The organism is Ewingella sp. S1.OA.A_B6, from assembly GCF_049889095.1.
Taxonomy (GTDB): domain Bacteria; phylum Pseudomonadota; class Gammaproteobacteria; order Enterobacterales; family Enterobacteriaceae; genus Ewingella.
The window spans coordinates 1-57671 of record NZ_JBLJFK010000005.1; the positions used below are offsets into that span (position 1 = coordinate 1).

Annotated in this window: 49 protein-coding genes, 1 rRNA gene, 1 pseudogene and 1 riboswitch; of the genes and pseudogenes, 34 read left to right on the forward strand and 17 right to left on the reverse strand. The window is 51.6% G+C overall.

Annotated features, from left to right (window positions below; translation table 11 throughout):
* From rrf to aceK, 5 genes are all read left to right on the forward strand, one after another.
* Window positions 1-111 (forward strand): 5S ribosomal RNA (rrf, locus tag ACMV8I_RS12400); the annotation flags it as partial.
* A gap of 285 nt (window positions 112-396) precedes the next feature.
* Window positions 397-1326: a homoserine O-succinyltransferase MetA gene (gene metA, locus ACMV8I_RS12405; RefSeq protein ID WP_498865525.1), complete on the forward strand. Its 930-nt coding sequence runs from the start codon at window positions 397-399 to the stop codon at window positions 1324-1326.
* A 372-nt stretch (window positions 1327-1698) separates the two neighbouring features.
* Entirely contained in the window at window positions 1699-3297 is a 1599-nt protein-coding gene (gene aceB, locus ACMV8I_RS12410; RefSeq protein WP_498865526.1) for a malate synthase A, read from the forward strand.
* 56 nt (window positions 3298-3353) lie between these two features.
* Window positions 3354-4667, forward strand: a complete 1314-nt coding sequence (gene aceA, locus ACMV8I_RS12415; RefSeq protein ID WP_498865527.1) for an isocitrate lyase — start codon at window positions 3354-3356, stop codon at window positions 4665-4667.
* Between the two features lie 52 nt (window positions 4668-4719).
* Window positions 4720-6474, forward strand: coding sequence for a bifunctional isocitrate dehydrogenase kinase/phosphatase (gene aceK, locus ACMV8I_RS12420; protein WP_498865528.1), 1755 nt, complete (start codon window positions 4720-4722; stop codon window positions 6472-6474).
* 13 nt (window positions 6475-6487) lie between these two features.
* On the opposite strand, the gene iclR is transcribed toward aceK, so the two are convergent.
* A complete protein-coding gene (iclR, locus tag ACMV8I_RS12425; RefSeq protein ID WP_498865529.1) occupies window positions 6488-7330 on the reverse strand; it encodes a glyoxylate bypass operon transcriptional repressor IclR in 843 nt (280 codons plus the stop codon).
* A gap of 261 nt (window positions 7331-7591) precedes the next feature.
* Between iclR and metH the strand changes: the two genes are divergently transcribed.
* Window positions 7592-11275, forward strand: a complete 3684-nt coding sequence (gene metH, locus ACMV8I_RS12430) for a methionine synthase (RefSeq protein WP_498865530.1) — start codon at window positions 7592-7594, stop codon at window positions 11273-11275.
* A gap of 230 nt (window positions 11276-11505) precedes the next feature.
* Here metH and ACMV8I_RS12435 read toward each other — a convergent pair whose 3' ends face one another.
* Window positions 11506-12216: a UTRA domain-containing protein gene (locus ACMV8I_RS12435; protein WP_498865531.1), complete on the reverse strand. Its 711-nt coding sequence runs from the start codon at window positions 12214-12216 to the stop codon at window positions 11506-11508.
* A gap of 201 nt (window positions 12217-12417) precedes the next feature.
* Between ACMV8I_RS12435 and ACMV8I_RS12440 the strand changes: the two genes are divergently transcribed.
* Genes ACMV8I_RS12440 through ACMV8I_RS12470 form a run of 7 tightly spaced genes read left to right on the forward strand, consistent with a single transcriptional unit; the run spans window position 12418 to window position 19303 of the window.
* Window positions 12418-13476 (forward strand): ABC transporter substrate-binding protein, encoded by a 1059-nt coding sequence (locus ACMV8I_RS12440; RefSeq protein WP_498865532.1) that lies wholly within the window; start codon window positions 12418-12420, stop codon window positions 13474-13476.
* 33 nt (window positions 13477-13509) lie between these two features.
* The gene (locus tag ACMV8I_RS12445; protein ID WP_498865533.1) at window positions 13510-14307 is read left to right on the forward strand and encodes an alkaline phosphatase family protein; all 798 of its coding nucleotides are present in this window, start codon (window positions 13510-13512) and stop codon (window positions 14305-14307) included.
* A 26-nt stretch (window positions 14308-14333) separates the two neighbouring features.
* Window positions 14334-15173, forward strand: a complete 840-nt coding sequence (locus tag ACMV8I_RS12450; RefSeq protein ID WP_498865534.1) for an ABC transporter permease — start codon at window positions 14334-14336, stop codon at window positions 15171-15173.
* A gap of 29 nt (window positions 15174-15202) precedes the next feature.
* Window positions 15203-15988: an ABC transporter permease gene (locus ACMV8I_RS12455; RefSeq protein WP_498865535.1), complete on the forward strand. Its 786-nt coding sequence runs from the start codon at window positions 15203-15205 to the stop codon at window positions 15986-15988.
* Between the two features lies 1 nt (window position 15989).
* Window positions 15990-16982, forward strand: a complete 993-nt coding sequence (locus tag ACMV8I_RS12460) for an ABC transporter ATP-binding protein (protein WP_498865536.1) — start codon at window positions 15990-15992, stop codon at window positions 16980-16982.
* Complete coding sequence (locus ACMV8I_RS12465) at window positions 16979-17635, forward strand: HAD family hydrolase (protein ID WP_498865537.1); 657 nt, start codon at window positions 16979-16981, stop codon at window positions 17633-17635. Before ACMV8I_RS12460 ends, ACMV8I_RS12465 begins: the two co-directional genes overlap by 4 nt.
* Window positions 17636-17650: 15 nt before the next feature.
* Window positions 17651-19303: a Na/Pi cotransporter family protein gene (locus tag ACMV8I_RS12470; protein ID WP_498865538.1), complete on the forward strand. Its 1653-nt coding sequence runs from the start codon at window positions 17651-17653 to the stop codon at window positions 19301-19303.
* A gap of 52 nt (window positions 19304-19355) precedes the next feature.
* Here the strand turns inward: ACMV8I_RS12470 and panS are convergent, their stop codons facing one another.
* Together panS and lysC are read right to left on the reverse strand one after the other, a co-directional pair.
* Window positions 19356-20279: a ketopantoate/pantoate/pantothenate transporter PanS gene (panS, locus tag ACMV8I_RS12475; protein ID WP_498865539.1), complete on the reverse strand. Its 924-nt coding sequence runs from the start codon at window positions 20277-20279 to the stop codon at window positions 19356-19358.
* Window positions 20280-20426: 147 nt separating this feature from the next.
* Window positions 20427-21815, reverse strand: a complete 1389-nt coding sequence (gene lysC / locus ACMV8I_RS12480; protein ID WP_498865540.1) for a lysine-sensitive aspartokinase 3 — start codon at window positions 21813-21815, stop codon at window positions 20427-20429.
* A 105-nt stretch (window positions 21816-21920) separates the two neighbouring features.
* Window positions 21921-22110, reverse strand: a riboswitch (Lysine riboswitch).
* A 356-nt stretch (window positions 22111-22466) separates the two neighbouring features.
* Between lysC and pgi the strand changes: the two genes are divergently transcribed.
* The 4 genes from pgi (at window position 22467) to ubiA (ending at window position 26253) form a co-directional block, all read left to right on the forward strand.
* Complete coding sequence (gene pgi, locus ACMV8I_RS12485; RefSeq protein ID WP_498865541.1) at window positions 22467-24113, forward strand: glucose-6-phosphate isomerase; 1647 nt, start codon at window positions 22467-22469, stop codon at window positions 24111-24113.
* Window positions 24114-24296: 183 nt separating this feature from the next.
* On the forward strand, window positions 24297-24704 hold the full coding sequence (gene psiE / locus ACMV8I_RS12490) for a phosphate-starvation-inducible protein PsiE (protein ID WP_498865542.1): 408 nt from the start codon (window positions 24297-24299) through the stop codon (window positions 24702-24704).
* A gap of 101 nt (window positions 24705-24805) precedes the next feature.
* Window positions 24806-25345, forward strand: coding sequence for a chorismate lyase (ubiC, locus tag ACMV8I_RS12495; RefSeq protein WP_498865543.1), 540 nt, complete (start codon window positions 24806-24808; stop codon window positions 25343-25345).
* On the forward strand, window positions 25342-26253 hold the full coding sequence (gene ubiA / locus ACMV8I_RS12500) for a 4-hydroxybenzoate octaprenyltransferase (protein ID WP_498865544.1): 912 nt from the start codon (window positions 25342-25344) through the stop codon (window positions 26251-26253). Before ubiC ends, ubiA begins: the two co-directional genes overlap by 4 nt.
* Before the next feature lie 101 nt (window positions 26254-26354).
* On the opposite strand, the gene plsB is transcribed toward ubiA, so the two are convergent.
* Window positions 26355-28835 (reverse strand): glycerol-3-phosphate 1-O-acyltransferase PlsB, encoded by a 2481-nt coding sequence (gene plsB, locus ACMV8I_RS12505; RefSeq protein ID WP_498865545.1) that lies wholly within the window; start codon window positions 28833-28835, stop codon window positions 26355-26357.
* Between the two features lie 224 nt (window positions 28836-29059).
* Here plsB and ACMV8I_RS12510 point away from each other — a divergent pair, with 224 nt between their 5' ends.
* From ACMV8I_RS12510 to ACMV8I_RS12520, 3 genes are all read left to right on the forward strand, one after another.
* A complete protein-coding gene (locus ACMV8I_RS12510; RefSeq protein WP_498865546.1) occupies window positions 29060-29428 on the forward strand; it encodes a diacylglycerol kinase in 369 nt (122 codons plus the stop codon).
* Window positions 29429-29546: 118 nt separating this feature from the next.
* Window positions 29547-30155 (forward strand): transcriptional repressor LexA, encoded by a 609-nt coding sequence (gene lexA, locus ACMV8I_RS12515; protein WP_460526662.1) that lies wholly within the window; start codon window positions 29547-29549, stop codon window positions 30153-30155.
* Window positions 30156-30395: 240 nt separating this feature from the next.
* Window positions 30396-30605 carry a CsbD family protein gene (locus ACMV8I_RS12520; protein WP_498865547.1) on the forward strand — a complete coding sequence of 70 codons (210 nt, stop codon included), beginning with the start codon at window positions 30396-30398 and terminating at the stop codon, window positions 30603-30605.
* Between the two features lie 164 nt (window positions 30606-30769).
* Here the strand turns inward: ACMV8I_RS12520 and zur are convergent, their stop codons facing one another.
* Window positions 30770-31279: a zinc uptake transcriptional repressor Zur gene (zur, locus tag ACMV8I_RS12525; protein WP_498865548.1), complete on the reverse strand. Its 510-nt coding sequence runs from the start codon at window positions 31277-31279 to the stop codon at window positions 30770-30772.
* 295 nt (window positions 31280-31574) lie between these two features.
* Between zur and dusA the strand changes: the two genes are divergently transcribed.
* A complete protein-coding gene (gene dusA / locus ACMV8I_RS12530) occupies window positions 31575-32570 on the forward strand; it encodes a tRNA dihydrouridine(20/20a) synthase DusA (RefSeq protein ID WP_498865549.1) in 996 nt (331 codons plus the stop codon).
* A gap of 200 nt (window positions 32571-32770) precedes the next feature.
* On the forward strand, window positions 32771-33007 hold the full coding sequence (gene pspG / locus ACMV8I_RS12535) for an envelope stress response protein PspG (protein ID WP_498865550.1): 237 nt from the start codon (window positions 32771-32773) through the stop codon (window positions 33005-33007).
* 518 nt (window positions 33008-33525) lie between these two features.
* Here the strand turns inward: pspG and ACMV8I_RS12540 are convergent.
* Window positions 33526-34515 (reverse strand): quinone oxidoreductase, encoded by a 990-nt coding sequence (locus ACMV8I_RS12540; RefSeq protein WP_498865551.1) that lies wholly within the window; start codon window positions 34513-34515, stop codon window positions 33526-33528.
* Between the two features lie 202 nt (window positions 34516-34717).
* On the opposite strand from ACMV8I_RS12540, the gene dnaB reads away from it, so the two are divergent.
* Complete coding sequence (gene dnaB / locus ACMV8I_RS12545) at window positions 34718-36124, forward strand: replicative DNA helicase (RefSeq protein WP_188474984.1); 1407 nt, start codon at window positions 34718-34720, stop codon at window positions 36122-36124.
* Between the two features lie 9 nt (window positions 36125-36133).
* Window positions 36134-37213: an alanine racemase gene (gene alr, locus ACMV8I_RS12550; RefSeq protein ID WP_498865552.1), complete on the forward strand. Its 1080-nt coding sequence runs from the start codon at window positions 36134-36136 to the stop codon at window positions 37211-37213.
* A 75-nt stretch (window positions 37214-37288) separates the two neighbouring features.
* Here alr and ACMV8I_RS12555 read toward each other — a convergent pair whose 3' ends face one another.
* Window positions 37289-38068: a transporter substrate-binding domain-containing protein gene (locus ACMV8I_RS12555; RefSeq protein ID WP_498865553.1), complete on the reverse strand. Its 780-nt coding sequence runs from the start codon at window positions 38066-38068 to the stop codon at window positions 37289-37291.
* A gap of 281 nt (window positions 38069-38349) precedes the next feature.
* Here ACMV8I_RS12555 and ACMV8I_RS12560 point away from each other — a divergent pair.
* From ACMV8I_RS12560 to ACMV8I_RS12575, 4 genes and pseudogenes are all read left to right on the forward strand, one after another.
* Window positions 38350-38645 (forward strand): annotated as a pseudogene (locus ACMV8I_RS12560) (Lrp/AsnC family transcriptional regulator).
* Between the two features lie 246 nt (window positions 38646-38891).
* Entirely contained in the window at window positions 38892-39524 is a 633-nt protein-coding gene (locus ACMV8I_RS12565; RefSeq protein WP_498865554.1) for a YitT family protein, read from the forward strand.
* A gap of 156 nt (window positions 39525-39680) precedes the next feature.
* Window positions 39681-40874 carry an amino acid aminotransferase gene (locus ACMV8I_RS12570; protein WP_498865555.1) on the forward strand — a complete coding sequence of 398 codons (1194 nt, stop codon included), beginning with the start codon at window positions 39681-39683 and terminating at the stop codon, window positions 40872-40874.
* Window positions 40875-40996: 122 nt separating this feature from the next.
* Entirely contained in the window at window positions 40997-41350 is a 354-nt protein-coding gene (locus ACMV8I_RS12575; protein ID WP_498865556.1) for an MmcQ/YjbR family DNA-binding protein, read from the forward strand.
* A 4-nt stretch (window positions 41351-41354) separates the two neighbouring features.
* On the opposite strand, the gene ACMV8I_RS12580 is transcribed toward ACMV8I_RS12575, so the two are convergent.
* Both ACMV8I_RS12580 and ACMV8I_RS12585 read right to left on the reverse strand, forming a co-directional pair.
* Window positions 41355-42269 (reverse strand): pyridoxamine 5'-phosphate oxidase family protein, encoded by a 915-nt coding sequence (locus tag ACMV8I_RS12580; RefSeq protein WP_498865557.1) that lies wholly within the window; start codon window positions 42267-42269, stop codon window positions 41355-41357.
* A gap of 23 nt (window positions 42270-42292) precedes the next feature.
* Complete coding sequence (locus ACMV8I_RS12585) at window positions 42293-42913, reverse strand: glutathione S-transferase (RefSeq protein WP_498865558.1); 621 nt, start codon at window positions 42911-42913, stop codon at window positions 42293-42295.
* Between the two features lie 100 nt (window positions 42914-43013).
* Here ACMV8I_RS12585 and ACMV8I_RS12590 point away from each other — a divergent pair, with 100 nt between their 5' ends.
* Window positions 43014-43913 (forward strand): LysR family transcriptional regulator, encoded by a 900-nt coding sequence (locus tag ACMV8I_RS12590; protein WP_498865559.1) that lies wholly within the window; start codon window positions 43014-43016, stop codon window positions 43911-43913.
* A gap of 61 nt (window positions 43914-43974) precedes the next feature.
* On the forward strand, window positions 43975-45162 hold the full coding sequence (locus tag ACMV8I_RS12595) for an alpha/beta hydrolase-fold protein (RefSeq protein ID WP_498865560.1): 1188 nt from the start codon (window positions 43975-43977) through the stop codon (window positions 45160-45162).
* Window positions 45163-45210: 48 nt separating this feature from the next.
* Here the strand turns inward: ACMV8I_RS12595 and uvrA are convergent, their stop codons facing one another.
* Window positions 45211-48066 (reverse strand): excinuclease ABC subunit UvrA, encoded by a 2856-nt coding sequence (gene uvrA, locus ACMV8I_RS12600; RefSeq protein ID WP_498865561.1) that lies wholly within the window; start codon window positions 48064-48066, stop codon window positions 45211-45213.
* 325 nt (window positions 48067-48391) lie between these two features.
* Here uvrA and ACMV8I_RS12605 point away from each other — a divergent pair, with 325 nt between their 5' ends.
* A complete protein-coding gene (locus tag ACMV8I_RS12605) occupies window positions 48392-48946 on the forward strand; it encodes a single-stranded DNA-binding protein (protein ID WP_498865562.1) in 555 nt (184 codons plus the stop codon).
* 90 nt (window positions 48947-49036) lie between these two features.
* Here the strand turns inward: ACMV8I_RS12605 and ACMV8I_RS12610 are convergent, their stop codons facing one another.
* Window positions 49037-49954, reverse strand: coding sequence for a LysR substrate-binding domain-containing protein (locus ACMV8I_RS12610; RefSeq protein ID WP_498865563.1), 918 nt, complete (start codon window positions 49952-49954; stop codon window positions 49037-49039).
* 146 nt (window positions 49955-50100) lie between these two features.
* Here ACMV8I_RS12610 and ACMV8I_RS12615 point away from each other — a divergent pair, with 146 nt between their 5' ends.
* Complete coding sequence (locus ACMV8I_RS12615) at window positions 50101-50949, forward strand: SDR family NAD(P)-dependent oxidoreductase (protein WP_498865564.1); 849 nt, start codon at window positions 50101-50103, stop codon at window positions 50947-50949.
* A 1-nt stretch (window position 50950) separates the two neighbouring features.
* The gene (locus ACMV8I_RS12620; RefSeq protein WP_498865565.1) at window positions 50951-51883 is read left to right on the forward strand and encodes an SMP-30/gluconolactonase/LRE family protein; all 933 of its coding nucleotides are present in this window, start codon (window positions 50951-50953) and stop codon (window positions 51881-51883) included.
* Here the strand turns inward: ACMV8I_RS12620 and ACMV8I_RS12625 are convergent.
* The 4 genes from ACMV8I_RS12625 to ACMV8I_RS12640 form a co-directional block, all read right to left on the reverse strand.
* The gene (locus ACMV8I_RS12625) at window positions 51844-53262 is read right to left on the reverse strand and encodes an amidohydrolase family protein (protein WP_498865566.1); all 1419 of its coding nucleotides are present in this window, start codon (window positions 53260-53262) and stop codon (window positions 51844-51846) included. The two genes, ACMV8I_RS12620 and ACMV8I_RS12625, sit on opposite strands and share 40 nt — an antisense overlap.
* A 95-nt stretch (window positions 53263-53357) precedes the next feature.
* A complete protein-coding gene (locus ACMV8I_RS12630; protein ID WP_498865567.1) occupies window positions 53358-54212 on the reverse strand; it encodes a LysR family transcriptional regulator in 855 nt (284 codons plus the stop codon).
* Between the two features lie 195 nt (window positions 54213-54407).
* Window positions 54408-54893, reverse strand: a complete 486-nt coding sequence (locus tag ACMV8I_RS12635) for a hypothetical protein (protein WP_498865700.1) — start codon at window positions 54891-54893, stop codon at window positions 54408-54410.
* A 97-nt stretch (window positions 54894-54990) separates the two neighbouring features.
* A complete protein-coding gene (locus ACMV8I_RS12640; protein ID WP_498865568.1) occupies window positions 54991-55371 on the reverse strand; it encodes a tautomerase family protein in 381 nt (126 codons plus the stop codon).
* A gap of 315 nt (window positions 55372-55686) precedes the next feature.
* Here ACMV8I_RS12640 and ACMV8I_RS12645 point away from each other — a divergent pair, with 315 nt between their 5' ends.
* Window positions 55687-56310, forward strand: coding sequence for a glutathione S-transferase family protein (locus ACMV8I_RS12645; RefSeq protein WP_498865569.1), 624 nt, complete (start codon window positions 55687-55689; stop codon window positions 56308-56310).
* A gap of 73 nt (window positions 56311-56383) precedes the next feature.
* On the opposite strand, the gene ACMV8I_RS12650 is transcribed toward ACMV8I_RS12645, so the two are convergent.
* Window positions 56384-57499 carry an SDR family oxidoreductase gene (locus tag ACMV8I_RS12650; RefSeq protein ID WP_498865570.1) on the reverse strand — a complete coding sequence of 372 codons (1116 nt, stop codon included), beginning with the start codon at window positions 57497-57499 and terminating at the stop codon, window positions 56384-56386.
* Window positions 57500-57671 lie beyond the last annotated feature (172 nt).

Genomic DNA, 57671 nt, shown 5'->3' on the forward strand with positions numbered 1-57671 from the left:
CGGCACTAGCGCGGTGGTCCCACCTGACCCCATGCCGAACTCAGAAGTGAAACGCCGTAGCGCCGATGGTAGTGTGGGGTCTCCCCATGCGAGAGTAGGGAACTGCCAGGCATCAAACAAAAGCAAAGGCCCCGTACGAAAGTACGGGGCCTTTGCTTTTGTTGTTATCATGCTCTCTGCTCGAGAAGAGAGCAGGACAAAAGGCGTGGCTTACGCCTGACAGATCGATGGTCTATTCCTTACCCTATGGCCGTATAGCAAAAACATCTAACGATATTCCTTAAAGTTGAAGATTTTTCACCTTGATGATACTGCTATCGACTTTCTGACATAAAAACGTTATCTTCAGGCATCTAGAAGTCTAAACGTATAAATGGATGTAGTGAGGAAGTTGTTATGCCTATTCGGGTTCCTGATGAGTTACCGGCCGTGAATTTTCTGCGGAACGAAAATGTCTTTGTTATGACTTCTTCACGCGCAAAAATACAGGAAATTCGTCCTCTAAAGGTACTGATCCTGAATCTGATGCCAAAGAAGATCGAGACTGAAAATCAGTTTTTGCGTCTGCTTTCCAACTCTCCTCTGCAAATCGATGTGCAGTTACTGCGTATTGACAGCCGTGAGTCAAAAAATACGCCTGCTGAACATTTGAATAACTTCTACTGTGACTTTGAAGATATCCAGAATGACAATTTTGATGGTCTGATTGTTACCGGGGCCCCCCTCGGTCTGGTTGATTTCTGTGATGTCGCTTACTGGCCACAAATTGAACGCGTGGTCAATTGGGCGAGAGAACACGTCACATCAACCCTATTTGTTTGCTGGGCTGTGCAGGCTGCACTAAAAGTACTTTACGGAACATCCAAAATGACGCGCGATATTAAACTATCCGGCGTCTATCATCATAATGTATTACAGCCTCTGGCATTGTTGACCCGCGGATTTGATGAGAGCTTTTTAGCCCCACATTCGCGCTATGCAGATTTTCCTGTAGAAGAACTGCGTAAGTATACCGATCTCAATATTCTGGCGGAATCTGAAGAAGCAGGCGCCTATCTGTTCGCTACAAAAGACAAGCGGATGGCTTTTGTTACAGGTCATCCGGAGTATGATGCAAACACATTGGCCGATGAGTATATGCGCGATCGCGATGCCGGGCTATCACCAGATATGCCTTTCAACTACTTCCCCCAAGATAACAGCGAGTTATTACCGAAGGCGACATGGCGTAGTCACGGACATCTGTTATTTACTAACTGGCTGAATTACTACGTTTATCAGATCACGCCATTTGACTTACGGCACATGAATCCAAGCTTCGAGTAATTGTCTTATCTAGCGGGTGATCTTATGGATCGTCCGCCAAAGTATTGTCATAATCCTGCGTGGACCTCCTCAATACCTCCTGACAAATCCCTCCTCTCCTTTTAAAAATGAAAACCTATCTTATTTCTGAAAAAATTTTTTTAAATATATCCATATGATTAATATAATTAAAAAATTATTTTTAAAATAAAATGGAAATCGTTTTTGATTTTATCATTTTATTGGTTACGCTTAGATCTTATGGAAGCTTATGTTTAGGTGAAGATCCTTTAAATAAAATGGTCTTTAGCCCCTAACCATCAGCAGCCAGTAATGAGCTAGCCGGAAGTTTATTATTCTGGTTTATAAGAGAGATAAGTCAGGAGAGTACCGATGAATCAGCAAGTAACTCGCTCCATACTGAATTTTACGCGCACCTTTACTGATAAAGAGTCCCAAATATTAACCGATGGTGCTGTTGATTTTCTCGCAGAGCTGGTAAGTCAATTTACCGGTGCTCGCAATAAGCTGTTGCAGGAAAGAAGAGTTGTTCAGCAGCGTATTGATGATGGCTATTTGCCGGATTTTATTTCGGAAACCACTTCCATTAAAGATAAAGTTTGGAGCATCCGCGGTATACCCGCAGATCTCCAGGATCGCCGGGTTGAAATCACCGGGCCGGTAGAGAGGAAAATGGTGATCAATGCGCTCAATGCTAACGTGAAGGTATTCATGGCTGATTTTGAGGATTCGCTCTCTCCAGACTGGAATAAAGTCATCGAGGGCCAGATCAATCTGCGTGATGCCGTCAATGGAACCATCAGTTACACCAATGAATCAGGCAAGATTTATCAGTTAAACCCGGCCCCCGCGGTACTGGTGTGCCGGGTTCGTGGTCTCCATTTGCCAGAAAAACATGTGCAATGGAAAGGGGAAGCGATACCTGGTGGCCTGTTTGATTTCGCGCTCTATTTTTTCCATAACTACCGCGCACTGTTGGAAAAGGGTAGCGGTCCTTATTTTTACCTGCCTAAAACCCAGTCATATCAGGAAGCTGCTTGGTGGAGCCAGGTATTCAGTTTTGCGGAAGATTATGTCGAACTGCCTCGCGGAACCATCAAAGCCACAGTGCTGATTGAAACTCTGCCTGCTGTCTTTCAGATGGACGAAATTCTCTACCATTTGCGCGATCACATCGTCGGCCTGAACTGCGGGCGTTGGGATTATATTTTTAGCTATATCAAGACTCTTAAGAATCACGCTGACCGCGTATTGCCTGACCGCCAGGCGGTTACGATGACGCAGCCGTTCCTTAGTGCTTATTCTCGTCTGTTAATCAAAACTTGTCATCGCCGCGGTGCTCTGGCGATGGGGGGCATGGCGGCTTTTATCCCCAGCAAAGAAACCGAACGTAATCAGTGGGTGCTCAATAAAGTCAAAGCAGACAAAGAACTTGAAGCGGCCAACGGCCACGACGGAACCTGGATAGCACACCCCGGCCTCGCTGATACCGTAATGGCTGTTTTCAATCAAGCATTAGGCGAGCAGAAAAATCAGCTCAATGTATTACGCCAGGAAGATGCCCCTGTTACCGCGAGTCAACTGCTCGAACCCTGTCATGGGGAGCGTACTGAAGAGGGCATGCGTGCGAATATTCGCGTTGCGTTGCAATACATTGAGGCTTGGATCTCCGGCAATGGTTGCGTGCCGATTTATGGACTGATGGAAGATGCCGCTACCGCTGAGATCTCCCGTACATCCATCTGGCAGTGGATCCACCACGGCAAAACTCTCAGCGATGGTCAGCCGGTCACTAAAGCACTCTTTCGTCAGATGTTGTGTGAGGAGATGCAGATTATTCAACAGGAGCTGGGTGAGCAGCGCTTCAGCATAGGCCGGTTTGATGAAGCCGCAGCCTTAATGGAGCGCATCACCACACAGGATGAGCTGATCGATTTCCTCACGCTGCCAGGCTATGCCTTATTGGCCTGATCTCGTCTTACCCTACAAACACCAAACCCATAATATTAAGAACAGGAAACCGCGCCATGAAAAACTCTCGTACTCAGCAAATTCAGCAGCTTGAAGATATTTGGTCACAGCAACGCTGGCAGGGTATCACCCGCCCTTATAGTGCTGCCGAGGTAGTAAACCTGCGTGGCTCGGTCAATCCCGAATGCACTCTGGCACAACATGGCGCGAAACGTTTATGGAATTTGTTGCACGGGTCATCGCGTAAAGGTTACGTGAATTGTCTCGGCGCTTTGACGGGTGGGCAGGCGCTACAGCAGGCTAAAGCAGGTATAGAAGCTATTTATCTTTCAGGCTGGCAGGTGGCAGCAGATGCCAATACAGCTTCCAGCATGTATCCGGACCAATCACTCTATCCGGTGAATTCGGTTCCGGAAGTCGTAGCGCGCATTAATAATACTTTCCGCCGGGCTGACCAGATCCAGTGGTCAAACAGCATTGAGCCTGGGCAGGCAGGCTATACCGACTACTTTCTCCCGATTGTTGCCGATGCAGAGGCGGGATTCGGCGGTGTACTCAATTCTTTTGAGCTGATGAAATCAATGATTGAAGCTGGGGCGGCGGCGGTGCACTTCGAAGACCAGCTTGCCGCAGTAAAAAAATGCGGTCACATGGGAGGAAAAGTGCTGGTGCCTACCCAGGAGGCGGTCCATAAACTGGTTTCTGCCCGTTTGGCGGCTGATGTCTTAGGTGTACCGACCCTGCTGGTTGCCCGTACCGATGCTGATGCTGCCGACTTACTGACTTCCGACTGCGACCCGTATGACAGCGCATTTATTACCGGCGAACGTACACATGAAGGTTTCTACCGCACTTATGCAGGAATAGAGCAGGCGATCAGCCGCGGATTGGCATATGCGCCTTATGCTGACATTGTATGGTGCGAAACCTCCACTCCGGATCTGCTCCTGGCTCAGCGTTTTGCAGACGCTATTCATGCCAAATTCCCAGGCAAACTGCTGGCCTATAACTGCTCACCATCCTTTAACTGGAAAAAAAATCTTGATGATAAAACTATCGCCAGTTTCCAGGAGCAGCTTGCCGCGATGGGTTATCAATATCAGTTCATTACCCTGGCTGGCATTCACAGTATGTGGTTCAACATGTTCGATCTGGCGTATGCCTATGCTCAGGGGGAAGGTATGAAACATTACGTTGAAAAAGTACAGGAGCCCGAGTTTGCCGCCATCGGACGCGGTTATACCTTTGCTTCTCACCAGCAGGAGGTTGGAACCGGATATTTTGATAAAGTCACTAACATTATTCAGGGCGGTCGCTCATCCGTGACGGCATTAACAGGCTCTACCGAGGAGCAACAATTCGGCGTTTGATCTCCGCAGGTCCGGCATTCGCGGGCCTGCTTCCCGTTTAGGAGCGCACCCTATGCGTATTGAACTGTTGATTGCTCAGACTATTTTGCAAGGGTTTGATGCCCAGTACGGACGCTTTCTGGAGGTCACCTCAGGCGCTCAACATCGATTTGAACAGGCGGACTGGGTAGCCGTGCAAACGGCGATGAAACAGCGGATCCACCTGTACGATCATCATGTAGGGTTGGTCGTCGCCCAGCTCAAATGTATCACCGGCCCCCATTTCTATGACGCAGACTTTCTGGCAACGGTTAAGCTCTGCTACAGCGAGCTGTTACCTGATTATCCAAGGGCGGAAATTGCCGAAAGTTTTTTTAACTCCGTTTATTGCCGTATTTTTAAACACCGTGACTTAGTCACCGAAAAACTGTTTATTTTCAGTGAACAAACGGGCTGCAATCGCAACATATTTCCCCGCCCGCTTTTTCGCCGATATGAAGGGCAGGGCAATCTTCCTGATCTTATTAAAATGTTGCTGGCAGACCTTCCGCTGCGGCTTGAATGGGAGAACAGTGAACGTGATGCTCGCTACATCAGTCACACTTTGCATGCCATTGCCACATCCGAACAGCTCGCCACGACCATTTTTGACGTTGCCACCGAACTTTTTTATCGTAATAAGGCGGCCTGGCTGGTCGGTAAAGTTCGTATTGCCGGGCAGGTACTACCTTTCCTTTTACCCATCCACCGCAGCCTAAATGGTCAGCTGTTTGTTGATGCCTGTCTGACTGACTGCAATGATGCCAGTATCGTGTTCGGTTTTGCCCGCTCCTACTTTATGGTTTATGCACCCCAGCCCGGTGCGTTAGTGGAGTGGCTTCGTGAGATCCTGCCCGGTAAAACGACAGCGGAACTATACAGCGCCATAGGTTGCCAGAAGCATGCAAAAACAGAGTGTTACCGCGAGCACCTGTGTTTTATAGCGCAAAATGACCAGCAATTTATTATCGCCCCTGGCGTTAAAGGAATGGTGATGCTGGTCTTCACTTTGCCCGGCAGTGACCGCGTTTTTAAAGTGATTAAAGATCACTTCGCCCCGCCAAAAGAGGTGACGGAGGCGCAGGTGATGGCTTGTTACCAACTGGTCAAAGAACATGACAGAGTAGGACGTATGGCCGATACCCAGGAATTCGAGTACTTCAGTCTGGCCAAGAACAATATCAGCGCAGAGTTGATGGCAGAATTCATGCGTGAAATTCCCAGTAAAATTGAACATGTTGGTGACAGTATTATTATTCGCCACTTGTACATCGAACGTCGCATGACACCGCTGAATATTTATCTGGAACAAGCCAGCGACCAGCAACTGCATGACGTGATTGAAGAGTATGGCAACGCGATAAAGCAACTGGCAGCAGCCAATATTTTCCCCGGTGATATGTTATTTAAAAACTTCGGTGTCACCCGTCACGGGCGTGTGGTGTTTTATGACTACGACGAAATTTGTTACATGACTGAGGTGAATTTTCGCCATATCCCTGCGTCGCGCTATCCAGAAGATGAACTGGCAAGCGAACCCTGGTACAGCATCTCCTCAAACGATGTATTCCCTGAGGAGTTCCGCTATTTTCTCTGCAGTGATAAACGGCTTAAACTTTTATTTGAAAAACTGCATGGCGATCTATTTGAAGCCAGTTACTGGCAGACAGTGCAGCGGCGCATCCTCGGTGGCCACGTCGAAGATGTCTACGCTTATCGCCGTAGGCAACGTTTCAGCCTGCGGCTTGATGAGCGTCCACCGGTTGATGCGGCTTTCACTCAGAAGTAATTACCCCTATTCGCTAATTTTTACCACCGCCATATGCCTGTGTGATCTCTTTGGCTGCATGGATAACCAATGCGCCTAATTCAGTCACTCTGTCATCTGTGATACGGGAAATCGGGCCTGAAATCGAGATCGCAGCATAGGCATCGTTATGTTCGTCATAGATGCATGTCGCGATACAGCGTAATCCTAGCGCATGCTCTTCATCATCAAATGCATAGCCTCGTTTACGCGTGTCCGCCAGTTCCTGTTTCAGGTTTACCGGTGAGGTTTTGGTCAGCGGCGTATAGCTGTGCAAACCAATTTTATGCAACAGCTTCACCAGCCGCTCATCCGGCAGCGTGGATAAAAACGCTTTCCCCGCGCCCGACGCGTGCATCGGTAACTTGCCGCCAATCGGCGCGGACATCCGCATCAGCGCATTACATTGCACCTGATCAATGATGATCGCCTGATAATCGCTGTGATCCAGTACCGCCAGATTAACCGTTTCACCTGATTCCTCCATCAAACGCCGCAACATTGGGTGCACCATTGCAAGCAGATTGCGGCTTTGCAGGAAGCTGCTGCCCACGACGAAAGCATGCGAACCAATAGTCCATAAACCTAAATCTCCCACCTGACGAACAAAACCCTGCTGCTGCATGGTGCTCAGCAAGCGGTGCGTGGTTGAATTGGGCAGGCCTGCCTGTTGCGCCAAATCGGTCAGTGCGACGCTGCCCTGTGCTTCAGCGATGTACTCTAATAATTTCAGACCACGGGTCAGGGACTGCACCTGTCCGGTGGCTGCGCTGCCAGGAGTGGCAGCGGCTTTGGTTTTCTTAACGCGTTTGGCCGGGATTGAAGTGGACGTTGGCATGGGCCTTTCCTATTAAGATGCGCGAATTAGCGACGAATAAAAGTTTTTTTGGAATTCATTTTCATTTTTACAGTATGGATCGCAACTGGTCTTTTCGCTCATCCGATGTGTTGCATTCAGACTGCGGGATGTATTCCCGAATTGAAAAAGTCTCACGTTGGCCTGAGCTTTCGGCGAAGCAAGGTATGCTAGGATGTTGACCATGATTTCCGGCTTGTGTTTTGGGTTTGCCGGTGGTGAGAGACAGGTGAAGAGGTGAGAGTGACGAATCAAGTTGAGGCGCTGCGTAAGCAGCTAGCACAGCGCATTTTGGTACTGGACGGTGGCATGGGCACCATGATCCAAAGCTATCATCTGCAAGAAGAGGACTACCGCGGCGAGCGTTTTGCCAATTGGGAAAGCGATCTCAAAGGTAATAACGATCTTCTGGTGCTGACTAAACCTGAAGTTATCACCGCGATCCACTATGGCTATCTGGAAGCCGGTGCCGATATCCTTGAAACTAATACCTTCAACTCCACCACCATTTCTATGGCGGATTACCATATGGAGTCGCTGTCGGCCGAAATTAACTACGAAGCTGCGCGGCTGGCACGTATTTGCGCCGATGAATGGACCGTCCGCACGCCGGATAAACCACGTTATGTTGCAGGCGTGCTTGGTCCGACGAACCGCACGGCGTCGATCTCCCCAGATGTAAACGATCCCGCCTACCGAAACGTCTCTTTTGATCAGCTAGTTGAAGCGTATCGTGAATCGACGCGTGCCTTGATTGAAGGCGGTGCTGACCTAATCATGATTGAAACTATCTTCGACACCTTGAATGCGAAAGCTGCCACATTTGCGGTAGAGACCGAGTTTGAGGCCATGGGCGTGGTTTTGCCGGTCATGATCTCAGGCACAATCACTGATGCCTCAGGCCGTACGCTTTCGGGGCAAACTACCGAAGCTTTTTATAACTCTCTGCGTCATGTTAAACCACTCACTTTCGGCCTGAACTGTGCCCTGGGGCCAGACGAGCTGCGTCAATATGTGGCTGAGCTTTCTCGCATTGCCGAATGTTATGTTACCGCACACCCCAATGCTGGCTTGCCGAATGCCTTTGGGGAGTATGACCTCGATGCTAAAGAGATGGCGGAACATATTGGAGAATGGGCGCGTTCCGGCTTTCTGAATATTGTGGGAGGCTGTTGTGGTTCGACGCCCGCACACATTGCTGCGATAGTAAAAATAGTTGAGGGTGTAGCCCCTCGCGCGTTGCCGGACATTCCCGTTGCCTGTCGTTTGGCGGGCCTTGAACCATTAACGATTGATGCTCAAACCTTGTTCGTGAACGTGGGTGAACGTACTAATGTCACCGGTTCTGCCCGGTTTAAACGGCTGATTAAAGAAGAAAAATATATTGAAGCTCTTGCTGTTGCGCGCCAGCAGGTAGAAAGCGGTGCACAAATCATCGATATCAACATGGATGAAGGCATGCTTGATGCCGAGGCTGCAATGGTGAGGTTTCTTAATCTGATTGCCGGTGAGCCTGATATTGCCCGTGTGCCTATCATGATTGACTCCTCTAAATGGGACGTCATTGAAAAAGGGCTGAAATGCATTCAGGGCAAAGGCATCGTTAACTCTATTTCAATGAAAGAGGGCGAGGAGGCCTTCCTTAGACAGGCCCGTAAAGTTCGTCGTTATGGCGCCGCTATGGTCGTGATGGCTTTTGATGAGAATGGTCAGGCTGATACGCGTGCGCGCAAAATTGAAATTTGTCGCCGTGCCTACAAATTGCTGACAGAAGAGGTGGGGTTTCCACCGGAAGATATTATCTTCGACCCCAATATTTTCGCCGTGGCGACGGGCATTGAAGAGCACAACAACTATGCAGTAGATTTCATTGAGGCCTGTGCTGATATTAAATCTGAGCTGCCGCATGCGCTGATTTCCGGCGGCGTCTCCAACGTCTCATTCTCTTTCCGTGGTAACGATCCGGTACGCGAAGCTATCCACGCCGTGTTTCTCTACTACGCGATCCGCAGCGGCATGGATATGGGTATCGTTAACGCGGGTCAGTTGGCCATTTACGACGATCTTTCCGCAGAACTGCGCGATGCCGTTGAAGATGTGATCCTCAACCGTCGTGATGATGGCACTGAGCGTCTGCTGGATATTGCGGAAAAATACCGTGGCAGCAAAGACGACGGCGAAGCCAATAAACAGCAGGCAGAATGGCGTGGTTGGGACGTACGCAAGCGTCTGCAATATTCGTTGGTGAAGGGGATCACCGAATTTATCGAATTGGACACCGAAGAGGCACGCCAGCTTTCGGCGCGCCCAATCGAAGTCATTGAAGGTCCACTGATGGACGGTATGAACGTCGTCGGTGACCTGTTTAGCGAGGGCAAAATGTTCCTGCCGCAGGTGGTGAAATCAGCCCGTGTGATGAAGCAGGCGGTGGCCTATCTTGAACCCTACATTGAGGCCAGCAAAGAGAAAGGGAAAACCAACGGTAAAATCCTGCTGGCGACGGTGAAGGGTGACGTACATGACATCGGTAAAAATATTGTAGGCGTCGTGTTGCAGTGTAATAACTACGAAATTATCGATCTCGGCGTTATGGTACCCACTGATAAGATTCTTAAAACCGCGATTGAAGAAAAGGTCGATATTATCGGGCTGTCGGGTCTGATAACGCCGTCCCTTGACGAAATGGTGAACGTTGCCAAAGAGATGCAACGACGTGGTTTCACCATCCCGCTGTTGATTGGTGGTGCCACCACCTCCAAGGCACATACGGCAGTCAAAATAGAGCAAAACTATAGCGGCTCTACGACCTACGTGCAGAATGCTTCGCGCTCAGTCGGTGTGGTCTCAGCGCTGCTGTCGGATGCCAAGCGAGATGCGTTCGTCGAGCGTACCCGCAAAGAGTATGAAACTGTGCGTATTCAGCATGCGCGCAAGAAACCCCGTACCCCGCCTGTCAGCCTCGACGTAGCCCGCGACAATGCCACCACCATCGACTGGGATAGCTATACGCCACCTGCCGCACATCGTTTGGGTATACAGCAAGTGGAAGCCAGTATCGAAACGCTGCGTAACTATATCGACTGGACACCTTTCTTTATGACCTGGTCATTGGCCGGGAAATATCCACGAATTCTGGAAGATGAAGTGGTCGGTGAAGAGGCAAAACGTTTGTTTCAGGATGCCAACGATCTGCTCGACAAACTCGCCAATGAAAAACTGCTGAATCCACGTGGTGTTGTAGGATTGTTCCCTGCGAACCGCGTTGGGGACGACATCGAGATCTACAGTGATGAGCGACGTAATGAGGTGCTGGTGGTCAGCCACCATCTGCGTCAGCAAACGGAAAAAACCGATTTCGCCAATTACTGCTTGGCTGATTTTGTGGCGCCTAAATCCAGCGGTAAAAAAGATTACATGGGTGCTTTTGCGGTAACCGGCGGTCTTGAAGAGGATGCCTTAGCCGAGGCTTATGACAAGCAGCATGATGACTACAACAAAATCATGATCAAGGCCCTGTCTGATCGTTTGGCCGAAGCTTTTGCCGAATATCTTCATGAGCGTGTACGCAAGGTGTATTGGGGCTTTGCTGCTAATGAAAACTTGAGTAACGCCGAGCTTATCCGTGAAAACTATCAAGGTATTCGCCCTGCACCCGGCTATCCGGCCTGCCCGGAACATACGGAGAAAGGCCAGATCTGGAAATTACTTGATGTGGAAAATAACACGGGTATGCAACTGACAGAATCGTTCGCAATGTGGCCGGGGGCGGCAGTTTCCGGCTGGTATTTCAGCCATCCTGACAGTAAATATTTCGCTGTAGCGCAAATTCAGCGGGACCAGGTTGAGGACTATGCGGCTCGTAAAAATATGCCAATAGCTGAAGTTGAACGCTGGCTGTCACCCAACCTTGGCTATGATGCTGACTAAAAATACCCTTCATCCTTCGAACTGATTCGGCGTTGGCTGCCAAAATCCCCCCCAGTCACTTACTTATGTAAGCTCCCGGAGGGAATTCCGTTGCCGCGTTACTCGGCCATTTTCAATGGTCTTGCCCCTAAAGGAGCCGCTGCAAGCAGCGTTCAAAACCAGCTTGCAGCAAGTTTTGTTATTCATCTTGAATGATTGTGGGTATCTGTCTATGCCCCTTACTTTTTCACTCAATTCACCTCCACATCAATCTGCAACGCGTCATAGCGCCAATATTCCAGGTCACAATCAATAACCCGATCGTGTTGGTCGCGGTTGGTTCGAGTGATAAAAAGAGCCGGGCTGCCCGGTGCGATTTTCAACGCAAAGGAGGCTTGCTCAGGCAGGCGCGTCGGCACCATATCGAAACGTACTCGTCCATAGTTCACGCTGTACTGAGCGGAATAAAGATCGGTCAGAGATTGGGTCAGGTCAGCATTGAGGATGTTTGGAAAGAATTGCGGATTGAGGTAGTGCTCAACATACAGCACCGGTCGTCCGTCGATGTAGCGTAAACGGCGGATGCAATAAACCTCGCTTTTTAAGGGTAAAACAAGCTTGCAGCACACGGCATCGCTGGCTTTCAGCGCCTTTGCATCAATAACTTCCGTCCGGGCACTGCGCCCCTGTTCACGCGCCATAGCATGAAAATGGCTGCGCTGTAGCGGGTTATAGACAATGCGGGGCGGAGAAATAAACCAGCCACGCCGCACTTCGCGATAAATCAAACCCTGTCCTTCAAGCTGGCTCAACGCTTCCCGCAGAGTGATACGGGTGGTGGAGAAGTGTTCACTCAGATCGCGTTCCGAAGGCAGACGTCCTTCGGCAGAAAAAGCGCCAGCAGCAATTTTTTCGCTCAGTGTCAGGCAAATCACAGCCACGGTTGTTAAGGCTTCGCTCATGGGTACAGGTCTCATCACAGTGCATTTCTGCACCACCAGGGTGATCTTGTGCTGAATTTGTGTGCGCTTGTTAACAGCGTTCAGTTTAAAAGTGCTGGTTTTTCGCACTGTAATATAATTATCACAATTGGCCGCTAGATTGGCTTGGTTCTTGCTGGACTAGACCAGCACTCTCACACACTACCATCTGGAGCATCCGTTATGAAACAGTTGTTCGCTTCTGTATTTACCAGCGCGCTCGTTCTTTCGACCTCAGTGGTTTTTGCTGCTGAGCCTCCTGCTGAACTTCTCAAGGCTGCACAAGCTGAAGGAACGGTTAACAGTGTCGGTATGCCTGATGACTGGGCTAACTGGAAAGGTACCTGGAGTGATCTGAGCACTAAGTACGGCCTGAAACACAGTGACACAGACATGAGTTCGGCGCAGGAAATCGCGAAATTCCTGGCTGAAAAAGACAACGCCAGCGCCGATATCGGCGACGTGGGTGCCGCGTTCGGGCCGGTCGCAGTGCAAAAGGGCGTGACGCAGGCCTATAAACCAACGACCTGGGATCAAGTGCCGGACTGGGCGAAAGATAAAGACGGTATGTGGGCACTCGCTTACACCGGAACCATTGCGTTCATTATCGATAAGTCTCAGGTGAAGGATGAACCCCACAGCTGGGCTGATCTGCTGAAAAGCAACTACAAAGTGACCATCGGTGACGTTGGTACTGCTGCGCAGGCGGCAAATGGCGTATTGGCTGCAACGTATGCCATGGGGGGGAATGAAAAAAATCTGAAACCTGGTCTGGAATACTTCGGCAAGCTGGCAAAAGCAGGGCGTTTAAGCCTGACTGACCCGGTAATTGCTTCTCTGGAAAAAGGCGAAGTGCAGGTTGGCGTTGTCTGGGATTTCAATGGATTGAGCTATCGTGACAAGATCGACAAAACCCGCTTTGACGTGGTCATCCCATCAGATGGCACCATCACCTCAGGCTACACCACTATTATCAATAAATTCGCAAAACACCCTAATGCCGCGAAGCTGGCTCGTGAGTATATCTTCTCCGATGCCGGTCAGATAAATCTCGCTCGTGGTTATGCTCGCCCAATCCGGGCCGATCACATCACTTTGCCTGACGATGTGAAAGCCAAACTGTTGCCATCCAGCGAATACAAAAACGCTCACCCGATTGCTGACACCGCAGCGTGGGATAAGAGCGCTAAAACACTGCCGCGTCTGTGGCAGGAAAACGTCATGATTAACATGCAGCAATAACAACTAAAATTAAGTCATAAAGGCAAAGCGTTGATGAAAAGCATTCTGGTGGTACTGGACGGTCTGAACTATCAGGTCGCCCGTGATGCAATGGGATATTTACAGGCACAGTGCGCTGCTGGACGCGGCCGTTTGTATCAACTGGAATGCGCATTGCCTTCGCTGTCTCGGCCTTTGTACGAATGCATTCTCACCGGTATCACGCCGGTTGAGAGTGGCATCGTGCACAACCAGGTTGACCGACTCTCAACGCAGCGCAGCATCTTTCATTACGCCCGGGATGCTGGGCTTTCCACCGCCGCAGCGGCTTATCACTGGGTCAGTGAGCTGTATAACAGTACGCCGTTTGACCCGCCGCGCGACCGCCATACCAGTGATGAAACGCTGGCGATCCAGCACGGGCATTTCTATTACGATGACAGCTATCCCGATTCGCACCTGTTTGATGACGCCGAGAGTTTGCGCCGTCGCCATGACCCGCATTTTTTGCTGATCCACTCGATGAATATCGACGATGCGGGCCACAAGTTCGGTCTCTCTACGCCACAGTATCGTAACAAAGCTCGCGTAGCCGACGGTATCCTGTCGCACTATTTAGGCGACTGGCTCTCTGTGGGTTATCAGGTCATTGTTACCGCCGATCACGGAATGAATGATGACTGCAGTCACGGCGGTATCTTGTCAGAAGAGCGTCTTGTCCCGCTGTTTGTCTTTGGCTCAGCCTTCAGCTTGCAAGCAGCTGAACCGCTGCAAACTGAGCTATGCGGCACGCTGTGCCAATTGCTGAATATTGCCCACGATAAACCGCACTGCGCGGAATTGCTGGCCTGAACCACGCCACTTTTTGAGGAGTGCCGATGAAAGCGAAGTGGATAGCCGCGTTATTCATGCTGCCGTTTGCAGTGTTTTTTATTGTTTTTCAGCTGGCCCCGCTGATTTGGGTGGCGATCAGCAGTTTTTACAGTGACACCTACGAAGCCTGGGGATGGGGAAATTACAGCGATATCCTCACTTCGCCCTTCTATTTACAAGCGATGCGCTTCTCGCTCGATATTTCGGTTTGGTCGAGTTTATTGGGGTTGTTGATTGCGTTAGTGAGCAGTTACTCACTTCGTCAACTTGGCCCGACAAAGCTGCATGATTTTGTGATGTCGTTTACCAATATGACCAGCAACTTCGCGGGTGTCCCGCTGGCGTTTGCCTTCGTGATTTTACTCGGGCTGAACGGCTGTCTGACGCTGTTACTGAAGAAATATGGGCTGATGGAAAGCTTCAATCTGTATTCGAAAGACGGGCTGATTGTGCTTTACACCTATTTCCAGATCCCACTCGGCGTGCTGTTACTCTACCCGGCCTTTGACGCGCTTCGTGAAGATTGGCGCGAGTCGGCGGCGCTGCTCGGCGCCGGGCGCTGGCGTTACTGGCGGTATATTGGTTTGCCGGTATTGTTTCCTGCGTTGATGGGGACGTTTGTCATTCTGCTGGCCAATGCACTCGGGGCTTATGCCACGGTGTACGCCTTGACTACCGGTAACTTCAACGTGGTGCCCGTGCGGATTGCCGCATTGGTGTCGGGTGATATTTCGCTCGATCCGAACATGGGCAGCGCGCTGGCGATGCTGCTGGTGGTGCTCATGGCCTTTATCACGCTGATACATCAGTGGCTTTTACGCAGGAGCTATCTGAATGTGCGCTGAAAAATTGGTTGATTGCCGGGAGGAGTTTCATGTCACGCGCTGAAGGTCTATATCATCGTCTGATTGTCTGGATATTAATGATTATCCTACTGTTACCGCTGGCGGCCACGTTGGTTTATGCGTTAGTGAACGAGTGGGGAGCGACCATTTTACCCAGCGGATTCACCTTGAAATGGATGACTGCGTTGTGGAGCGATCCGCGTTTTCTGGTTGCACTGGGTCATTCGCTGTTGATCTGTTTGGGCACGCTGCTGCTGTCGCTGGTTTTGATTTTGCCGCTGATGTTTGTGATCGCTTACTACTTCCCCAGACTTGATGCGCTGATGAATGTGCTGATCTTGTTGCCGTTTGCCGTGCCGCCTGTGGTCTCCTCTGTCGGTCTGATGTCACTCTATTCGTCAGGACCGCTGGCGCTGACCGGTACGCCGTGGATCCTCATCGGCTGTTATTTTACTATCGCGCTGCCGTTTATCTACCGGGCCATCTCCAACAACATGCAGGCGATTCATTTGCGTGACCTGATGGACGCTGCACACCTGCTCGGTGCCAGTACCTGGAAAGCTGCTTTGCTGGTGGTTTTGCCAAATTTGCGTAAGGGGATGACGATCGCTGTGCTGTTGTCGTTCTCATTCTTAATTGGCGAGTTTGTGTTCGCGAATCTGTTGGCGGGCAGCCGCTATGAAACGTTGCAGGTTTATCTTTACAACATGCGCAACGGCAGCGGTCATTTCACCAGTGCCCTGGTTATCTCCTATTTCGTGGTTGTCCTGGCATTTACTTGGGTAGCTAACGTGCTGAATAAAGGAAAGAGCTGATATGTCCTATTTGCAGGTCACGCAACTCAACAAACATTACGGTCAGACGCAGATTTTCAACAACATCGACTTCAGTGCCAGAGAGGGTGAGTTCGTCACTCTGTTGGGTCCCAGTGGCTGCGGGAAATCGACACTGCTGCGTTGTCTGGCAGGGCTGACATCCGTCGACAGCGGGCAGATTATTTTGCAGGGACAGGATATCGTTCCGCTTAGTCCGCAGCAGCGCGGCATCGGTATGGTTTTCCAGAGTTATGCGCTGTTCCCCAATATGACGGTGGAAGGAAACGTGGCGTTCGGCCTGAAAATGCAGAAATTATCGTCCAGCGAAGTTCATCGACGGGTCGGCGACGTGCTGGCGCTGGTCGAAATGAATGAATATTCGAGGCGTTACCCGCATCAGCTTTCCGGTGGGCAGTGTCAGCGCGTGGCGCTGGCCCGTTCATTGGTCACCGAGCCACGCCTGCTGCTGCTGGATGAGCCACTGTCTGCACTGGATGCGCGGATCCGTAAGCATCTGCGCGAGCAAATCCGCCGCATTCAGCGTGAAATGAACCTGACGGCGATTTTTGTGACCCACGATCAAGAGGAGGCATTGACCATGTCAGATCGCATTGTGCTGATGAATAAAGGAAAAATCGTACAAAATGCCGATGCCGAAACCTTGTATACTGAGCCGGTTGATGCCTTTGCCGCTGGTTTCATCGGCAGTTATAACTTACTCAACGCCACTGATGCGCAAGCGCTGACCGGCCAGCAATATGGTGGTCAGGTGGTAATTCGCCCTGAATCGATTGTAATATGTTCGCCTGAACAGGGCATTCCTGCCCGAATCTTACATCACAGCCTGCTTGGCAACGTCGTGCGTTATCGCGTACTGGCGAATAATGTTGAGCTGTCAGTGGATGTATTAAACCGGTCTGTGGCCTCCCTTCTCGCCGATGGCATTGAAATTGGTCTTCAGTTAGATCTTGTTACATTACGGGAAGTTGCATGAGTCTGGCGCTGTTTGATCTTGATGAAACCCTGATTAACGGCGATTGTTCCAGCCTGTGGTCGGCCTTTATGGTGTCGCAGGGATGGGTAGCGGATGAGCAGGCCTTCCTGCAACGTGACACCCTGATGATGCAGCAATATGCCGCAGGTCAGATGGACATGCAGGAATACATGACCTGTACGCTGGCACCGTTGAAAGGTCGCTGTGAATTAGATGTTGCGGCAATGGTCGGGCGTTATATTCAGGAAGTGATCGCTCCGCGTGTCTATAATGATGCTCGTGAATGTCTGGAACGGCACCGTGCCCGCGGCGATCGCACCGTGGTAATTTCTGCTTCAGGCGTTCATCTGGTTGCACCGATCGCGCGTTATCTCGGCGTTAACGACACTTTGGCGATTGGTGTGGGCATCCAAAAGGGGATGTTCACTGGCACGACGCAAGGCGTGATGACTTACCGTGAGGGTAAAGTCACTCGGCTGATGGAACTGATTAATCAGGATGTTTCACAGTTGCAGCATGCCAGTTTTTATTCGGATTCTCATAATGATCTGCCCTTGCTGACTCAGGTCGGCAAGCCTTACGCGGTCAATCCGGACGCTATCCTGCACCAACACGCCCGGCAGGCAGGATGGCCTGTTTATGCCTGGCGTTAACGGAGCTGTTCTTTAGTGTTAACTCTTCTTCATTTGCTGTCCGCTGTTTCACTTCTCGTCTGGGGTACGCACATTGTGCGTACCGGCATCATGCGTGTTTTTGGCGCTAATTTACGTCGTGTGCTCAGTAGCAGCGTTGAGAAAAAACCGCTGGCGTTTGTCGCCGGTATTGGCGTTACCGCACTGGTACAAAGCAGCAATGCGACTACGTTGTTGGTGACCTCATTCGTCTCTCAGGGGCTGGTGGCGCTGGCGCCTGCGCTGGTGATCATTCTGGGCGCCGATGTCGGGACCGCGCTGATGGCACGCGTGCTGACCTTTGATCTCTCCTGGCTCTCACCGTTGCTGATTTTTGTGGGCGTCGCTTTTTTCCTTAGTCGTAAACAAACCCGCGCAGGCCAAATGGGACGTGTGGGTATTGGTTTGGGGCTGATTCTATTAGCGCTGGAATTGATTGTCTCTGCCGCAACGCCTATCACCCAGGCCTCTGGCGTTAAAGTTCTGTTCTCATCGCTGACCGGTGATGTCATTCTCGATGCGCTGACCGGCGCGATGTTTGCGATCGTCAGTTACTCCAGCTTAGCTGCCGTATTGCTGACCGCCACGCTGGCGGCCACCGGAGTTATCTCGCTGAAAGTGTCGTTATGTCTGGTGATTGGTGCCAACCTCGGCAGCGGGTTGCTGGCGATGATTAATGCCAGTAAACAGAATGCAGCAGGGCGGCGTGTGGCACTCGGCAGCGTGTTGTTCAAACTGATTGGCTGTGTGATTGTGCTGCCCTTTATTGGGCCGCTGTCGGTCCTGTTGGCAAGGCTGGGTATCCCGGATGAAGAGCTGGTTATCTATTTTCATATGTTCTACAACCTGATCCGCTGTCTGGCGATGGTTCCGCTGTCTGGCCCGATGGCGCGGGTGTGCGAACTCATGATTGCAGACGTGCCTGAAGATGACCCTCGTCTGCGTCCGCGTCACCTGGATATCAGTGCTATTGATACCCCGGCGCTGGCGCTGGTTAATGCAGCCCGCGAAACCCTGCGCATGGGGGATGTGGTCGAGCATATGCTGATCCTTAACCGTGAAGTGATGCACGGAAAACTGGCGCAGGACCGTGAAGTCCGCCGTCTGGACGATGACGTCGACGTACTTTACACCGCCATAAAGCTCTATCTGGCGCAGATCCCCAAAGAGGATTTGGGTGAAGATGATTCACGCCGCTGGGCCGAAATTATTGAAATGGCGCTGAACCTTGAACAAGCCGGTGACATCATTGAACGCATGACCGCTGATATTGCGGCAAAATCCCACGCGGCACGACGGGCCTTCTCGCCTGAAGGGCTGACCGAGCTGGATTCCCTGCATGAAAAGCTGGTGGATAACCTGCGCCTGAGCCTGTCAGTATTCCTGTCAAACGATATGGCTAGCGCGCGCCGTCTGCGCCGTTCTAAGCACCGTTTCCGTCTGCTGGACCGCCGCTATGCGCATGCACACGTTGATCGTCTGCATCAACATAACGTGCAGAGTATCGAAACCAGTTCGCTGCACTTAGGGCTGCTGGGAGACATGAAACGTCTGAACTCTTTGTTCTGCGCCGTGGCTTATAACGTACTGGATAAAGACGCGCAGGAAGATGATGAGCGTGATGACGCAGATGTCGTTAAAGCGACCTGACAGCGATAAGAAAGGTGCCATGACGGCGCCTTTCTATTTTTATCTTTTTGAATTACTTTTCTTTCTTCTGAACGGGTTTGCCGGACCAGTAGCCTGCCAGCAGCGAACCTGACAGATTGTGCCACACCGAGAAGAGTGCGCCAGGCAGTGCCGCCAGCGGGCTGAAATACATTTTGCCCAGCGTCGCGGCCAGTCCGGAGTTCTGCATACCGACTTCCATTGCCAGTGTGCGGCAGGTGGTTTCGTCGAAACCAAACAGTTTCCCCCCCCAATAACCGCTCAGCAAACCAATGCCGTTGTGCAGCATAACCGCCACAATCACCATCAGACCGACAGATCCAATAAAGCCCTGGCTACCTGCCACAACGGCGCTGATGATAGCTAAAATACAGATCATCGAGAACGCGGGCAGCAACGGTTCGACGCGTTTTACCGTCTTGGTAAAGAGATGATGGATGACCAGACCAGCGAAAATCGGGATCACCACGATTTGCAGAATGCTCAGCAGCATGCCAATCACGTCGACTTTAATGTGGGTATCAACATAGAAACGGGTCAACAGCGGGGTAGCAAAAACGCCAACCAGCGTGGAGACTGCCGAAATAGTTACCGACAGTGCGACATCGCCTTTGGCGAGATAAATCATTACGTTGGATGCCGTGCCTGACGCAACGCTCCCGACCAAAATCATGCCAGCCGACAAGTCTGCCGGCATGTGGAACAGCCTGGCCAGCACCCATGCCGCCAATGGCATAATCAAATAGTGCAGGAAAGTAGCCGCCGCAACCGGTGCCGGGCGAGACAACACCCGCTTGAAATCACCAAACTTCAGCGTAACGCCCATCGCGAACATAATCAGCATCAGCAAAGTAGCAACGTGTGGTGCGATGGGCGTAAATGTGCCCGGCCTATAGTAGGCGGCAACGGACAGCAACACGGCCCACAGTGGGAACAGGCGAGTTATTTTGGCTAGCATGATGAATTTCCTTTTATTGGTCTTTGTCGTTTTTCATTATTTGATATTGCAGGTAAAACTTTGCCGTCACGTTTTTCTATAGCATAAAAAACGGGCGAAAAAAAAGCCAGGCATGCAGGCCTGGCATTGAAGTACACGTCGCCGTTCTTATTCGAATAGGTTGCGGTGAAGTGTTTTAACCACCTGATCGGCATCGTTGCCCGGCACCAGGAAGCACAGGTTGTAGCTGCTTGCACCGTAGCAAATCATGCGAATATTAAACGGATCGAGCACGCCGAACACTTCTTTGCCGACGCCACAAGCTTGTGACAGTTTGTTGCCGATGATGGCGATCAGCGCCAGGTTCTCTTCGACCTCCACGCGACACAGTGAGGACAGCTCGGTCAGCAGTGAGGTGGTGAGCAGGCTATTTTCGGAAGAGGTTGAACCGGTGGTATCCAGTGTCAGTGCTATGCTGACTTCTGACGTGGTGATCAAATCTACGGAAATATTGTGACGCGCCAGAATGCCAAATACCTCGGCGAGAAAACCACGTGAATGCAGCATGCTCAGGCTGTGCAGCGTGACCAAAGTCTGTTTGCGGCGCAGTGCCAGGGCGCGGAATAGCGGTGGGTTGTCGGTGGTATTACACACTAGCGTGCCGCCTGCTGAGGGGTCTTTACTTGAACCGACAAACACTGGAATATCGCAGCGCACTGCCGGTAGCAGCGTGGCTGGATGTAACACTTTGGCACCAAAAGTGGCCATTTCAGCCGCCTCTTCAAACGCGATGCGGTCGATGCGTTTAGCATTTGGCACCACGCGGGGATCGGTGGTGTAAATGCCAGGGACGTCGGTCCAGATATCAACACGTGCGGCATGCAGCGCTTCAGCCAGCAAGGCGGCGGTGTAATCGCTGCCGCCACGGCCGAGTGTGGTAGTACGGCCTTTACCTTCGCAACCAATAAAACCTTGAGTGATGACCAGTGCGTCCTGCAGGCGGGGTTGTAATTGCTGGATAACGAGTTCAGACAGTGCATCCGTGTCCGGTTCGGCGCGGCCAAAGTGGTCGTTAGTGCGCATCACTTTACGTACGTCAAACCATTCTGCCGGTACATTGCGCTGACGCAGAATTTCAACAAACAGCAGGGTGGACATCAGCTCGCCGTGGCTGACGAGTTCATCCGTCAGCGCCGTTGACGTCGCGAGGCTTGCCGCTTCTGACAGCATGCTGATGTTGTCTAGCATGCGGCCGATCTCATCGCGGATCACATCCGGCTTATCGAGCCTGTCAATGATGGCGGTCTGGATGCGGCGAATTTCGTCGAGCAGATATACCCGACGTTCGGCGTTCTGACCGACAGCCAGTTCAACCAGTAAATTGGTAATGCCCGCCGAGGCTGAAAGTACCACCAGGCGTACATCGGAATTGGCGAGAACAACCTCGGCGCTACGGTTCATGGCGTCGAAGTCCGCTACGCTGGTGCCGCCAAATTTGGCTACGACCGTAGTGCCCAGTGAAGGGAGATGAGCGTTGCGGGATACAGCGTGATTCATGGTAAACCTCGTGTCAGGGACGCCGGAAAACGACGACCATCTATTCCATAAGAATTGGCACTAGGGAAGAGCGGGTAACGGGAGCAGACGTAGAGAGGCTACGATACACCCAGAAGCGCTCCACCTTGCCGATACCCTCGCAGGTATCTCGGTGACAACCCAGAGGATTCAGCCCCTGTGGTCGATCGCTCGCCTGCCGTCAGCGTTTGACCTCGGCGTCGCTCCCCCTGATGCACCTTCGTAGGAATCTGGCTCCTCCGGTACACTGCCTGGGCGACGCGCCTCTTCTGGCTCACACATATACCTGTATCCTTCAAATTGCAGGGTTGTTGGCTGCCGTCACTTCCCTGAGTCACTTACTTGAGTAAGCTCATCAGGATTCGCTCAATGACGCCTACCTGCAACTCGAATGATGTCGGGTATATATTTTTTGCGCGAGTTAGGCGCTTAGAAATAACGGGTTATCGCCCGCCTGTCAACGGTCTGACGGCCAATCACGCCACATTTTGAGCTATTCTCACCTAATATTGTTACCTGCCATTGTGATTTCACAGATCTGGCCTATCGCAAGAAAAGGCATCTCATCTTGGGAAGTTCAGGATACAATCGGGATAGTTACCTCAAATTTATTCTCAGCCTAAGAGTATTGCTATGAAAAATATCAATCCAACTCAGACCGCTGCCTGGCAAGCACTGCAGCAGCATTTCGATACGATGAAAGATGTGCAGATTAGCCATCTGTTTGCTGAAGATGGCGACCGCTTCTCCAGGTTTTCTGCGACCTTTGAAGACCAGATGCTGGTGGATTTCTCCAAAAACCGCATCACCAGCGAGACGCTGGACAAACTACAAGCACTGGCGAAAGAAACTGACCTACAGGCCGCAATAAAATCGATGTTCTCCGGTGAGAAGATCAACCGCACAGAAGACCGCGCGGTTCTGCACGTTGCCCTGCGTAACCGCAGCAATACGCCAATTGTCGTAGATGGCAAAGATGTGATGCCGGAAGTTAACGCGGTGCTGGCCAAGATCAAAGGCTTCACCGAGCGCGTGATCGGTGGTGACTGGAAAGGTTACACCGGTAAGCCAATTACCGATGTGGTTAACATTGGTATCGGTGGTTCTGACCTCGGCCCGTTCATGGTCACCGAAGCGCTACGTCCTTACAAAAACCATCTGAATATGCATTTCGTCTCCAACGTCGATGGCACGCATATCGCCGAAACGCTGAAAGACCTGTCGCCTGAAACGACGCTGTTCCTGGTGGCGTCCAAAACCTTCACTACGCAAGAAACTATGACCAACGCCCACAGCGCGCGTGACTGGTTCCTGAAAACGGCGGTCGAAGATCAGCACGTTGCCAAACATTTCGCCGCGCTCTCTACTAACGGTAAAGCCGTCAGCGAATTCGGTATCGACACCGACAACATGTTCGAATTTTGGGACTGGGTCGGCGGACGTTACTCGTTGTGGTCCGCCATCGGTTTGTCTATTGCACTGTCTGTGGGTTACGAAAACTTCGAACAACTGCTCAGCGGCGCACACGCCATGGACAACCATTTCGCTACTACACCGGCGGAGAAAAATCTGCCTGTTCTGCTGGCGCTGATCGGTATCTGGTATAACGATTTCTATGGCACTGAAACCGAAGCTATCCTGCCATACGACCAGTATATGCACCGTTTTGCTGCGTACTTCCAGCAGGGCAACATGGAATCTAACGGTAAATTCGTTGATCGTAACGGCAACCCGGTAGATTACCAGACTGGCCCGATTATCTGGGGTGAGCCAGGTACCAACGGTCAGCATGCGTTCTACCAGTTGATCCATCAGGGGACTAAAATTGTTCCTTGTGACTTCATTGCGCCGGCCGTCAGCCACAACGCGCTGAGCGATCACCATGCCAAACTGCTCTCCAACTTCTTTGCGCAGACAGAAGCGCTGGCATTTGGTAAGTCTCTGGACGTTGTAGAGCAAGAGTTCGCTGAACAGGGTAAAAAATCTGAAGACGTAAAACACGTTGCGCCGTTCAAAGTGTTTGAGGGTAACCGTCCGACCAACGCCATCCTGCTGCGTGAGATTACCCCGTATAGCCTGGGTGCGTTGATCGCTATGTATGAACACAAAATCTTCACCCAGGGCGCAATCCTCAACATCTTCACCTTTGACCAATGGGGCGTAGAGTTGGGTAAACAACTGGCTAACCGCATTCTGCCAGAGCTGAAAGGTGATGAAGACGTGACGGAGCATGATAGCTCAACAAACGGGCTCATTAACCGCTTCAAAAACTGGCGCTAATAATACCCGTCATCCTTCGAGTCTGCTTGATGCAACTCGAATGACTGAGGTACTTGAGTGTAAGTAATTCAAAGAAATTAAAGGGTTAGCCGTTACAGGCTAGCCTTTTTTTAATGCCACTTTTTCTCTGCGGACACTGTGGTATTCTGCGGGTATTAATAACAAAAATGGGATGTAGATCACATGGCAGGATCTAAACGTGGCACTATTATAGCCGTCATTATGCAGCGTCTTTTGAACATGTTTTTATTGGTATTGGCAGCGATTCTTATGCTGTTTTTGGGGCGTGAAACCTACCATTTAGGCATGGTGTTGTTTGTCAATAATGACCAGTCATCGTCCTATTTATTGATTGAAGGTATCGTAATTTACTTCCTGTATTTTGAGTTTATTGCATTGATTGTGAAGTACTTTTCTTCCGGATATCACTTCCCGCTGCGCTACTTTATTTATATTGGTATAACGGCAATTATTCGGCTAATTATTGTTGACCACAAGAGCCCGTACGATACGCTGGTTTATGCCTGCGCAATTTTGGTTCTGGTGGTCACGTTGTTTCTGGCTAACAGTGAACGCCTGCGCCGCGAGTAGCGGGTCGCCCGCAAGCTGATTGCTGCCGTCGCATTCTGCGTTAGAATGCGAGGCTGATGTTTAATAGGGGAGTTCAATGTTTCCCCGACACGGAGTTCGTAATGTCTGAGTCTCATTCCCCTGCACAGCCGCCCATTCACTGGTTTGATGATCTGCAGCATGTTCCTGCTGATGTTGCCGACTGGCTGATGGAAATGGGCTCCATGACACGCCGCTTTGAAAAGCAGGGTGTCACCGTCACAGTGCAACCCAAACGCGAATGCTTTGTCAGCCGCCAAGAGTTGGGCGAAAGCGAAGCCCAACAGTTACCTGAAAGCGTGCGTTACTGGGTACGAGAAGTGGTGCTGTTTGGAGATGATGAGCCATGGCTGTTAGGCCGTACGGTGATCCCGGAAGAAACACTGACGGGTCCCGATCTGGCGCTGGTGGATCTCGGCACGGTGCCGCTGGGTCGTTACCTTTTCGCTGGTAACACGCTGACTCGCGACTATATTCATCTCGGCTTGCTACAGCATGAACAGGGCGATCTGTGGGCGCGGCGTTCGCGGCTGCGCCTTTCCGATAAACCCCTGCTGCTGACCGAAATTTTCCTGCCTGACTCGCCAGTTCATCGCCCCGAAAACAAGGTGCATAAAGGATGAATCGGGCCAATCAACAAGGGGATCAAGAGGTGTCTGTAAGCCTTTTTCAGGGGCATTGGCGTGATTACTGCCGTCTAATGCGCATTGATAAACCCATTGGTTCTCTGCTGCTGCTGTGGCCAACGCTGTGGGCGTTATGGCTGGCGGGTGGCGGTATGCCATCACTGAAAATTATGTTGGTCTTCGTGCTGGGCGTGTTCTTTATGCGCGCAGCGGGGTGTGTGGTCAATGACTATGCTGACCGCAAATTTGATGGTCACGTTAAACGCACTGCCAACCGTCCGCTGCCGAGTGGTGCTATCAGCAGTAAACAGGCCAAAATATTGTTCGTCTGCCTGGTGCTGGCCTCTTTCCTGCTGGTGCTGACCCTCAACCGCATGACGATCTTGTTATCGTTGGCCGGATTGGCGCTGGCGTGGATCTATCCGTTTGTGAAACGGGTGAGCAATTTACCGCAAGTCGTATTGGGGGCCGCCTTTGGGTGGTCTATCCCCATGGCATATGCGGCGGTGAGTGAAGCCGTCCCGCTTAGCTGCTGGCTGCTGTTTGCCGCCAATATCTGCTGGACCGTGGCGTATGACACACAATACGCGATGGTCGATCGCGACGATGATCTGAAAATAGGCGTCAAGTCGACGGCGATCCTGTTTGGTCGATTTGATAATCTTATCAACGGTATTCTGCAGTTAGCCATGTTGGTGCTGATGGCGATAGTTGGATATCTGACCCAGCTTAGCTCGCCTTTCTACTGGTCATTACTACTCGCGGCGGCACTGTTTGCGCATCAGCATACATTGACCGCCAAACGCGACCGCGATGCCTGTTTCCTCGCTTTCCGCCAGAATAACTACGTCGGGCTGGTGCTGTTCCTTGGCATCCTGATGAGCCTGTCGCACTTCAGTTTCTGACGCCTTCTCAATTGTGAAAAAACGCCCGGTTCTCAACAAAGAGAACCGGGCGTTTTTTATCGTGGTACTAGCTTAGTCTGTTAATTCACTGACAAGCTTAATTAATGATCAGTATCCCGCACATCGACTTTCGGCTCAGAAGGCGGTGCAGAAGCCTGCGGAAGCTCAGACGGCATGCCTGCGCTTTCGATCGTCAACTTGATTTCCGGAGTCATTAAATCGCTGAGGATTTTGTAGATTTCTCGCGTATGTTCAGGAATAGCATCACCGATATCATTGATAAAACCCTCTGCGCGCAAGGTACCAACCAGCGTGGTAAACACCGCTTTGTCGAAGAACTCTGGTGCGTTAATTCCGTGCAGTACAGACAGACGCTGAGCCATAATTCGGCTCTCTTTCTCTAGCGCACCGCGGCTGATACTTGGGTTATTACTCAGTAAGGAGAGAGTAATGCCGTAGCGCTGCAAGGTTTCACGCACACCGGCAGCCAGTAGTTGCAGTGGGCGAATACGTGACGGATTAAGCGACAGCGTTTCACCATCGAGTTTGATCAGCCCCTGGCGTGCCAACTCTGCGCACAGGACTTGCAGCACCGTTGGCAGATCTTCTTTGCTGTAATGCATGAAGAGTTCGGCTTTCATCATTGGGAAAATCAATGCGACCTGACGCAGTAACTCGGCGCTGGTGACTGAACGGTGGTGCATGATGATGCTGGAGATCAGTGAAGGCAGTACCAGCAAATGGTGAATATTATTGCGGTAGTACGTCATCAATACGGCCTGCTCACGCGGCAGAATAATGATGTCGCCTATATTGTCTTTCTCGACTTCGAACTTATTCATGTTCAGTGCGTGATCGAGAAGCTGTTCGGCAGTCAAATTTGGCACGGTGGAATCAGCGGTATAAGGCACATTGCGGAGCAGCTGCAAATAGCAATCAAGCTGTTCGATCAGTTGTTCGCGGGTCAGTGAACGCTGACGCGAGGCCAACAGCGCGGTGCAGCACAGGTTCATGGCGTTGGCCGCCGCAGAGTTATTGATACGCACCATGATTTTGGCTGCCAGATCCTGCACGGTTGGCGTGAGCCAACTTGGACGGTGGGCTTCGATAGGATCGATTGAGTCACGCCATGTCGGCACATTCTGGTTGAGATATGTGGTCAGATGCAGTGGTTCGCCGAAGTTGACGTAGCCCTGACCGAGGTTACGCAGTTTGCGCAATCCGTTGATCATTTGCATAAAACTTTCTTTCTCTTTGGTCGCACCGCGCAGTTCTTTGGCATAGGTGCCGACTTCCATCACGTGCTCGTAACCGATGTAAATTGGCACCAGCGTGATTGGGCGTGAACCGCCGCGGAGCATTGCCTGAATGGTCATTGCCAGCGTGCCGGTTTTCGGTTCGAGCAAACGTCCAGTACGCGAACGGCCGCCTTCAACAAAGTATTCAACTGAATAACCACGGGTGAACAACTCGCCGAGATACTCACGGAATACCGTTGCGTAAAGCTTGTTACCCTTAAAGGTACGGCGGATAAAGAACGCGCCCAGACGGCGAAAAATCGGACCCGCTGGCCAGAAATTCAAATTGATACCGGCAGCTATATGCGGCGGAACCAGCCCCTGATGGTAAAGCACGTAGGAGAGCAGTAAATAGTCCATATGGCTGCGATGACAGGGCACATACACGATTTCCTGACCATCCAGCGCCAACTGCCGTACGCGTTCGGCATTATTGACGTTGATGCCTTTATAAAGTCGGTTCCATGTCCAGCTTAATACGCGGTCTGACAGGCGCACGGCTTCGTAGGAGAAATCAGCGGCGATCTCTTCCATCAGGGCAATGGCGTTTTGCTGGGCTTTTTCGTGGGAAATCTTCTTGCTACGCGCTTCGTCTTCGACCGCTTTCTCAATCGCTTTGGATGCCAGCAATTTATTGAACAGGTCCTGACGCACCGGCAAACGTGGTCCAACCGCCGCCAGACGTTGACGCGAGAAGTGCATACGCGCTACCCGAGCCAGTTTCTGGGCGATAATTTTATCAGTACCGTGCTCGGTTGCCATATAGCGTAACGACACCGTATTGGAGAAGCGCACGAAACTGTCACGGCCCAGCCACAGCACTGCAAAGAACTTTTGCACGCCGTTCAGCACGCGCAGATGTGGGGTTTCTTGTCCTTCCCGACCCGGCGCACGGCCAAACATTACTGATACAGGTAACATTTGGATGTCCAGCAGTGGGTTACTGCGATGTAAGTCCAGATAGTCATGGAACAGTTTTATCGACTCAAGTTTCGGTGTGTAATAGGTAAACACACGCGGTCCTTCAGCGATAAAAACGTGACTAGGCAGCTGTATGCCGTCAATTTCCAATGGAATAAGGGGATCAGGCAGATTCTGCGCCAGGCACTGGGTGCGTAAGGTCAGTAAATCTGTCTTCGAATGATAAGGCAAAACATACAGGATCGGCCGAGTGGGATCTAAGCGCAACTCGGTAACCGGATCTGTCGGAATGACCTTGCTCTTTACCAGCAATTTTAGCGGTAAATTCAATAAGGTATAATAAAGTCTACGCCAACCTGACATAAAAACGTGAAGCCTCTTTGTTAGCAATTCGTCGCAAGGATACCAGAAAGTGAGTATGGGGTCTGTGGTGATACTCTATAATCCCCAAGCTGCCGCTGTGTTGGTTCGCTCATCTAAATGACTTCCTGGTAAGCTTATAGGGAGTCATTCCGTTGCCTCTCTGCTGCAACCTGGAAGCTTTTAAGTATAAAATGCCGCAACCTTTCCGTTAAGACGAATAACACATGAAAAATGAATCTACCGGGTTTACCCGTATCGTGAAGGCCGCAGGCTTTTCGCTCAAAGGTTTAAGCTCGGCATGGAAAAACGAAGCGGCTTTTCGCCAGGAAGTGATCGGCGTGTTTCCCTTCATCATATTGTCATTTTTCCTTGATGTAACCAGCGTTGAACGCATCCTTCTAGTGGGAGTTCTGGGGCTGGTGATCATCGTCGAATTATTAAATAGCGCCGTGGAATGTGCTATTGACCGTATCGGCCCCGAATTTCACGTGCTGTCGGGGCGCGCCAAAGACATTGGCTCTGCGGCAGTTTTGCTGACTATTATACTGGCGGTTTTCACCTGGGTCAGCGTGTTTTGGCCGCATTGGTTCTAAATTGGAATAAAGATTCCATATTTCACCTTAGCATCTGTTTTTATTCACTCTTAGGTTTTCATTCAGAGAGTACCTGTATATACTCACAGCAATACTGTATAAACAATCAGGGGGCGGGATGAAAGCTTTAACAGTCAGACAACAAGAGGTTTACGACCTCATTCGCGATCATATCGCCACCACAGGTATGCCACCAACCCGTGCTGAGATCGCCGCTCGTCTGGGTTTTCGCTCACCAAATGCAGCGGAAGAGCATCTTAAAGCACTGCAACGCAAAGGCGTCATTGAGATTGTTTCCGGTGCGTCGCGTGGTATTCGCCTGTTAATGGAAGAAGAAGAAGGTTTGCCATTAATTGGTCGCGTTGCCGCCGGTGAACCTCTGCTGGCACAGCAACATATTGAAGGGCATTATCAGGTCGATCCCGCAATGTTTAAACCAAGTGCTGATTTCCTGCTGCGCGTTAGCGGTATGTCGATGCGCGACATTGGTATTCTCGACGGTGATTTACTGGCGGTGCATAAAACGCAGGACGTGCGAAATGGTCAGGTTGTTGTCGCACGTATTGACGATGAAGTGACTGTTAAACGTCTGAAAAAGCAGGGCAGCATTGTCCAGCTTCTGCCCGAAAACAGCGATTTTGAGCCTATAGTTGTTGATCTACGGGAGCAGAGCTTCAGCATTGAAGGCCTTGCCGTCGGCGTTATCCGTAACGGTGACTGGATCTAATATGCACGGCTAGTATCCATCTCTAATTTCAGTCGGCGGTAAACTATTTTCCTCTACCGCCGCAGAGTAAATCTTTAGTTGTTATCGTTACTTACCACTCAGGAATAATCCTAATCATGGTGGGTATCGCTGTTATCTGACGTAAAAGCCAAATTATCAACTACTCTTATTCATGTGGTAAGCACTTAACGTGTTCAACAAAGCACGACAACCTAACCCAAGGTAATAGGAGAACTTGTTATGAATAAGGACCAAACCGAAGGTAACTGGAAGCAGTTTAAAGGCAAAGTGAAAGAAAAATGGGGCAAGCTGACTGATGATGACCTGACGGTGGTGGAAGGGAAACGTGATCAGTTGGTTGGTAAAATCCAGGAGCGTTACGGCTATCGGAAAGAAGAAGCCGAGAAAGAACTCAAGTCCTGGGAAACAGATAATAAATATCACTGGTAAGTCGCAATTCCCCTTGCGCATTAGTTATGTATCAGTGATGCATCCTGAGAAATATGCTGCTCCTACCCGGGAATGCATTCAGGATTGATGGTACAGGGACGTACCCACCTTAATTGCTCAGTGCCCGCGCTATTTCAAATACCCATCTTTTAAGCATCAATACATTAGCGTTTTTTAGTCACGATACTGTGGTCATGTTCGCAGTGATCTTGGCTGTTGCATTGCTCAACAACGCTACACTCGCCGCACATGCCGTGGGCTTCAACTACGGAATGGCGCAGCTCAAACCCTGAGTCCGCGGCCAGTTTTGCCAGCCGCTCTTCGATGCCATCCGTTGTTTTCTCAGTCACCAACCCGCAGCGGTCACAGATAAACAGTGCAGAAGTGTGGCTGGGTTCTTCAAAATGGTGGCACAGGACATAACTGTTGGCCGATTCCACACGATGAATAAACCCCTGTTCCAGCAGAAAATCCAGCGCCCGATAAACTGTCGGCGGTTTTGCCTGGGGTTCGCTCACGCGCAGTAAATCCAGCAGATCGTAAGCACTGATAGCACCGGGCTGTTGCGTCAACAGACGCAGCACTTCAAGGCGCTGTGGCGTCAGGCGTACATTTCGTTGCACACAAAGCTTTTCAGCCTGTGCAAGTAATTGATCTGGGTTGGTCAGGGTCATAAAGGCTCTCTGAGTACGCTACTGGGTTGCACGCTTTGAACAAGGCAAGGACGGATTTTATCATGCTTCGGTGTAATCGACGAATTATGCGCCGCCCTTCTGTTTGTCATCGTCTGGCGCGCGTCGGTTGTCCGCTAGTTAAGGGGGCTGGCGAGGCAGGGTGCTGAATCTTTGTTCTGTGATATAATCAGCGATTAACGTCTTTTCGGCCATCATGCTGAGAGGAACGTCCCGCACACTTTCTTCAGCGAATTTCAGGTCGATGTCAGAAAATCAAAATCCCAAAACTCATGTAATGCCACTCACTGCGCAACGTTTTTCCGTCGCGCCGATGCTCGATTGGACCGATCGTCATTGTCGCCATTTTCATCGGCTGATGACCAGCCAGGCGCTGCTATACACCGAAATGGTCACCACTGGGGCGATCATCCACGGTAAAGGTGACTACCTTGGTTTTGGTGATGCCGAGCATCCGGTGGCGCTGCAACTGGGTGGCAGTAACCCTGCCGATCTGGCGCGGTGCGCTAAGCTCGCCGAAGAGCGCGGCTATGATGAGATCAACCTCAACGTCGGTTGCCCCTCTGACCGCGTACAAAATGGCATGTTCGGTGCCTGCCTGATGGCGCAGCCCTCGCTGGTTGCGGACTGTATTAAAGCTATGCGCGACACCGTGTCTATTCCGGTCACCGTCAAAACCCGCATCGGTATTGACGAACAAGACAGCTATGAATTTCTCTGCGATTTTGTGCAGCAGGTGGCTGAAAACGGCGGCTGTGAAACCTTTATTATTCATGCGCGTAAAGCTTGGTTGTCCGGCCTCAGCCCGAAAGAGAACCGTGAGATCCCGCCGCTGGATCACTCGCGTGTTTATCAGCTGAAAAAAGATTTCCCGCAGCTTACCATGGCAATTAACGGCGGCATTAAGACGCTGGAAGAAGCCAAAACGCATCTGCAATTCATGGATGGTGTCATGGTCGGCCGTGAAGCCTATCAGAATCCGGTCATGCTAATTAACGTGGATCGTGAACTGTTTGGCATGGATGTCCCATCGCGCACCGCGCCGGACATCATCCGCGCTATGTATCCTTACATTGAAGCGGAACTGACGAAAGGTACCTATCTCGGGCATATAACCCGCCATATTCTGGGCATCTTCCAGAGCGTGCCGGGCGCGCGCCAGTGGCGTCGTCATCTCAGCGAAAACGCCCATAAGCCTGGAGCGGGTGTCGATGTGGTTGAACAGGCGTTGCAATGTGTCACCCAGCCACAAAGGGCGCTGATTCAGGCCTGAGGGAAGTGGTGAAAATCACTAAAAGTTAGTCTGAGTTACTACGTGACCACCGGTCTATTTCCCGCGTGGTTATATTTTTATATATATTTCATAATCTTACACTTCCTGTCACTCTGGCATGTTTCTTGTAATATTATCTGGACTTCAGATGGCACTTGTCAGGCTGATTCCGTCTTCTCGCTGTTTGTAAGGAGCATACGATGCTGGAAATTCTCTTCGTGCTTGGTTTCTTCTTTATGCTGATGCTGACCGGTATTTCATTGCTGGGGATGATCGCGGCACTGATCGTGGCGTTTGCTCTGATGATGTTAGGTGGATTCTTGGCAATTGTTATAAAAATGTTACCTTGGTTGGTTTTTGCCGTGCTTGTCGTCTGGGTTTACCGGAAGTTTATTAAGCCGGATGAGCCGAAATATCGTCGCCGTCGCCTGCCTTAATCATGGGTTTAAAAAAATGTTTTCATAACATCATGAAATTAAAATGGTTAATGGGATGCTTTTGAGCACATTGGAATGTAATTGTTACATCTATAACTTTTACTTATGTGCTAGCAGTCACAAGCTGGATCAGAATGTGCGGTAAAACTGCATTTATCATATTTTTTAACATGGGTGGCTGTTAGGATGAATTTCATACGTGGTTACAGACCGCAACGCTGAATTCATCAAGCCTGATGAGGCATACAATAGTCGCCGAAGTGACAACGCCCTTTGGGTTTACCTTGCAGTACCCTACAGCAGTACCCGTCTTGAATCAGAGGTCGTCTGAGACAGACAGCATAAAAGGGCTTCCATCTATGTGGAGGCCCTTTTTGCATCCCCTTAGTACTGGTCCCTCAGCGGCGTTAGCTGCGTTCAGTCGCCTGAATCACTTACTTATGTAAGCTCATCGGGCTCTTCACTTGCCGCCTTGCTGAAGCACCAATTACTTTGGGGATACAGCAGTCGTCGATATCTTACTTACCCGGAATCAGAAGGCTTGAACCCTGCGTGGAACGACTTTCCAGCGTTTCATGAGCGCGCCTGGCTTCTGACAGCGGAAATTTTTGTGCTTCGCTAACGTCTACTTTGATCGCACCGCTGGCGATCATAGAGAACAGCTCATCACTGGCGGTTTTCAATTCTTCGCGGGTGGTAATGTAAGCATTCAGCGACGGACGAGTAACGTACAGCGAGCCTTTCTGCGTGAGAACGCCTAAATTGACGCCTTCCACCGGACCGGAAGCATTACCGAAACTGACCAGCAATCCGCGCGGCTTCAGACTATCGAGAGAGCGTTCAAAGGTATCTTTGCCGACGGAATCGTACACCAGCCCGACTTTCTCTCCGCCGGTAAGTTCTTTAACGCGTGCCACGATATCCTCTTTCTGATAATTGATAGTCGCCCACGCGCCAGCCTGCTTGGCCCGCTCGGCTTTCTCGTCCGAGCCGACGGTGCCGATGAGATTGGCACCCAGCGCTTTGGCCCACTGGCAGGCAATCAGCCCGACGCCACCGGCGGCGGCATGGAACAGAAAGGTTTCGCCCGCCTTAATGTTGTGTGTCAAACGTAGCAGATAATAGACTGTCAGGCCCTTTAGAAAGGAGGCTGCAGCCTGTTCAAAGCTGATGGCATTGGGCAACAGTGCGATCTTCTCCTGCGGCACGTTGTGAATTTCGCTGTATGCGCCGAGCGCGGACTGCGCATACACCACGCGATCCCCGACCTTAATGCCCGTCACTGCACTGCCGATTTTACTCACTACACCTGCCGCCTCAGTCCCTAAACCTGAAGGTAGCGAGGCCGTTGGATATAAACCGCTGCGCATATAGGTATCAATATAATTTATCCCTATTGCTTTATTCTCGACTTGTACTTCGCCTGCTGCGGGGTCTTGCGGTTGAAAACTGACATATTGCAAAACTTCAGGTCCACCAGTGGTGGAAAATTGAATGCGCTTAGCCATTTTGCTTCCTCGTTATCGGGTCTGTTGGTAACCCTAGGCTATTTAATTGAGACAATCCAGCGCTGCTAAGACCAATTGGAAATGAGGCATCACAAGGAAATATAATTGCGTATACTGACGCGTTATCATGTGTCCCGTTTTGATAACCCATTTCCATTGCATGTTCTGAAAACAGGCTCTTAGACCAGGAATTAATCGACTGATGGCAGCAAAAAAACCGACCAATCAACAGAACGAAAACCGCGATCGCCAGATGGAAGGCCTCAAGCTTCCGCCGCACTCGCTGGAGGCTGAGCAATCCGTTCTGGGCGGGCTGATGCTGGACAATGAACGCTGGGATAACGTAGCGGAACGCGTGGTCAGTAATGACTTCTTTAGCCGTCCACACCGTCTGATTTTTACCGAAATGCAGCGCCTGCTGGAAATGAGCAAGCCTATTGACCTGATCACCTTGTCTGAATCCCTGGAACAAAAGGGCGATTTAGACTCCGTGGGTGGATTCGCTTATCTGGCAGAGTTATCGAAAAACACCCCAAGTGCCGCGAACATTGGTGCTTACGCTGATATCGTTCGTGAACGTGCTGTAGTGCGCGAAATGATTTCGGTGGCTAATGAAATCGCCGATGCCGGTTATGACCCGCAGGGCCGCAGCAGTGAAGATCTGCTGGATCTGGCTGAATCTCGCGTTTTTCAGATTGCAGAAAGCCGTGCCAGTAAAGATGAAGGTCCGAAAAGTATTGACCGTATTTTAGAAAGCACCGTTTCGCGCATTGAGGAACTATTCCAACGCCCGCATGATGGTGTGACTGGGGTAGACACCGGCTATGCCGATCTGAATAAAAAAACTGCAGGCTTGCAGAAATCCGACTTAATTATCATAGCCGCGCGTCCGTCGATGGGTAAAACCACCTTCGCAATGAACATTTGTGAAAATGCGGCGATGATGCAGGAAAAACCGGTGCTGATTTTCAGCCTCGAAATGCCCGGTGACCAGATCATGATGCGTATGCTGGCGTCCATGTCTCGCGTGGATCAGACCAAAATCCGTACTGGGCAGCTCGATGACGAAGATTGGGCGCGTATCTCCAGCACGATGGGTATTTTGCTGGAGAAACGGAACATGTATATCGATGACTCTTCCGGCCTGACACCCACCGAAGTGCGTTCGCGTGCACGGCGTATTTTCCGTGAGCACGGCGGGCTGAGTCTGATCATGATCGACTACCTGCAATTGATGCGCGTGCCGGCCTTGTCGGATAACCGTACGCTGGAAATCGCTGAAATCTCCCGTTCGCTTAAGGCACTGGCGAAAGAGCTACAGGTCCCGGTCGTCGCGTTGTCGCAGCTTAACCGAAGTCTGGAGCAGCGTGCTGATAAACGTCCGGTGAACTCCGACTTACGTGAATCTGGCTCTATCGAGCAGGATGCCGACTTGATTATGTTCATCTATCGTGACGAGGTGTACCACGATAACAGCGAAGAGAAAGGCATTGCGCAGATCATTCTGGGCAAGCAGCGTAATGGCCCGATTGGCACGGTGAGATTAACCTTCAATGGCCAGTTCTCCCGTTTCGATAACTACGGCGGCCCGCAATATGATGAAGACTAAGGAATAGACATGAAAGCGGCTACGGCGGTTATTGATTGCCGCGCTCTGCGACATAATCTGCAACGGGTGCGCCATTTGGCGCCGCAAAGTCGTGTGCTGGCTGTGGTGAAGGCCAATGCCTACGGACACGGCCTGCTCGATGCGGCTCACAGTTTGCAGGATGCGGATTGTTATGGTGTTGCTCGCCTGAGCGAAGCGCTGGCCCTGCGCTCAGGCGGGATAGTGAAGCCCATTGTGTTACTCGAAGGTTTTTTTAGCCCTGAGGACTTACCACAGGTAGTGGCGCATGGGCTGGATACTGCGGTGCACAGCCTCGAACAACTCGTTGCACTGGAGCAGGCGACGCTGTTCAAACCGCTAAATGTGTGGATGAAGCTGGATACCGGCATGCACCGGCTGGGTGTGCATCCCGCTGAAGCTGAGGCGTTTTATCAACGTCTGTGTGCCTGTCCTAACGTGCAGCAGCCGGTGAATATCATGAGTCATTTTGCGCGTGCAGATGAATCGGACTCCGAAGCCACGCCAAACCAGCTGCGCGTTTTCCTGCAGTTTGTGCAGGGTAAGCCGGGGCTAAAATCCATTGCCGCTTCGGGTGGTGTACTACTATGGCCAGATGCGCATCTGGATCTGGTGCGGCCTGGCATTATTTTATACGGCGTCTCGCCGCTGGACTCCGACGATGCCGCGCATTTCGGGCTAAAACCGGTCATGACCCTGACTTCCAGCCTGATTGCCGTGCGTAACCATGCCGCCGGAGAGCCGGTTGGCTACGGTGGAATCTGGCGAAGTGAGCGTGAAACACGGCTAGGCGTTATCGCTATGGGATACGGCGATGGGTATCCGCGCAGCGCCCCGAGTGGTACGCCGGTACGGGTTAATGGCCGCATCGTGCCGATTGTTGGTCGCGTGTCCATGGACATGATTTCAGTCGATTTAGGCCCTGATGCCCGTGACGCTGTGGGTGATGAGGTTATTTTCTGGGGGGAAGGGTTACCGGTCGAAGACGTTTCTGCCGCAACCGGGATCAGTCAGTATGAGCTGATAACCCAGCTGACCTCACGTGTTGCCCGCGTTTATGTGGGGGAGTAGGGAAATAGGCGCAGCTTGCTGCGCCTTAAGCGGTGGATCTACAACTGCGGATCTACATGACGTTAGCGACAAAGACTATTTCTTCACCGTCAGCCATTTGCTGACCAGACTCTGATAGTCGCCGTTGGCTTTACTCAGGTGCAGCCACTGATCGACGTACATCTTCCAGCTCACGTCATCGCGCGGCAGCATGTAGGCTTTCTCGCCGTACTGCAGTGGTTTCTTCGGGTTCACCGCACAGAGTTTCGGGTAATGTTTCTGCTGGAACAGCGCTTCCGACGCATCTGTTATCATCACGTCTGCTTTCTTATCCACCAGTTGCTGGAAAATTGTCACGTTGTCGTGCAGCGCAAGCTTGGCATCGGGAAGGTGGCTGTGAACAAAGGCCTCGTTGGTGCCGCCCGCGGGTTCAATCAGCCGCACTTTCGGTGAGTTCAGTTGCACGATCGTCTGATATTTCCGTACATCTTCACAGCGCACCAGCGGAATTTTGCCGTCCTGGTCCAGCATATCAGCGAACCATGCTTTCTGTTGACGCGCGAGGGTGACGGAGATCCCGCCCATGGCAATATCGCAATTGTTGGACGTCATATCTGACATCATTGTTTTCCACGTGGTCGGCACCCAGTTGACCTTCACGCCAAGACTGGTGGCCAGAGACTGTGCCATCGTGATGTCGATACCTTCGTACTGACCTTCTTTATTGAGAAAGCTGTAAGGCTTATAGTCGCCAGTGGTGCAGACGTTAATCGCCCCTTTTTGCAGCACGCGATCCAAATGTGAAGGCGTACCTTCGGCGTGAGCGGCCAGCGTGCTGGCGGCGAGTAACGTCAGGGTCATTAGCGTTTTCTTCATGAAACTTTTCCTTGATATCAAGCGGCAGGGTGGCGTCGTGCGCCTTTGTTTATAATTCGCCCAGTATAAGAAAAAACAGCCGATAAGTATTTAGCCGTTATATACCCGTCATACTTAAGGCTGCATGTACGTTGGCTGCGTTCAATCACCCAAATCACTTCCTTGTGTAAGCTCATCGGGATTCACTCGCTTGCCGTCTTCCTGCAACTTGAATTATTTAGGGTACAGTCCTTACCGTGTGAAATGACGACAAACAAAAATAAAACGACAGGAACAGTATTATGTACAGCATTGATGATTACCACCTGAGGATTTTGACGTTATTACAAGCTAATGGAAGACTGGCCAATCAGGAACTTAGCGAGTGGGTCGGATTATTTGCGTCACAATGCTCGCGATTGATGTGTATAAAACCACCGGTGACGCCGATTATTTATTAAAAGTCGAAGTAAAGGATGTAGCGGGTTTAAGTACTCAGATCAGCCAAATCCTCTCCGTTCATAAAAATGTCGCGCATGTAAAAACATTAGCTGTACTTAACCAGTTAAAAGAAAACGGCTTATTAACGGGTGCATGAGGATTAAAGGGGGTTTATTTCATGCGCACTGCTATGGTGATTTGTTGTGGTGCGGATTCATTTTTACAGTGCATAATTATTAATGTAAATGCGTGATTTTTGCATGTAAAGAATAATTAACGCGACTAGAAATCTTATTTTCGCTTTTTAATGCAAATTACGTGTGTGAATATTGCCTTGTATTCCTATCTCATGAATTATCAATAAAAGTTTTTCGGTGTGTGTTTTTCGGGGAAATTGGAATTTATGGCAAGTTGCGACAGTTTTGAAAAGCCGGTGGAACAACCTCGTACCGCGCATACGTTGATTGAAGACATGCTGGCGATTGTCATTGGCACGCTGATGGTGTCTTTTGGCGTCGTGATGCTGCGTCAGGTCGGTGCGCTGACCGGCGGAACGGCAGGCATTGCGTTTCTGGTGCATTACCTGGCTCAGGTGTCTTTCGGTACGGCCTTTTTTATCATCAATTTACCGTTCTACTATCTTTCTATTCGCCGCATGGGTTGGCCGTTCACGCTGAAAACTTTCAGCGCTGTGGCGCTGGTGTCGGTATTTTCCGATCTACATCCGCTGTTTGTCCATTTCGATCATCTGCAACCGTTTTACGCCACTCTGTTCGGCAACGTCATTATGGGGATCGGCTTTATCGTGCTGTTCCGCCACAAAGCCAGCCTCGGTGGCATGAATATTCTGGCGCTATTTCTGCAAGATAAATACGGCATCCGCGCCGGAAAACTGCAAATGGGCGTGGACTGCTGCATTGTGCTGGCATCGCTGTTTGTGGTCAGTTACGAAATGCTGATCGCCTCGATTCTCGGCGCGGTGATTGTGAATCTGATTATCGCGATGAACCATCGTCCGGGGCGTTACAGCGTCTGATATCAATGTCATACGGATGCGCGAGAAATCACAACATTGTTGTCATCTTTTTTAATGAACTTTGATAGTCTGTGAAGTTATGTTGATCACCCGCCGAACAACAGCCGCGCCAGTCTATGCGCGGTATTGCAGAAATCAAACCAGGAGATTTATACCGTGTTCCAACATGTCGATGCTTATGCCGGTGACCCAATCCTGTCGCTAATGGACAGTTTCAAAAACGACCCAAGAGAGAAGAAGGTTAATCTGAGCATCGGTCTGTATTATGACGAGCAAGGCATTATCCCACAACTTAGCTCAGTGGAAGCGGCTGAAAACCAGATGAACGCGCTGCCGCAAACCGCCTCGGTTTACTTGCCGATGGATGGCCTGCCCGCCTACCGCAGCGCAATTCAGACGTTGTTATTCGGCGCTGAACATCCGGCCCTGCAACAAGGACGCATTGCTACCATTCAGACCGTCGGCGGTTCTGGCGCACTGAAAGTCGGCGCTGATTTTCTCAAGTTTTATTTCCCGAAGTCTGAAGTGTGGGTCAGTGATCCAACCTGGGAAAACCACGTGGCTATTTTTGGCGGCGCCGGTTTCAAGGTTCATACTTACCCCTATTTTGATCCCAAAAGTCTGGGTGTGAATTTCGCCGGGATGCTGGACAGCCTGAAAAGCCTTTCCGCGCAAAGCATCGTGCTGCTGCATCCGTGTTGCCACAATCCAACCGGTTCTGATCTGACGCCCGCGCAGTGGGATCAGGTGATTGAAGTCGCTAAACAGCGCGATTTAATCCCGTTCCTCGACATTGCATATCAGGGTTTTGGCGCCGGTATTGACGAAGACGCCTACGCTATTCGTGCCATGGCAGCGGCGGGCGTGACCTGCTTTGTCAGCAACTCCTTCTCGAAAATTTTCTCACTGTACGGTGAGCGAGTGGGCGGGCTATCCGTCGTGTGCGAAAACAGCGAAGCTGCAGGTCGTGTACTGGGCCAACTGAAAGCCACCGTACGCCGTAATTACTCTAGTCCGCCGAATTTCGGTGCGCAGGTAGTGGCAAAAGTGCTGGGCGACGCCCATCTGAAAGCCCAATGGCTGGATGAAGTAGAAAGCATGCGCATTCGTATTCTGGAAATGCGTCAGACGCTGGTTAACAGCCTGAAAGTCGCGCTGCCTGGACGCAATTTTGACTACCTGCTGCAACAGCGCGGTATGTTCAGCTACACCGGCTTCAGCGTGGCGCAGGTCGATCGCCTGCGTGAAGAGTTCGGTGTGTACCTGATTGCCAGCGGCCGCGTTTGCATGGCGGGTCTGAATCACCACAACGTGAAACAGGTCGCCGACGCGTTCGCCGCTGTGCAGTAATATTCTCGTCTGATTCACTCTTCATCATGCAAATAAGGGCTGACAGCAATGTTGGCCTTTTTTGAACTACGCTGAGCCATTAAACGTCTGTTTTTTGCTCATCTCAATGGAGAACATGAAATATGACCAGTACGGAACTGCTTGATTATTGCCTGGCCAAGCCTGGCGCTGAGGAAACACAAAATAACTTGCGTGGCGCCAACCAGATAAAAGTGGCGGATGTCATGTTTGCCATGCTGTGCGAATGCAATGGACGGGAAGCGGTCTCGCTTAAAACCAGCGCGGAGCTTGCCGACCAGTTGCGTGCTAAACACAGCTGTATTATTCCCGGCGATCACCTGAACAAAGCCCACTGGAACACTGTTTATCTTGATGGTGATCTACCGGATTCACAGTTCTATTATCTGATCGATGCTTCGTATCAGATGGTGGTGTCATCACTACCGGAGGCAGCGCGCCACGAGTTGGGCGTTTAACCGCTCACCAGCTTCCCGTTGCCATTGTCGCCGGAGAATATTGCACGTGGCGGCCGCGCCAGGGTAATGCCTCGCGAAAGCGCCACGCCCGGGCGATATCCATGCACCAATAGCGTTCTGCCCCGCCGGGGCCGTTTAGTGCCTCAGGCTGCCAGAGGATCTCAGTGGTACCTTGCAGATGCAAAATATCGCCATTATCGAAATCGGGAAATAGCAGCGCGGCGCGCGGCTGAGCCAGTAAATTTCCCAGCGTGTTCATGTACTTATTTCCACTGAAATCCGGTATCCATAACCGGTTGCCTTCAATTCTTACGAACCCCGGTCTCCCGCCACGGTGTGAGACATCTGCACCGCCCTGTGGTTTATCGCCGTGGGCGTGCGTGGCGATGAAAAAGGTATCAGCACTGGCGATCAGCCTGCGTGCGTCATCGTCCAGCGTTATCAGGTCTTCTCTGAGCGGCAGCGGGCTTTGCCTTGTGCTCTCCACCAGTTCGCGAATCTGAATATACTTCGGGCAGTTGCCGAAGCTTTGATCGACCTCGATCTCAATCCGGTTCTTATCCATGCGCCCGATCAGGCCGTTAGCTCGGTTACGTCTCCGGTTGGAAAAGTCGATCCCCAGAAGACCTATATCTTTGCCGGGATGCATCGCCGCCAGGGTCGGATCGTCCTGCCTGCGCGGGGCATTAATGCGCAGATGGGTGGTATCCGGCGAACGGATAAAGCCCGGAGGGCCGGTCAGCAACGTCGCCAGCGGCCAGCCATTCTCATCCAGGGTTGAGGCCAGCACATAGGGCAAACCGGCAAAAAAGTCGCGGTGCTGATCCTGCATGACTGAGCGAATTGGGGCGCTGACGATATCAAACTGTGCCAGCACCTGTGCCCGTCGTTCATCGGGATGAAATACCCGGTCTTTCATGTGGCCTCCGGTTATGTCGATGGCTATTGCGCGACGACGGGCAGTGGCAGTTCGGGCTGGGGCTGATAGCCAGGCAGTGCTGCGATGCGGGTCAGCCAACGGCGGATGGCAGGACAGGACTCCAGAGAGATACCACCCTCTGGCGCAGCGCGTACATAGCTGAAACAGGCCAGATCGGCGATCGTCACCTGACCGGTTGCCAAAAAGTCATGCTGGCTAAGATGGTGTTCGAGATGCGGTAAGAACACGCGGGCGATGGCTACGGAAGCATCATAATCTTCTGGCGCGTTGAACTGTGCCACCATGCGCGCAGCCGCCACGCCGTAGCGGATCTCTCCGGCGGCTTTTGAAAGCCATTGTTGAACCTGCGCCGCCTGTAATGCATCTTCCGGTAGCCAGTGACTGTCAGGTGCATAGCGCTTCACCAGATACACCAGAATAGCGTTGCTGTCGGTCAGCGTCAGACCATTATCAACCAGCACCGGGATTTGCCCCATTGGACTGATCTGCCGGAATTCGGCGGTGAGGCGTACGCTGGCCGGGGCCTCTTTGACGTCAAACGGCAAGTTCAGCATGTTGAGTAACAGAACCACGCGGTGGCAGTGTCCGGAAAGCGGGGTGGCATAAAGCTGAATATTGTGCATGTATTGTCTCCTTTGTCGATTTACAGACAGATTACTCTTGCAACAAACGAAGCGAATCCGTAAAGATTGAAAGTGACTGTTTCATCTTGAGGAAGAATCTATGGATCGCCTGGATGAGTTAGAGATTTTCGTCGCCGTTCTGCAATACGGCAGCCTAGCGGAGGCTGCACGGAGGACCCGGCGTTCAGCCCCTGCGATTACCCGCGCTATCGCCTCGCTCGAACAGCGCTTTGGTGCGCGGCTGGTTGAACGCACCACACGACGGTTGGCCCCAACGGAGGCTGGCGTCCGGCTGGCAGAACGAGCACAAGTGTTGATCGGTCATTATCAAGAGGCGCTGTTTGACACCGCTGAAACCCAGCTCAACGGACTGCTACGCGTTACCGCGCCGGTGCAGTTTGGCCGTAAACACGTTGCGCCGTTGGTGATGGAGTTCCTGCAACTGCATCCGGATATACAGATCGACATGGTGCTTAATGATCGCAATCTGGAGCTAATCGATGAAGGGTTAGACCTGGCGGTTCGCATTGGCCATCTGGAGAACTCCGGCAAAGTGGCCCGTAAAGTGGGCTACGTTACCCGCATGCTGGTCGCTAGCCCAGCCTATCTACAACAGTATGGCAACCCCTTACAACCGGTGGAGCTGGCGCAACATCAAACCATTGTCGGTACCCTGAGGTCACCGCGCAATGAGTGGCGTTTTGGGCCAAATGAGGATGGCCTGCGGGTGAAGTTGTCGCCGCGCCTTTTGCTCAATGACGTCGAATCGCAACTGCTGGCAGTGCGCGCCGGTCACGGTATAGCGCGGCTGCTGAGCTACCAGGTCGCTGACGATCTGGCCAGCGGAATCTTGGTCCGACTGCTGCCTGATTCCGAGCCGTCACCGATGCCGGTTCAACTGGTGGTACAGAATATTCAGCGAATCCCGAGAAAAGTCAGAACCTTCTGGGACTTTGCATGGGAAAGATTGAGTCAGCTGTCGCAGATTCATGGCGTGTAATACGTCATTATCAAACGAGATATGGGTTGATGTACAACCCGTCTGACTGAGGAAAAAAGGAATGAATTGTTCTGTGCTTAATCGTGCTACGTTGTTGGTTCTGTCTTTATCTATTCCCCTGCCGTTGCTGGCTGCCGTTACGGCGCAAACGCTTCCTTTACAGCAAGATTCGGCGCAGATAGCCAACCAGTTTCTGACGGTGGTCAACCCGGACAAAACCATCACCTTCCGGCTGTTTGCACCGTCAGCCAGGCAGGTCGACGTGGTCACTGGCGCAACGGCGCCAAGCTATGTTTCTCATCCTATGACCAAAGATGCTCAGGGGGTCTGGGCCTTTACCTCGGACATGATGAAACCCAATCTGTATGAATACTTTTTTAACGTTGATGGCTTCCGCTCAATAGACACCGGCAGCGCCATGGCTAAGCCGCAGCGCCAGGTGAATACCAGCCAGATTCTGGTGCCGGGCAGCGTATTGGATGTGAAAGCCGTGCCGCACGGCGAAGTGCGTGCCATCACGTATCACAGCAATGCGCTGAATGCCGAACGGCAGATTTACGTCTGGACGCCGCCGGGCTACAACGATACGTCGAAGCCGTTACCGGTACTTTATTTCTATCATGGATTTGGTGACACTGGACGTTCTGCACTCGATCAAGGCCGCATTCCGCAAATCATGGACAACCTGCTGGCGGAGAAAAAAATCACGCCGATGTTGGTCGTGATCCCGGATACCGAAACGGATGCCAAAGGCATCGTGCCGGAAGATTTTGTGCCTAAAGAGCGCCGAAAGACTTTTTACCCGGCTAATGCCGCAGCGGCCGATCGCGAGCTGACGCAGGATATTATCCCGCTGGTGTCGAAAAATTTCCGCGTGCGCGGCGATGCAGCAGGACGTGCGCTGGCCGGCCTTTCGCAGGGTGGATATCAGACACTGGTCAGCGGTATGACACACCTGGATAAATTCGACTGGCTGGCGACCTTCAGCGGTGTCAGTACCACTACCGTGCCGAATGAACAGGTAGAGAAACGCTTTGCTGAACCACAAAAGATCAACGCGCAGCTGAAAAACTTCACCGTCGTGGTGGGGGACAAAGATGTAGTAACGGGAAAAGATATTGCAGGGCTGAAGTCAGAGCTTGAGCAACATAAAATTAAGTTCGATTACCACGAATACCCGAATCTGGGTCATGAGATGGATGTCTGGCGTCCGGCATATGCAGAATTTGTGCAGAAGATTTTTAAGTAATTGTCCCAATAAAAAGGCCTTCCCGACGGGAAGGCCTTTTACTTTCGGTTAAGCCGACTTCTTGGCTTTCTGCTTATGATGTTCCAGCAGCGGTTTAAGGAAGCGCGCGGTGTGCGATTCTTTGCACTCTGCGACGGTTTCCGGCGTACCGGCTACCAGGATTTCGCCGCCGCCGCTGCCGCCTTCCGGCCCCAGATCGACAATCCAGTCTGCCGTTTTGATCACGTCCAGATTATGCTCAATCACCACGATGGTATTACCCTGATCGCGAAGCTGATGCAGGACCGCCAGCAGTTGTTGGATATCGGCAAAGTGCAGGCCGGTAGTCGGTTCATCGAGAATATACAGTGTCTGGCCGGTGCCGCGTTTAGACAGTTCACGCGCCAGTTTTACACGCTGAGCTTCACCACCTGAGAGCGTGGTCGCTGACTGACCAAGACAGATGTATGTCAGACCGACGTCCATCAGGGTTTGCAGCTTACGCGCCAGTGCTGGAACGGCGTCGAAGAAATCACGGGCCTCTTCAATGGTCATTTCCAGCACTTCGTGGATGCTCTTGCCTTTATATTTAATCTCCAGCGTTTCGCGGTTATAGCGTTTACCACGGCACTGATCGCACGGCACGTAAATATCCGGCAGGAAGTGCATCTCGACTTTGATCACGCCATCGCCCTGACAGGCCTCGCAGCGCCCGCCCTTGACGTTAAAGCTGAAGCGCCCTGGATTGTAGCCACGCGCACGAGACTCGGGCACACCGGCAAACAGTTCGCGTACCGGAGTGAAAATACCGGTGTAGGTCGCCGGGTTGGAACGCGGTGTACGGCCAATCGGGCTCTGATCGATGTCGATGACTTTATCGAAATGCCCCAGACCATCGATTTCACGGTAAGGTGCGGCTTCGGCCAGCGTCGCGCCGTTGAGCTCGCACTGCGCCAGCGGGAACAGCGTGTCGTTAATTAGCGTCGATTTACCTGAGCCGGACACGCCGGTGATACAGGTAAACAAGCCGACCGGCAGCGTCAGCGTGACATCTTTCAGGTTATTGCCTCTGGCACCGGAAAGTTTCAATACTTTGGTCGGGTCAGCCGGTACGCGATGTTCCGGCAGGGCGATTTCGCGTTTGCCACTGAGGAACTGACCGGTTAGCGACTCAGGTACTGCCATGATCTGATCAACGGTCCCTTCGGCGACGACATGACCGCCGTGTACACCTGCCCCGGGACCGATATCAATCACGTGATCGGCGGCACGGATGGCATCTTCGTCGTGCTCAACCACGATCACTGTGTTACCGAGATCACGCAGGTGAACCAGCGTCTCGAGCAGACGTTCGTTATCGCGCTGATGCAGACCAATAGACGGCTCATCCAGCACGTACATTACGCCCACAAGGCCTGCGCCAATCTGGCTCGCCAGACGAATACGCTGGGCTTCACCGCCAGAGAGCGTTTCTGCCGAACGGGACAGCGAGAGATAATTCAGGCCGACGTTAACCAGGAACTTCAGGCGATCGCCAATCTCTTTCATCACCTTCTCGGCGATCTGCGCACGCTGACCGCTGAGCTTCATATTGCGGAAGAAATCCAGCGCGTGGCCGATGCTGAAATCGGAGATCTCTGGCAGCGTGGTCTCTTCAACAAATACGTTGCGAGCTTCTTCACGCAGGCGGGTGCCTTTACAAGAGGAGCAAGAGCGGTTGCTGATGTATTTCGACAGCTCTTCACGCACTGCACTGGATTCCGTCTCTTTATAACGGCGCTCCATGTTGTGCAGAACGCCTTCGAACGGGTGACGGCGAATCGAGGTATCACCACGGTCGTTGATGTATTTAAACTCGATGGTGTCTTTGCCGGAACCTTGCAGAATAGCGTGTTTCACGTCGCTGCTTAGATCGTTGTACGGTGCTTCCACGTCGAATTTGTAGTGCTCGCCCAACGAGCGCAGCATCTGGAAATAGTAAAAATTACGGCGATCCCAACCGCGGATAGCGCCACCGGCCAGCGACAGCTCAGGGTTTTGCACCACGCGTTCCGGATCGAAGAACTGCTGCACACCGAGACCGTCGCAGGTAGGACAGGCACCGGCTGGATTGTTGAACGAGAACATCCGGGGTTCCAGTTCACTCATGCTGTAGCCGCAAATCGGGCAGGCAAAGTTGGCAGAGAACAACATCGCTTCCGCTTTTGGGTCATCCATGTCGGCGACCACGGCAGTACCGCCGGAGAGCTCCAGCGCAGTTTCAAAAGACTCAGCCAGACGCTGCGCTATGTCCTCGCGCACTTTAAAGCGGTCAACCACCACTTCGATGGTGTGTTTCTTCTGCAACTCCAGTTTCGGCGGATCGGACAAATCGCAGACCTCGCCGTCGATACGTGCACGGATGTAACCTTGTGACGCCAGGTTTTCCAGCGTTTTGGTGTGCTCGCCTTTGCGATCTTTGATGATTGTCGCCAGCAGCATCAGGCGTGCGCCTTCTGGCTGTGCCAGCACGTTATCCACCATCTGGCTGACGGTCTGGGCCGACAGCGGCACACCGTGTTCCGCGCAGCGCGGTTCGCCCACGCGGGCAAACAACAGGCGCAGATAGTCGTGGATTTCAGTGATGGTACCGACAGTCGAACGCGGGTTGTGCGATGTCGACTTTTGCTCAATGGAAATTGCCGGAGAGAGACCTTCAATATGGTCGACGTCCGGTTTTTCCATTAAGGATAAAAATTGGCGCGCATAGGCAGACAGCGACTCTACGTAGCGGCGTTGGCCTTCTGCATAGAGGGTATCAAACGCCAGTGAAGATTTGCCTGAACCCGATAAGCCGGTGACAACAATCAGTTTGTCGCGCGGGATAATCAGGTTGATATTCTTGAGATTATGGGTGCGTGCGCCCCGAACTTCGATCTTATCCATTCATTATTCCCGGATTAACTTGATAGCTCACCGTGCCGGTGACCGTCGGTAAATCTGGCATTGCTTCGGCCAACGAATCGGGCACAGAGAAGAACGTAACGGGCAATTATGACACAAATCACAGTCTATGCCACCCCGAAACCTGAATGTATATCCAGTACTCGTTGTAACGCTGGATGCTTTGCTAAATAAACTGGAAAGAATGCTCCAACGTTTTACATCCGTGGTACGAAGGCGGCGTTTTGTGGTTATAATGGCGCGAAGTGAATTCCTCACACCCCAAACTGTGGTTTCAACCACGACATACCTCATCAGGAGAATCCACATGGCCAGCAGAGGCGTAAACAAAGTCATTCTCGTCGGTAACCTGGGTCAAGACCCGGAAGTCCGCTACATGCCTAACGGCGGTGCCGTTGCTAACATCACGCTGGCAACCTCCGAAAGCTGGCGTGACAAAGCCACCGGCGAGCAGAAAGAAAAGACTGAATGGCACCGCGTTGTGCTGTTCGGCAAATTGGCCGAAGTCGCCGGTGAATACCTGAAGAAAGGTTCCCAGGTTTACATCGAAGGTGCACTGCAAACCCGTAAATGGACCGACCAGGCTGGCGTTGAAAAATACACCACCGAAGTTGTCGTTAACGTGGGCGGCACCATGCAGATGCTCGGCGGCCGTGCCAGCGGCGGCACACCAGCAGGTGGCGGTCAGCCAGCAGCAGGCGGCCAGTCAGGTGGTCAGCAAGGCGGTTGGGGTCAGCCTCAGCAGCCACAAGGCGGCAACCAGTTCAGCGGCGGCCAGCAGGCTCGTCCGGCTACGCAGAACAACGCGCCAGCACAGAACAACGAACCACCAATGGATTTTGACGACGATATCCCGTTCTGATCAGGTTGCCTGCGGGCATTCATGTCAGAAACTGAAAAAGCCCCGCGAGGGGCTTTTTTAATGTTCCCTGTCAGGGAAATCATCTCCTTGCTATTCAAACTCTGGCACTGATACGTCAAGCAAAGCTAAAAAATTCCCAAGTATTACAGGGATATTCTGGCGTGGCTGATGAACGGCATGCAGATGAAAAAGTTCAACACGAGGTGCGAAGCCAGAGCTGGAAATTTCAATAAACCTGACTTTATCATTCAACGTATAACCGGCAACGGATCCAGGAACCAGTGCAATACCAAACCCGCAGGATACCAGCGCAATCAGTGTGCTCAGTTGGGCCGCTTCCTGCACAATGTGAGGGATAAAACCGGCCTGTTTGCAAAACGTAATAAGCTGATGATGGTAACCTTCACCGAGTCGTTCTGGGGTAAAAACGAAATTTTCTTTCGCCAGTAACGACAACTCAATTTGCGAATGATTTGCAAGGGGGTGATCCACCGGCAAAGCAGCAAGGAGAGGTTCGGAAAGGTAAGGCGTCATCATCATTTCTGAGCGAATTGTCGCGGGTTTTCTTATAAACGCCAGGTCGATTTCACCCCGTTCCAGCGCTAAAATTTGCAACGCTGACGGCATCTCTTTGATCACCAGTTCTACCTGCGGGTAAGCTTTACGAAATCTCCGAAATGTAGAGAGCAATGTGGGGTAGGCAGCCAATGAGACTGAACTGACCGTCAGCTTTCCGGCCATCCCTTGCGCGATATTCCGCGCATGATCTATCCCTTCAGTGAGGGACTTAACGACCTCACGTGCGCTGTACATAAAGGCTTCCCCGGCTGGCGTGAGTGTCACACCGCCACGATCGCGAATAAAGAGCGCGACGCCGAGCTTTTCCTCCAGTTGTCGGATAGCGACGCTAAGTGGTGGCTGTGACATGTGTAGTTGCTCAGCCGCCCGATGAAAATTCAGCACCTCAGCCACCACAATAAATTGTTTCAAGACTCTGGTTTCAATCATTCCGCCCCCTGCACGTCATTCCCATTGATACATTATAGGAACGATTAATTTTGTACTGATATTAATTTCATATCAGTTGGTCAGGTCATCGGTATTCAACATTCTGTTATTTAAGGGCTAATCTCGCTCGAAACAGGGGGTAATCCATGATCAATTTTAATAACAAAATAGCGGTGATAACCGGCGCTGGCCGTGGACTGGGGTTGGCCTACGCCACTGCGTTAGCAAAATGTGGAGCAAGAGTTGTATTGGGAGATCTCGGGGCGAATTTGTGCGGCGAAGGGGGTGACGAAAATGTCTCAAGCCAGGCGGCCAAAACGTTACAAATGAAGGGATATCAGGTTATCGCGCATTCCGGTGATTACTCACAGGAGGTTGCGTGCCAGTCACTGATTGAGATGTCCGTCAGAGAGTTCGGCGGTGTGGATATTTTGATCCATAACGCAGGATGGGTGGGTTATCAACCTGTCGAAAACAGTGACGATACATTTCTTGAGCGCGTTTTGGGAATCAATGTGTATTCCCCTATCTGGCTATGCAAACACGCATGGCCCCATCTTAAAACTTCGGCCACCCCGCGTGTGGTGCTGACGACATCTGACCGGGCAATGTTTGTTGATTATGCGCAGAAGGGGCTGGTTGGCTATTCCGCTGGAAAAATGGCGCAGATAGGGATTATGAATGCGCTGTCGATGGACGGTCAGCCGTATGGCATCAGGGTCAACGCGCTTTCTCCGGTTGCCAAAACACGTATGTGGGGACAGAAGGGAACGCCGGAAAATTTGTTGGCCGAATCCGTCGTGCCTGCGGCATTATTTTTGGCCTCGGAAGCCTGTCAGGACAGCGGTTATATTTTGCGTGCCAGCAACGGGCAGTTTACCGCCTGCCGGTTTAATGAAAATAAAAACGTAGAGTATCCGCTTGATTTGGCCCGGATACAGGCAGCAGATGCAGAAACTCTTTGCAATTTGTGGCCTCAGATTAAGGAGTGTTGAGATGGATTTCTCAACGTTGCCCGATATTTTTGCGCCGGTTCAGGCTTGTCTCGGAGAAAGTCCGGTATGGGATAAAAGAACCGGTACATTGTTTTTTATTGATATTACACGCGGTGAAATATTTGCCATTCAGGGCAATCAGCCACCTTTATTGATTTATCGTTCTGTGTACCGGGTGGGGTCACTGGCTCTGACAACCCGCGGGGATTTGATTTTTACCGAAGACGCCTGTGTGATTCTTTTTTGTCTTTCATCAGGCAAGATAACTGCCCGCAGCAACGTAGCGAGTGATGGAAAATCATTTCGTTATAACGACAGTGCCTGCGATCCGCAGGGGCGATTGGTGACAGGGTTAATGGATGAGCAGCATTCTGTTGGCTCCGGCAGTCTCCATTGTTTTGGAAACAAACTCGAAAGAAACAATCTTATCAGCGATTTAGGATTACCTAACGGGATCGCCTGGTGCGAGTCAGGCCGTAGCATGTATTACGTGGACTCTGTCGCGCGGATAATCTTTAAGGCCGGATGGTGCAAAGAGCGCGGTCAGCTGTTCAATCCACGCGTATTTGCTGAAACGCCGGAACATTTAGGAAGGCCCGACGGTATTGCTCTCGATCGTGCGGACAATCTCTGGGTATGTCAGTTCAACGGGGGCTGTATTCTGCAATATTCGGCGACAGGTACATTACTGCTGAAAGTCGATCTGCCCGTTCCGCGCCCGACAAGTTGTTGTTTTGGTGGCAAAGGACTGTCGATGCTGTACATCACCAGTGCAAAATTTGGTATGACGGAAGAGGAAATACGCCGCTTCCCACAGTCCGGGGACATCTTTCAGTTGTCTGTTCGGGTCCCCGGTCTGGAAACTCATTGCTTCGACGATCGCCTATTTCATCCTCAAACTTTCCCCACCGCCCCGAACACCAGTCTTCCCTGATGGAACGTCGCTTTTACCCCGGAGACGCGAGCAACCGCTTCTGCGGAGCAGCTGGCGTCGACCAGGATCATTTCGGCGCTGTCGTTGACGGCGGGCCACTGGCGTTTGCCGACATCGTCGAGCGGCAGAACATTGCCGGTGGCGATGGCGAGGGAGCGCGTGAGGCCGAACTCGTCGGAGTTGCCGTACAGCTGGGCGTAGAGGCTGGCTTTTTCCAGCATGCTGCCGGTGCCGAACGGCGACCAGTGGTCGATCACACTGTCGGTGCCGGTCATGACGAAGACGCCGTTCTGGCTCAGTTGCGGTAGCGGCATGTTCAGCTTGCCAAGCGGAATGGTTGAGGCGACGGTGAACTGCTGCTCGGACAAACCGGCGATCACTTCTTCGAGTTCTTTGCCCTGCATCATCGCCAGTGCGAAACCATGGCTGAGCGTCACTTTGCCTTTCAGCTGCGGGTTTTTCTCCACGGTCTGAATCATGTATTTAACCGCTGCGATCCCGGCGGGCGTAGTTTCATGCAGATGAATATCCACGCCTTTGTGGGTATCCAGCGCAATCTGGAACATCGCGTCCAGCGACTTTTCCATCGCGCCGTCGACGTTGGTCGGATCCAGCCCGCCGACGTACTGCACGCCCATCTGCATCGCTTCGCGCATCAGGCCATCGACTTTCGAGTGCAGCAAACCGTGCTGCGGAAACGCGACAATCTCACAGCTGAAATCCTGCTGATGTTTTTCCAGCGCAATTTTCAGGTGCTCGAGACTTTTCAGGCCGCTAACTGGATCGATGTTGCAGTGGCTGCGCGCCACGGTGGTGCCTTTGGATTGCAGCAGGCCGATGATCGCTTCGGCGTGTTCTACCGACGTCGGCAGCAGTTTGGGGATCAGCACCCGCTCGCGGGCAATCATATCCATGATGGTTTTGCCTTTGCGCGGGCGCGGTGCTTCCCATTCGCCACCATAAAATGTCTTATCGAGGTGAATATGCATATCGCGCGTGGCGGGCAGCAGAAGCAGACCGTTGGCGTCAAAAGCGGGTAACGTGCTGGCCGGTGCGCCGTTCGTGGGCTGAATGGCGACGATCTTGCCGTCACTGACTTCAAGATTATACAGCTTGGTTTGGGTGCCGATGACCATCTCGCCTTCGCGCTCGAAGCCTTCTTCCAGTCGGACATTACGCAACTGGTAGTGGGGGGCGGAAATTGCAGTTATCTGGCTGGTGTCGTCACACTTATCTATTTTTGTACCAGAACTGATGGAAGATGCGGAGGCCATACCAGACGCCAGCAGCGCGCTGCTGGCGGTGATTTTTGCGCTTTGAGAGAGAAAGTTTCTGCGACTTTGTTGCTGAGGGTTTTGCACGTCGGATTCCTTGGTCATGATGCTCAGGGGATGCTGCTTTCTCTTCACCCTAAAAGATCCCACCGGTTCCGGCTGCGATATTTCCCACTGCCTGTCAGTGGGAAACTCAATTCCTAACTGAGCTGGCAAAACGCCCGTAATTTTTCGGCCAGTGCGATCTGCGCAGGCGTCGCGTCGGGGCGATAAAACAGCGACAGTTCGACGTTATCGATCTGCGGTAATCCGCACTCTGCGCCCAGAATTCGGTGTTCCGGCAGACGGCAACTGGCAGGCAACAGCGTGACGCCTAACCCTGCTGCGCTGGCGGCGACCAGTGCAGCAAGACTGGCGCTGCTGTAGCTGATCCGCCAACTGCGGCCGATAGCGTCAAGCGCCTGACACAACTCGTCGCGATACAGCGCGTTGAGCGGAAACAGCACCAGCGGCATTGGGTCGCGCTCAAATGCCGGAAATTCTGCGCTGTCGAGCCACAGCATCGGCTCGGGGCGTGATGCGTTAGCTTTCTCGCCGGTCAACTGCTTCACCAGAATGATGTCCAGCATGTCCTGTTGCCACGCGCGGCGCAGCTCGTGGCTCAGGCCGCTGGTGACATCGAGGCGGATATGCGGATGTTGGCGGCAAAACTGCGCCAGCAGCGAGGTGGTGGCGGCGGCGAAATCTTCGGGAACGCCGAGAGGCACCACGCCGTCGCACCACTGATCGCTCAGCGCGTCGTGCGCTTCGCCGTTGAGCGCGATGATACGGCGCGCATAGCCGAGTAACCGTTCGCCTTCTTCGGTGAGCTGAACCTGATGCGACGTGCGCTCCAGCAAAGGCTTGCCTAGCGCGTCTTCCAGCCGTCGGATCTGCTGGCTGACCGTCGATTGTGACAAATACACACGGTCAGCGGCGCGAGTAAAACTGCCTGTTTCGCACACGGCGACAAAACTGAGTAACTGCTGCGGACTGAACATCGGATAGCGATTCATTTCATCACTACTTCTGGTTAGGGTATTTGCAATTTGAATACTTCGCAGAATACCAACCTTCACGGCGGTACGCCAGACTGGCTCATTGCGCCAACGGTGATGAAAAATCTGTTGCTGGGGTATCAATAAACATGGGCATACCGCGTGGCGGATTGAGGATTGACGGGCATAGATACAAGCCTTTGCGGGAGGCTTTTAGATCACAAATTTTGTCCCTTTCACCACGATTTCCCCGAACTGCAAGTGGTGCATAAACTCGCGCAGAATAAGCAGGGTAGCGGCGAAGTCGTTACCGTCGGGGATACCTTCGAAGCTGGCGGGGCGGCCGTTGATCACCCGCGCCAGACGGTCGAATATGCGCTCGACGGCATCGACTGATAGCTGCATTGCTTCGTTTTCTGCCACGCCGGTCAGACGGGCGATGGCGCGGATATCATTGTCGTTGCTCACCAGTCTGGCACCGGCGGGAATGTCATGACGGACGCGTGTGATCTCATCTTCGACCACCATAATGGCGGTTTCCATTTCATCCGGCGTCGGTGGCGCGTGATGGAAATAGCCCAGCGAGGTCAGTTGGGAACCCAGCGTTAATAGCAGCTCGATCACGTCACCGTTTTCTTTCCGCACCGTTACTTTGGTCTCTTCGCTGCCAATATGTAATAAAACCGTCGGGAAGGTCATCAATACCTTTGTCTCGGAATTCGTCAGCGAAAGCGCTAAGTACTCCGGTGAATCTCGATCAGGCAATTCTCGCGCAATGTTCATTTAGACTTTATCCTCAGGCGTACTGCGCTTCACCGTTGCCGAAGGACCAGTTCTCTTTCGGCACTTCTACCAGGTTGATGAAAACATCTTCGAGACGCATCCCGGTTTGCTCGTGAAGGCCGTAGGCTAATGCATGATAAAAGGCTTTCTTCATCTCCAGCGTGCGGCCGCTGTTGAGGGTCACCTGCACCACAATGCAGTTTTGAGTGCGCTCAATCCCGAGGTAGTCGGGAGATATCATCATCTCTTCGGGTGTATGCTCGGCAAAAATAATGAAACGGTCATTTTCCGGCACGTTAAGGTGGCTCTTCAACGCGGTATAAATTACGTCACCGATGGCTTTGCGGAAGGTGCTGGGTTTACCTTCAATCATATCAACACGAACTAATGGCATGATGCGTCCTTAAAAGAGTGCTCAATGAATGCGCAGGATTGCGCGTCTTCGTTGCGGCGCGCTCCCTGTCAGGTATGAACAATTCAGGCGGTAAAGTCTAGCTGAATTTTTCCAGTCCCCGCATTCTGACTCAATTCAGCACTTTATTTATTTTGCGAAAAATACCCAGCCATTTTTGCAGGAAGGACTGGCGTTAGGCTATTCTTCTGTCTGTATTACAGACACACTTTAAAATATTGCCGATATGCGTATTTTCAAACGCTCCTGGCCGCGCTTTTAATGTCGAAGTTTTTTCTTTTAGGGTAAGGAAGGCTTGTGCTGAAAATACTGGGAAAAGCGTCATCTATCAATGTGCGCAAAGTGTTGTGGACCTGCCAGGAGCTTGGGCTGGATTTCGAACGTGAAGATTTCGGTGCGGGTTTTCAGCCAACAGACACACCGCAATTCAAGGCGCTCAACCCCAATGCGATGGTGCCGGTGTTGATCGACGGTGATTTTGTGCTGTGGGAGTCCAACGTCATTTGTCGTTATCTGGTGGCAAAAGAAGGGCGCAGCGACCTGTTATCTACAGATCCGCAAACCCGTGCACTGACCGAGCAGTGGATGGACTGGCAGGCGGGTGATCTGAACAACTCCTGGCGTTATGCCTTTCCGGCGCTGGCGCGCAATAGCCCGCAGCATACCGATCGGACTCTTATTGACGCCGGTGTCAGTGACTGGAACCGTCATGTGCAGATGATTGAAGAGCAGTTGCATCGTAGTGGCGACTATATTCTTGGCAACAGCTTTACGCTGGCTGATGTACCCATCGGCCTGGCAGTCAATCGATGGTCGATGACGCCGATGTCACGCCCGGCGCTGCCTGCGGTTACGGCCTATTATGAAAGACTTAATCAGCGGCAGGGTTTCCGCCTGTTTGGTCGTAATGGTACCGCCTAAACAAAAAAATGGCGCAGAATGATAAATCCTGCGCCATTTCATTGTGTGGTATTAATCTTTCATGGTGATGAGATTATTTGAAATCTACCATCATCAATTCTGAAATTGATTGGCCACGCGTCGTGGTGACACATTTATCAATATAACTTCTGAACGGAGCAGGTTTAGGCATGCCCATGTCCATTAAGCGCTGATTATCAAATTTGACATTTAATTCGGCAAACCCACCATACAATTTAATGGCACGTAAGATAATTTTATCATTACAGGGTCCAAGAATATCTTTGAACTGTTTCCTGATGCCGGTGAAATCTTGATAGGATAGTTGTTTATATTCATCAATAATCGTCTTTGTATTGCTGGCTTTAGCGACAAAGGTATCGATTTCATGGAATGGTGTACACATCTCTTCACCAGAGGAAATATGGTAGAAATCATGCTGAATATTTTGGTTTAGGCATAAGTTCACCAATACCATCGCGCAATAATCTACCGGAATAACATCGATATTCGCATCGAATGTACAGGTGAATTTCTTCAGTTTAATTGCCATCAGAAACACCCAAAAAATACTGCTGGATGGGCGGCAACCGAATTGTGTATGACCGACGATGATAGAAGGCCGTGCAACCACAAAGGGCATCTGTGGGCATTCCTGACGGATTAGGTTTTCTATCGCGCGTTTGGAGGCGGTGTACTGCACCAGATCTTCATTATGGTCATTATCCGGCATATCTTCGTAGAAAACGCTGCCTTTGTCAGGCATTGAGGCCATAGCAGTCCCGACGTGTACAAAGCGTTGTAGGCCTTTCACCTGCGCCATTCGTTTAGCAAAGGCCAGCGTACCGTCAACGTTAACTTTCCACAGTACTGGGTTGTTGCCAAACGACGCGATAGCAGCGCAGTTGATAACGTGCGTAATATTGTCCAGGCGCGTGTCATCAATGAAGTTTTCTGGTTCAGCAAGATCGCCGACTAAAATGGAATCTTCGGTTATCAGTGACAGTTGTCTTTCACTTAATTCAAATTTTTTCAGGTTATTAATGATCCGGCCTAGACCTGCCGCTTTATCGTCTGCCCTGACTAATAAAAGTAATTGAATATTATCCAGTGAAGGCTGGCGAAGAATATGTTCAACCACTGCACCGCCGACAAAACCTGATGCGCCGGTAATTAAAATGTTTGGCATGACGATTACCTGTAACGAGAAAGTCCCGGCACAGTATCACTGAAATTGTAAACCGCATGTATACCAACGCAGGTGATAAATAAACGGGAGTTAAACGAAGTGGAGTGATAAATGCTGAAAGTTATTGCAATAATGCGCGATAAATATAATAAGAGTCACTTCCTTACAGCTG

Coding starts and splice junctions, on each gene's coding strand:
- metA (WP_498865525.1), top strand. CDS start 397: ATGCCTATTCGGGTTCCTGATGAGTTACCGGCCGTGAATTTTCTGCGG.
- aceB (WP_498865526.1), top strand. CDS start 1,699: ATGAATCAGCAAGTAACTCGCTCCATACTGAATTTTACGCGCACCTTT.
- aceA (WP_498865527.1), top strand. CDS start 3,354: ATGAAAAACTCTCGTACTCAGCAAATTCAGCAGCTTGAAGATATTTGG.
- aceK (WP_498865528.1), top strand. CDS start 4,720: ATGCGTATTGAACTGTTGATTGCTCAGACTATTTTGCAAGGGTTTGAT.
- iclR (WP_498865529.1), bottom strand. CDS start 7,330: ATGCCAACGTCCACTTCAATCCCGGCCAAACGCGTTAAGAAAACCAAA.
- ACMV8I_RS12435 (WP_498865531.1), bottom strand. CDS start 12,216: ATGAGCGAAGCCTTAACAACCGTGGCTGTGATTTGCCTGACACTGAGC.
- ACMV8I_RS12440 (WP_498865532.1), top strand. CDS start 12,418: ATGAAACAGTTGTTCGCTTCTGTATTTACCAGCGCGCTCGTTCTTTCG.
- ACMV8I_RS12445 (WP_498865533.1), top strand. CDS start 13,510: ATGAAAAGCATTCTGGTGGTACTGGACGGTCTGAACTATCAGGTCGCC.
- ACMV8I_RS12450 (WP_498865534.1), top strand. CDS start 14,334: ATGAAAGCGAAGTGGATAGCCGCGTTATTCATGCTGCCGTTTGCAGTG.
- ACMV8I_RS12455 (WP_498865535.1), top strand. CDS start 15,203: ATGTCACGCGCTGAAGGTCTATATCATCGTCTGATTGTCTGGATATTA.
- ACMV8I_RS12460 (WP_498865536.1), top strand. CDS start 15,990: ATGTCCTATTTGCAGGTCACGCAACTCAACAAACATTACGGTCAGACG.
- ACMV8I_RS12465 (WP_498865537.1), top strand. CDS start 16,979: ATGAGTCTGGCGCTGTTTGATCTTGATGAAACCCTGATTAACGGCGAT.
- panS (WP_498865539.1), bottom strand. CDS start 20,279: ATGCTAGCCAAAATAACTCGCCTGTTCCCACTGTGGGCCGTGTTGCTG.
- lysC (WP_498865540.1), bottom strand. CDS start 21,815: ATGAATCACGCTGTATCCCGCAACGCTCATCTCCCTTCACTGGGCACT.
- pgi (WP_498865541.1), top strand. CDS start 22,467: ATGAAAAATATCAATCCAACTCAGACCGCTGCCTGGCAAGCACTGCAG.
- psiE (WP_498865542.1), top strand. CDS start 24,297: ATGGCAGGATCTAAACGTGGCACTATTATAGCCGTCATTATGCAGCGT.
- ubiC (WP_498865543.1), top strand. CDS start 24,806: ATGTCTGAGTCTCATTCCCCTGCACAGCCGCCCATTCACTGGTTTGAT.
- ubiA (WP_498865544.1), top strand. CDS start 25,342: ATGAATCGGGCCAATCAACAAGGGGATCAAGAGGTGTCTGTAAGCCTT.
- plsB (WP_498865545.1), bottom strand. CDS start 28,835: ATGTCAGGTTGGCGTAGACTTTATTATACCTTATTGAATTTACCGCTA.
- ACMV8I_RS12510 (WP_498865546.1), top strand. CDS start 29,060: ATGAAAAATGAATCTACCGGGTTTACCCGTATCGTGAAGGCCGCAGGC.
- lexA (WP_460526662.1), top strand. CDS start 29,547: ATGAAAGCTTTAACAGTCAGACAACAAGAGGTTTACGACCTCATTCGC.
- ACMV8I_RS12520 (WP_498865547.1), top strand. CDS start 30,396: ATGAATAAGGACCAAACCGAAGGTAACTGGAAGCAGTTTAAAGGCAAA.
- zur (WP_498865548.1), bottom strand. CDS start 31,279: ATGACCCTGACCAACCCAGATCAATTACTTGCACAGGCTGAAAAGCTT.
- dusA (WP_498865549.1), top strand. CDS start 31,575: ATGCCACTCACTGCGCAACGTTTTTCCGTCGCGCCGATGCTCGATTGG.
- pspG (WP_498865550.1), top strand. CDS start 32,771: ATGCTGGAAATTCTCTTCGTGCTTGGTTTCTTCTTTATGCTGATGCTG.
- ACMV8I_RS12540 (WP_498865551.1), bottom strand. CDS start 34,515: ATGGCTAAGCGCATTCAATTTTCCACCACTGGTGGACCTGAAGTTTTG.
- dnaB (WP_188474984.1), top strand. CDS start 34,718: ATGGCAGCAAAAAAACCGACCAATCAACAGAACGAAAACCGCGATCGC.
- alr (WP_498865552.1), top strand. CDS start 36,134: ATGAAAGCGGCTACGGCGGTTATTGATTGCCGCGCTCTGCGACATAAT.
- ACMV8I_RS12555 (WP_498865553.1), bottom strand. CDS start 38,068: ATGAAGAAAACGCTAATGACCCTGACGTTACTCGCCGCCAGCACGCTG.
- ACMV8I_RS12565 (WP_498865554.1), top strand. CDS start 38,892: ATGGCAAGTTGCGACAGTTTTGAAAAGCCGGTGGAACAACCTCGTACC.
- ACMV8I_RS12575 (WP_498865556.1), top strand. CDS start 40,997: ATGACCAGTACGGAACTGCTTGATTATTGCCTGGCCAAGCCTGGCGCT.
- ACMV8I_RS12580 (WP_498865557.1), bottom strand. CDS start 42,269: ATGAAAGACCGGGTATTTCATCCCGATGAACGACGGGCACAGGTGCTG.
- ACMV8I_RS12585 (WP_498865558.1), bottom strand. CDS start 42,913: ATGCACAATATTCAGCTTTATGCCACCCCGCTTTCCGGACACTGCCAC.
- ACMV8I_RS12590 (WP_498865559.1), top strand. CDS start 43,014: ATGGATCGCCTGGATGAGTTAGAGATTTTCGTCGCCGTTCTGCAATAC.
- ACMV8I_RS12595 (WP_498865560.1), top strand. CDS start 43,975: ATGAATTGTTCTGTGCTTAATCGTGCTACGTTGTTGGTTCTGTCTTTA.
- uvrA (WP_498865561.1), bottom strand. CDS start 48,066: ATGGATAAGATCGAAGTTCGGGGCGCACGCACCCATAATCTCAAGAAT.
- ACMV8I_RS12605 (WP_498865562.1), top strand. CDS start 48,392: ATGGCCAGCAGAGGCGTAAACAAAGTCATTCTCGTCGGTAACCTGGGT.
- ACMV8I_RS12610 (WP_498865563.1), bottom strand. CDS start 49,954: ATGATTGAAACCAGAGTCTTGAAACAATTTATTGTGGTGGCTGAGGTG.
- ACMV8I_RS12615 (WP_498865564.1), top strand. CDS start 50,101: ATGATCAATTTTAATAACAAAATAGCGGTGATAACCGGCGCTGGCCGT.
- ACMV8I_RS12620 (WP_498865565.1), top strand. CDS start 50,951: ATGGATTTCTCAACGTTGCCCGATATTTTTGCGCCGGTTCAGGCTTGT.
- ACMV8I_RS12625 (WP_498865566.1), bottom strand. CDS start 53,262: ATGACCAAGGAATCCGACGTGCAAAACCCTCAGCAACAAAGTCGCAGA.
- ACMV8I_RS12630 (WP_498865567.1), bottom strand. CDS start 54,212: ATGAATCGCTATCCGATGTTCAGTCCGCAGCAGTTACTCAGTTTTGTC.
- ACMV8I_RS12635 (WP_498865700.1), bottom strand. CDS start 54,893: ATGACCTTCCCGACGGTTTTATTACATATTGGCAGCGAAGAGACCAAA.
- ACMV8I_RS12640 (WP_498865568.1), bottom strand. CDS start 55,371: ATGCCATTAGTTCGTGTTGATATGATTGAAGGTAAACCCAGCACCTTC.
- ACMV8I_RS12650 (WP_498865570.1), bottom strand. CDS start 57,499: ATGCCAAACATTTTAATTACCGGCGCATCAGGTTTTGTCGGCGGTGCA.